This window comes from Rhodobacter sp. SGA-6-6 (genome assembly GCF_011043545.1).
Lineage (GTDB): Bacteria > Pseudomonadota > Alphaproteobacteria > Rhodobacterales > Rhodobacteraceae > Pseudogemmobacter.
The window spans coordinates 169,467-224,814 of the sequence record NZ_JAAKGP010000001.1; the positions used below are offsets into that span (position 1 = coordinate 169,467).

The window sequence follows — 55,348 nt, forward strand, 5'->3', positions numbered from 1 at the left end:
TGGTGCCCGGGTCCGACCTGGTGCTGCCGCTGGTGCGGGCGGCGGCGGCGGCCGGGCGGCCGCTGTCGCTGCTGGGATCGACCGAGGCCGCGCTGGAGGCGGCGATGGCGCGGTTGCAGGCAGAGGTGCCCGGCCTGCGCCGCGGGCTGCTGATCGCCCCGCCGATGGGCTTCGACCCGGAGGGCGAGGCGGCGCAGGACATGCTGGCGCGGCTGGAGACCCTGGGTCCGGGCCTCTGCCTGATCGCCCTCGGCGCCCCGAAGCAGGAGCGGCTGGCGGCCTTGGGGCGGCGGTTGGCGCATGCGGTCGGCTTCGCCTCGGTGGGCGCGGGGGTGGATTTCGTGGCCGGCACCCAGACCCGTGCGCCGGCTTGGGTGCGGGCCATCGCCATGGAGTGGCTGTGGCGGGCGCTGTCGGCGCCGCGGCGGATGGTGCCGCGCTATGCCGCCTGCGCCGCGATCCTGCCGGGACAGGCGGTGCAGGCGCTGGCCGCCCGGCTGCGCCGCTCCTCGCGGGACCCGGCCTGACCGGCCTATTTGTATTCGATCAGCCCCCGCCGCCGACCACGCAGGCGGTTCGCGCAGTAGTCCAACACCCCCAAAGCCTCGGGCAGCTTGCCGAGCACGGTGAAGACCGCGGCCTCCGCCCCCGCCCTGCCCTCGCCCCGCCAGCGCCAGGCCAGCCGCATCATCTGCAAGGGCCAGGTCAGCAGGATCAGTCCACCCGCCGGGTGGACCAACCCCGCCGCCACCGCCGCCAGAGGCACGCCGAAGCCCCAGAGCAGGGCGCGGCGGGTCTCGGCGACCCAATGCCGCTCCGGCCCCGCGCCGTGCAAGGCGGCGCCCTCGGCGAAGGCATGGCCGGCCCGCCGGCTGCGCCTCCACCATTGCGGGAAACGGGTCATCCCGGCGTCGTGCAGGGTCATCTCCGCGTCGATCCGCCAGACCTCGCCGCCCGCCCCGCGCAGGCGCAGGCACAGCTCCGGCTCCTCGCCGGCGATCAGGTCCTCGCGGTAGCCGCCGGCGGCCCGCAAGGCCGGCAGCCGCATCAGCGCATCGCCGCCGCAGGCCGCCGCCTGCCCGACCGGCGTGTCCCATTCCCGGTCGCAGAGCCGGTTCCAGACAGACACCTCGGGATGCCGCTCCCGCCGCCGGCCGCAGACCACCACCGCCCGGGGATGGTCGGCGAAGGCCCGCAGCGCGGCGGCGATCCAGCCCGGCCGCAGCTCGCAATCGCCGTCGAGCAGCTGCACGAAGCCGCCGCCCTCCAGCCGCGCCAGCCCGGCGTTGCGCGCCCGCGCCGCGGTGAAGGGGCGGGTCATGTCCAGCGCCACCACCTCGGCCCCCGCCGCTTGCGCGGCCTCGACCGAGCCGTCGGTGGAGCCGGAATCGACATAGACCACCCGCCGCACCTGCCCCCGCAAGGAGGCGAGGCAGGCCACCAGCCGCGCGCCCTCGTTGCGGCCGATCACCACGGCGTCGACTTCGGGCGGGGCGGGGGCGGGGCTGCTCATGCCCCAGACCATAGGGCGGCGGGCGTCGGAATTCCACCTTTCCCGGCGCCGGGGAAACCGCGGCCGAACCGCCGCCAAACCTTGGGCCGGGCTTCCTTTTCCATCGCCGATCTGCTATCTCCCCGCTATCTGGGCGGGGGCCCGGACAGGGGTTGACCGGACCTGCGCAGGCAGGGCCGGGCTTGGCCCGAGGGGAAGTCCGGTGTCGTGCCGCCGCAAGGCGGGGAAGTGAAACCGGCGGCGGACCCAAGGGGGACGGCCCCTGCAGCAAAGGCCCTCTGGCGCATGGTCAGACACTACATATGGGGTCCGAAACCGGATCCGGGGGCCTATGAAGGGCATATCCTGATGTCCAGCGAAGATGCAGGCAACCGCCGCAAGCCCGGCTCCGGCGCCCGCCCGGCGCATGTGCCGGTGTTCCGCCCCGGCCAGCCCGTCGCCGCCGACAGCGTGACGCTGGACCAGCGCACCGGGCGCGAGATCTTCCTGCCGCCGGTGGCGCTGGCCCCGTTCAACCCGGCGCGGGTCTGGGAATCGATCACCGAAACACCGGCCCAGCCCAACCTCTGGGCGCGAAACGGTCTGTTCGCGGATGCGACACAGAACCCGGTGACGCGCATCTTCGACATGCTGCGCACCCGGGTGTTGCAGACGCTGGCCAAGCAGGGCTGGACCCGGATCGCCGTCACCTCGCCCACCCATGGCTGCGGCAAGTCCTTCGTCGCGGCCAACCTGGCGCTGTCGCTGGCCCGCCTGCCCTCCTGCCGCACGGTGCTGATGGACCTGGAGCTGCGCGACCCGCAGCTGGCATCGCTGTTCGGCGTGGCCGACGCGCCGCCGATGATCGAGTTCCTGATGGGCGAGCAGCCGCTGGAAAGCCATTTCCGCCGCATCGGCCGCAACCTGGCCCTGGGGCTGAACGGCGCGCCGGTGGAGCGGGCCTCGGAGCTGTTGCAGGACCCGGAGGTTCCCACGGCGATGGCGGCGCTGCGCGACCTGTTGCAGCCCGATGTGGTGCTGATCGACACCCCGCCCGCGCTCGGCTCCGATGACGTGCTGTCGCTGGCCGAGGAGGTGGATGCGGTGCTGCTGGTGGTGGACGGCACCGTCACCGCGCCCGAGGACGTGCGCGCCTGCGAAAGGCTGCTGGAAGGGCGGCTGCCGCTTCTGGGCACGGTGCTGAACCGGGCGCAGGACCGGGCGATGGAACGTTACGCCTATGGGCAGAGGGGCTGATCCATGGGCCAGATCCAGACCCTCGAAGACCTGATCGGCTTCCTGCGCCGGCGGTTCTGGCTGATCCTCGCCGTGGCGGTGCTCGGCGCGGCGGTCTCGGCGATCTATGCCAAGACCCGGCCCGACAGCTACGAAGCCTTCGCGGTGATCGAGGTGCAGGGCGCGCAGGTGTCCGAGCAGGCCGGCCCCGGCTCGGCCCAGCTGCTGCAATCCATCGAGCAGCGGTTGACCACGCGCGAGAACCTGCTGGCGGTGATCGATCGCCACGGGCTCTACGCCGACCTGCCGGCGCTGTCCGACGACGAGCGCGCCGCGCTGCTGCGCCGCAACATCGGCTTCGAGGGCATCGCGGCGGCGGGGAACAACCCCTATGGCGGGCCGGTGCAGCTGTCGGCGATCATCATCCGCGCCAGCGACGGCGATGCCGGGCTGGCCGCCCGGGTGGCGAACGATTTCGCGCAAGGGGTGCTGGACATGTCCTCCACGGGCAAGCTGGAGCAGGCCCGCGACACCCTGGCCTTCTACCAGGAGGAGGAGCGACGGCTGTCGGCCGAGATCGCCGCGGTGGAGGCCGAGGTGGCCGACTACAAGAACGCCCACGACCTGTCCGGCATGGCCGAGGCGCGGCGGGACGAGCTGGTCTCGGTCGAGGCCGACCTGCGGCGGCTGGACCAGGACCTCGTCGCGCTGATGGAAGAACAGCGCCAGCTGTCCGCCAAGGGCACTCTGCGGGCGACCGAGCAGCGGCGCCTGCAGGATCTGGACGCGCAGATCGCCGTGCTGACGGAACAGAAGGCGGCGCTGGCCGCGCGCCGGTCGGAACTGGCCGCGGCGCTGGCCGGTCAGCCCGAGGTGGAACGCGCGCTGGCCGGCTACCAGCGCCAGCTGGACCAGCTGAACGACAGCCTCGGCGTGGTGACCGCCCGGCTGACCGAGGCCGAGACCGCCGCCAAGCTGGCCGAGCGGCAGCAGGGCGAGCGTTTCGCGCTGCTGGACCGGGCGGTGACGCCGGAGCATCCGGTCGGATCGGGCGGCAAGAAGCTGTTCATGGCGGGCAGCATGGCCAGCCTGCTGGCCGGGCTGGCGCTGGCCTTCCTGCTGGACCTGATGAAGCCGGTGGTCCGCACCTCGGCGCAGATGGAGCGCCAGCTGGGCCTGCGCCCGATCGTGGCGATCCCGGAGTTGGACCTGCCGGGGCGGAAACGCCGCGGCGGCGGTCCGCGCCTGGGAGAGATGCGGCAGAAGGTGCTGGCACTGCCGCGGGCGGTGCTGGTCTGTTCGGCGCTGACGGGGCTGGTGGTGGTGGTCGCCGCGCTGGCCTGACCCCCGGACAAGCAAAGGCCCGCCGGGGGCGAGCCTTTTCCATCGACAGCGGAATGTCAGCAGCCGGTGCCCTTCAGCACCACGCCCACGGTGCGGGCCAGGATGCGCAGGTCGGTCATCAGCCCGACCTCCGCCTCATAGGCGGTGTCGAATTCGGCCCGGGCCTCGAAGGTGGTCTTGTTGCGGCCGGCGGTCTGCCAGTAGCCGGTGACGCCGGGGCGCAGCCGGTAATAGGCCTCGCCCGGATAGAGCGCCTGCTGGTTCAGCATCATCGGCCGCGGTCCGACCAGGCTCATGTCGCCCTTCAGCACGTTCCACAGCTGGGGCAGCTCATCCAGCGAGGACTTGCGCAGGAACTGCCCGAAGGGGGTGACCCGCGGGTCGTTTCGCAGCTTCTGGGTGCTGTCCCATTCGGCGCGGGCAGCCGGGTTCTCGGCCAGATAGGCCTCCATCCGCTCGTCGGCGTCGTTGACCATGCTGCGCAGCTTCCACATGCGGAAGGGCTTGCCGCCCCGGCCGACGCGGACCTGGCTGTAGAACGGCCGGCCGCCGTCGCGCGCCACCAGCACCGCCATCGCGGCGACCATCGGCACCACCACCGGCGCCGCGGCGAGGATGGCGGCGATGTCGAGCAGTCGCTTGCAGCAGCTGCGGTAGATCCCGCGGCGGGGCGGCGCGATGCGCAGCGCCTTGCCCGGCGCGACGGCCTGCGGCTCCGTCACGGCCATGGGCAGCGCGGGCGGCAGGGCGGGCCCGGCCTGGAACTCGGGAAAGCTGATGGTCATTGTCAGCGCCCCGCGCACAATAGCGGCAGCCTGGCGGCCAGCCGGTCGCCCCGGCCGGCGATGGCCGGTCGAAACTTTTCAATCTTCTTGCGCTCTTGGCAGCACATGACATGCACTCGGATAGAACGCCCCCAAGGCCCATTTTATCCGTTGCGCGCCGGGCTTGACCATGGGGCAAACCAGGGCCCCGCCACATTAACGCCACGTTTTCCGTAATTTGTTGCCCGATTTTCGTCACAATGTTTGACGTTGCGAAACACACTCAACCGAAGGGAGATCGGTCGCCAGTGCCCCGCTTTCAGGTTGTCCGGATGATTCGCCGGGCATCGCCGGCGGCGAGGTCCGCGAGACAGGACCCTTCGCCGGGACCACGGCCCTCAGGGCCGTTTCCAGCCCCGAAACAATCAGGCCCGCCGCGCCCTTTGCCCGGCCGAGAGCGCCTGGCAGAGGAAGGCCAGCACGCCGCAGCATCCCGCCAGGCTGTAGGACAGCAGCGTCACCACCGGCGGATGGCCCGAAAGGACCGAGGCCAGCAGGCCCAGCGATCCGCCCGTCACCGCGGAGAAAACGACACCTGGCAGCACGAAGGACGATCCTCCCGGAAAAACGCCTCAGGGTTGATATGACTGGGATATTGTGCGCGAACTGGCACCTTTTCCAGCGCCTTCTTCAGCATCGCACCGCAAAAGTTAATTTTCCGGAAACAAAGGACGGTTTATCCGCGGCCCTCCGCCTGCTCCTTCAGAAGCCCGGCAAGATATTGCCCATAGGCGTTCTTCTGGAACATCCGGGCGCGGGCGGCCAGCTGGTCGCGGTCGATCCAGCCCTGGGTGAAGGCGATCTCGTCGGGGCAGCCGACCTGAAGTCCCTGCCGCTCCTGCAGGGTGCGGACGAAATTGCCGGCGTCCAGCAGACTGCCATGGGTGCCGGTGTCCAGCCAGGCGAAACCGCGGCCCATGCGCTCGACCGACAGGCTGCCCTCGGCGCGGTAAAGCTCCAGCAGGTCGGTGATCTCCAGCTCGCCGCGGGGCGAGGGCCGGATCTGCCGCGCCAGCCGCGGCGCGCGCTGGTCGAGGTAGTAGAGCCCGGTCACCGCGAAATGCGACGGCGGCACCTCGGGTTTCTCGACGATGGCGCGGACCCGGCCCTCGTCGTCGAAATCCACCACGCCGTAGCGTTCGGGATCGGCGACATGGTAGCCGAAGACCGTGCCGCCCTCGCCCTGCGCATCGGCGGCGGCCAGCATCCCGGGCAGGCCGTGGCCGAAGAAGATGTTGTCGCCCAGGACCATGGCCGAAGGCGCGCCGTCCAGGAAGTCCTCGGCCAGCAGATAGGCCTGCGCCAGCCCCTCGGGATTGGGCTGCACGATCCAGGTCAGCGACAGGCCCCACTGGCTGCCGTCGCCCAGGAGGCGCTGGAATTGCGCCTGGTCTTCGGGCGTGGTGATCATGGCGATCTCGCGGATGCCGCCCAGCATCAGCACCGACAGCGGGTAGTAGACCATCGGCTTGTCGTGCACCGGCAGCAGCTGCTTCGACACCCCCATGGTGATCGGGTAAAGCCGCGTGCCGGAGCCTCCGGCCAGGATGATGCCCTTGCGTTCGGTCATGCGTTCAACTCCCGCAGAATGTCGTCGAGGCCCGCCCGCCAGTCGGGGCGGCGGATGCCGAAGTCCCGCTCCAGGGCGCTGCAATCCAGCCGGGAATTGGCCGGGCGGCGGGCGGGGGTCGGGTAGGCGCTGGTCGGAATGTCGGTGATGGCGCAGGCCAGGCCGGCGCGGGCCATGATCTCCCGCGCGAAATCCGCCCAGCTGGTGTCGGGCGCGCCCGAGAAATGATGGGTGCCGCCGGGGGCGCCCTGCAGCAGGGCGCTGGCCGCTGTCAGCAGCGCATCGGCGATGGCGGCGGCGGGGGTCGGCCCGCCGATCTGGTCTGCCACCACGTTCAGCGTCTCGCGCTCGCGCCCCAGCCGCAGCATGGTCTTGACGAAATTCGCACCATGGGCCGAGACGACCCAGCTGGTCCGCAGGATCAGGTGCCGCGCGCCGCTGTCGCGCAGGCCGACCTCCCCCGCCAGCTTCGACCGGCCATAGGCGCCGAGCGGCCCGGTCGGGTCCTCCGGCCGGAAGGGCCGGTCGCCCGAACCGTCGAAGACATAGTCGGTCGAGACATGCAGGAAGGGCACCCCCTGCGCCGCGCAGGCCCGCGCCATGGCGGCAGGGGCATCGCCGTTGACCACCGTCGCCGCGGCCTCCTCGGCCTCGGCCTTGTCCACCGCAGTCCAGGCGGCGGCGTTGATCACCGCGTCGCAGTCCCCCACCCGGGCCGCGCAGGCAGCCGGGTCCATGAGATCCGCCTCCTCGCGCCCGAGGAACCGCGCCGTCGCGCCCTCCGGCAGCCGCCGCGCCAGTTCCGTCGCCACCTGCCCCGTGCGCCCGAAGACCAGAAGCCTCATCTCATTTCCCCGCCATGCGATAGGCCAGCAGGCCCAGGTATTCCTTCAGCGCCACGTCCACGTCCTGCAGATGGTCGTCCAGCCGCCATTCCGCCCGGAAGGTCTGCCCGCCCGAGCGGAAGTCGACCGGATAGGGGATCAGCCCGGTCCAGCCGTTGCGGCGGAAGGTCTCCACCGACCGCGGCATGTGGAAGGCGGACGTCACCAGGATCCAGACCTGCCCCTCCTGCGGGGCGATCATCTCCCGGGTGAAGATCGCGTTTTCCGAGGTGTTGCGCGAACGGTCCTCCAGCAGGATCTGCGCTTCGGGCACGCCCAGCGACAGCCACAGCGCCCGGGTCATCCTTGACGGCGTCTGCGAGGCATCGCTGTAGACCAGGCTCGCCGCCCCGCCGGTGAAGATCAGCTTCGCCTCCGGGTAGCGGCGCGCCAGTTCCACCCCCGCCGTCATCCGCTCGCCGCCCTCGTTCAGCCCGGGGATGCCCCAGCGGGCGAAGGAGCCGGTGTCCTCGGCGCCGCCGAGGACGATGATGCCGTCGACATGGGCGGGCAGGTCCGGGTTGGCGGGATACTGCCCTTCAAGCGCGCCAAGGATCGGCGTGCCCAGGGGAAACACCGTCAGCGCCAGCAGCGCCACGAAGACCACGGCGACCAGCCGCCGCATCGCCCGGATGCGCCCCGCCGCCCCGGCCAGCAACGCCAGCGCCAGCAGGAGTACGATCCAGGTCTCCGCCCGCGCCGCCATGCCCAGCGTCTTCGAGGCGATGAAGAACAGGCTGTCCATCAGGCGCCGCTGTTGGCCGTGCCCAGCCTTTCGCCCACCCCCTGCCGCGCCAGCAGCGGGCGCCACCAGTCCTCGTTGTCCAGATACCAGCGCACGGTGCGGCGCAGGCCCTCCTCCACCGTCACCGAGGGCCGCCAGCCCAGTTCCTCGCGGATGCGGGAAGGGTCGATGGCGTAGCGGGCGTCGTGGCCCGGGCGGTCGGCGACGAAGGCGATCTGGTCGGCGTAGGAACCGGCCTTCGGCTTCATCTCGTCCAGCAGTGCGCAGATGGTGCGCACGAGGTCGATGTTGCGGCGCTCGTTCTCGCCGCCGATGTTGTAGCTGCGGCCGACCGCGCCCTTCTCCACCACCAGAAGCAGGGCGTCGGCGTGATCCTCGACATACAGCCAGTCGCGCACGTTTTCGCCCTTGCCGTAGACCGGGATCGGCCGGCCGTGCAGGGCGTTCAGGATCACCACCGGGATCAGCTTTTCCGGGAAGTGATAGGGGCCGTAGTTGTTCGAGCAGTTGGTCAGCAGCACCGGCAGGCCGTAGGTCTCGTGCCAGGCCCGGACCAGATGGTCGCTGGCCGCCTTGGACGCCGAATAGGGGCTGCGCGGGTCGTAGGGCGTCTCCTCGGTGAACTGGCCCTCGGCGCCGAGGCTGCCGAACACCTCGTCGGTGGAGATGTGGTGGAAGCGGAAGCCCGCGGGCCGGCCCGCGCCGGCCCAGAAGGTCCGCGCGGCCTCCAGCATGTTGTAGGTGCCGTTGACGTTGGTCAGGATGAAATCGCCCGGCCCGTCGATGGAGCGGTCGACATGGCTCTCCGCCGCCAGGTGCATCACCGCATCGGGGCGGTGGGTGGCGAAGATGCGGTCCAGCGCGGCGCGGTCGCGGATGTCGGCCTTCTCGAAGGAATAGAGGTTGGACTGCGCCACCGGCGCGACATTGGCCTCGCAGGCGGCATAGGTCATGGCATCCAGGTTCACCACCTCATGCCCGCGCGCCACCGCCAGCCGCACCACGGCCGAGCCGATGAACCCCGCGCCCCCGGTCACCAGAAGCTTCATTTGCCGCCCTCCCAGCGGAAGGGCCGCGGAGCGTCGGCCAGCAGCGGCGCCTTCGCATCCTTGTCGGACAGCACCGGCGCCGAGACGCCCCAGTCGATGCCGATCTGCGGGTCGTCCCACCGCACCGCGCCATCGCAGTCCGGCGCGTAGACGTCGCTGCACTTGTATTGCACCTCGGTGCCGTCGGTCAGCGTCACGAAGCCGTGCAGGAAGCCCTTCGGCACCAGAAGCTGCCGGCCGTTCTCTGCCGTCAGCTCTATCCCTACCCATTTGCCGAAGGTCGGCGAGCCGTCGCGGAAATCCACCGCGACGTCGAGGATCGCCCCGCGCGAACAGCGCACCAGCTTGTCCTGCGCCCGCGGCGGGGACTGGTAGTGCAACCCGCGCAGGGTGCCCTTCTGCGCGCTGAAGGAGTGGTTGTCCTGCACCCAGTCCAGCGCGAGCCCCGCCTCGGCCATCCTGGACGCGCTGAAGGTTTCCATGAACCAGCCCCGCGCATCGCCGAAGCGGCGGGGGGTCAGGATCAGCACGCCGGGCAGGGGGGTGTCTTCGATGCGCATGTCACTCACGGGGTCAACGGATCAATCGCTGCAAGGACATAGCGCAGGATCGCCGCCGATCCTAGAGGCGCCGCTTGCGGTGGCGGAAGGCGGTTGCCTGCGCCCGGGGTTCGGGTGTCTGCACGGCGGCCCGCGGTCACGGCGGAAACAGTCCGGCCAGCGCCTGATGGTTCGCCGCGACCACTCCGGCGGCCAGCGCCAGCGCCAGCGCGCCCATCGACAGATCGTGCCGCATGTCCCAGACGCCGTGGCGGCGGGCCAGCCGGGCGATCAGCGGCAGGGTCGCCACACCGGCCAGCCCCTGCCCCAAGAGCGCGCCGCCGAGGCCCGCCCAATGCGCCCCGGCAAGGAAGGCCAGCGTCTGCACCGCCGCGCGGGCGGCGATCAGCGCGAAATAGCCGCGGCCGTCGCCCGCCGCCAGCGCCGACTGGTCGTAGGTCATCCCCACGATCCCCGGCATCTGCACCAGCGCCACCGCCGTCACGATCGCCCCCGCGGCCAGATAGCGGTCGTCATACAAGAGCCGCACCAGCGGCCCTCCGGCGAAGGCCAGCGCCGCCAGCGCCAGCAGCACCCCGGCCGTCAGCGCCCACCGCGCCCGGTTCAGCCGCGCCCCGCCCCGGCCCTCGGCCCGGGCGCGGTAGAGCGGGATCATCACCCGCGCCACCACCGCCCCGGCCAGCAGCGCCGGGAAAGAGGCGAGGAAATAGCCGATGTTGTAGACGCCCAGAGCCTCCAGGCTCAGGTAGCCGCCGAGGATCGCCTTGTCGCCCTGCGCCAGCAGGAAGCCGCAGAGCGTCGACAGGAAGATCCACTTGCCGAAATGGATCAGCTCCCGCGCCGCCATAGCCTCCCAGCGGAAGCGGTTGGCCTGCCCCGGCAGCCCGATCCAGCACAGCGCCAGCTTCGCCGCCGATCCGATCACCGCGCCGATCACCAGCGCCCAGACCGAGGGCCAGACCGCCGCCAGCGCCACCATGGCGGCGATGCCGATCACCTGCGCCAGCAGGTCCAGCGCCGTCAGCCGCCCCAGCATCAGGTGCCGGTTCGCGGTGTCGATCCGGGTCGGGTTGAAGCCGGCGACCAGCAGCGTCAGCCCCGCCACCGGCAGAAGCTGCCGCAGTTCCGGCGCTTCCCAGACCGCCGCCAGCGGCCAGGCCAGGGCGCAGGTCAGCAGCCAGAGCAGCACCCCGCGGCCGACGTTCACCGTCCAGGCGGTGTCCAGGAAGGCCGGCTCGTCGCCGCGCGGGCTGCGGCTGATCGCCGGGCCGATGCCGGTGTCGGAGAACATCTGCAACCCGACCAGCACCACCGAGACCAGCGCCATCAGCCCGAAGGCCTCGGGGAACAGCAGCCGCGTCAGGATCAGGTTGGAGGCCAGCCGCAGCCCCTGCGCGATCACATAGGACCCCGCCGTCAGCGCCGATCCCCGCAGCGCGCGGCCCGTCAGGCCCGATCCCTGTTCCCGCATCGCATCCGCCCCGTCCGCCGCGGCGGACCCTAAGGCCATGCCGCGGCGCCGGTCAAGGCAGCGGCCATGACCGCGCTGCATCACTCCGACCGCGTTTCGGCCGCGGCCCGCCTCTCCCCTTGCATCCGGGCGCGGCCGCCCCGATGCTGCCTCGGCCCCCTGCCAGAGGCCCCGCCCGCCGTGAAGCTCGCCTATCTCGTCAACACCTATCCGCAGCCCTCGCACAGCTTCATCCGCCGCGAGGTGCAGGCGCTTGAGCGGATGGACTGGCAGATCCACCGCTTCGCCCTGCGCTCGGCCCGGGCGCAGCTGGTGGACCAGGCCGACATCGCCGAGGACGGGCGGACCGAGCATATCCTGGAACACGGGCTCTGGCCGATCCTGCGCCGGGCGATCCCCTTCGCTGCCCGCCGCCCCCGCGCCGCCGTCCGGGCGCTGCGGCTGGCGCTGGCCTGCGGCGCGCGGGGCGCGGGCGGGGCGCCCGGCACCGGCGGCCGGCTGCGGCACCTGGCCTACTGGCTGGAGGGCGCCTGGCTCGCCGCCCGCTGCCACGAGCTGCGGCTGCCGCATGTCCATGCCCATTTCGGCACCAATTCCGCCACCGTCGCCATGCTGGCGGCCGAGATCGGCGGGCTGCGCTTCTCGTTCACCACACACGGGCCCGAGGAATTCGACGCCCCCCGCGCCCATTCGCTGGGGGAAAAGGTGGCGCGGGCGGATTTCGCGGTGGCGATCTCCTTCTTCGGGCGCAGCCAGCTGTGCCGGTGGGCCGATGTGCGGCACTGGCAGAAACTGCATGTGGTGCATTGCGGCATCGAGCCCTGGCGCTTCCCCGCCCCCGCGGCGCTGCCCGAAGGCCCGCCGCGGCTGGTCGCCATCGGCCGACTGGCCGAGCAGAAGGGCTTTCCCCTGCTGGTCGAGGCGATGGCGCTGGTCGCCGCCGATCTGCCCGGCCTGCACCTGACGCTGATCGGCGAGGGTCCGTTCCGGCCGCTGCTGGAACGCCAGATCGCCAGCGCCGGGCTGGAAGAGCGTATCACCCTGACCGGCTGGCTGGACGAGGCCGCGGTGCGCGACCGGCTGGCGCAGGCCCATGCGCTGGTGCTGCCCTCCTTCGCCGAGGGCCTGCCGATGGTGGTGATGGAGGCTTTCGCCGCCGCCCGCCCGGTGATCGCCAGCGCCATCATGGGCGTGCCGGAGCTGGTAAGCCGCGACACCGGCTGGCTGGTGCCGGCGGGCGATCCGCAGGCGCTGGCCGAGGCGATCCGCGCCTTCGCCGCCACCCCGCCGGACCGGCTGGCCGCGATGGGGGCGCTGGCCCGCGACACCGTGCTGGCCCGCCACGACATCACCGCCGAGGCCGAGAAGCTGGCCGCCCTCTTCGCCTCCGGTGGCCGGCCATGAGCCGCTTCGCCCTTGCCTGCGCCAGCCATTCCGAGGCGATCCTGCAGGCCAACCTCGCCCGCTCGCCCTGCCTTGCGGCGATGCCCCTTCATGTCGAACGCGATGCCCCCTCGGCCGCCGCAGCCTACAACCGCGCGCTGGACGCGACCGGGGCCGAGGTGGTGGTCTTCGCCCATCACGACGTCTACCTGCCGCAGGGCTGGGACCGGCTGCTGCAGGCAAGGCTGGCCGAGGTCGAGGCGCAGGACCCGGACTGGGCGCTTTACGGCAGCTTCGGCGTGGGGCTGGATGCCGCCCATATCGGGCCGGTCTGGTCCTCCTCCCTCGGCCAGATCGTCGGCCGGGTGCCGCTGGCGCCGGTGAAGGTGCAGAGCTACGACGAATTGCTGATCGTGCTGCGCCGCGCCTCCGGCCTGCGCTTCGACGACGCCCTGGGCGGCTGGCATTTCTACGGCACCGACATCGTGGCCCAGGCCCGCGCCCGCGGGTTGCGGGCCTGGGCCGGGGCGCTGCCCTGCATCCACAACGACCGCTTCCACGAGGCGCTCGGCCCCGATTTCGCCGCCGCCTACCGGGCGATGCAGCGGAAGTGGCGGCAGGCGCTGCCGCTGCGCAGCCCGATCACCAAGATCAGCCGCTCGGGCCTGCACCTGATCCGCGACACCTGGAAGGCCCGCGGCTCGAAGGAGTTCCGCGAGGGCATGGCGCTGGACACCGGCACCCCGGTGGAGGTCCTGGCCGCCCGCTGCGGCTGGTCCGACCTGACCGCCAGCGCCTGACCTCAGGGCGCCGGCTGTTCCTCCAGCACCTTCCGCGCCGCCCGGAAGCATTCCAGCGCCTGCGGCACGCCGCAGTAGATGCCGATCACATGCAGGATGGCGCGGATTTCCTCGCGGGTGACGCCGTTGGTGATCGCGCCCCGGCAATGCAGTTCCCATTCGTGCATCTTGCCGAGCGCGCCCAGCATCGCGAGGTTCAGCATCGACCGGGTCTTCGGCGGCAGCGTGTCGTCACCCCAGCCGAAGCCCCAGCACCAGGCGGTCATCGCCTCCTGGAACGGGCGCGAGAAATCGTCGGCCGCGGCCAGGTTCCGCTCCACATAGCCCGCACCCAGCGTCGCCTTCCGCTGGTCGAGACCTTTCAGGAAAAGATCCTCGTCGAATATCGTCATGCCTTCGCTCCCGTCGCAATCCCACCACCGCCGTCTTCCGATCGGCGATGTTGACATGCTAACGCATGGTATGCCAACAGTCGATATGTCATCATATACGAGAGAGGCCATGAGCGTCGCCATCCGCAAAACCCTGCTGCTGACCGAGACGGTGCTGATCGAGGGCGGGCGGCCCGCCGCTGTTCCGCAGCGCCTCTTCACCGCCGCGGCGGTGCTGAAGAACCCCTGGGCGGGGTTGGGATTCGTCGAGGACCTGAAGCCCGCGATCCAGGAAGCCGCGCCGGTTCTGGGCAACCTGCTGACCGGGATGATCCTCGAGGCGGCCGGCTCGGGCGAGGCGGTCGAAGCCTATGGCAAGGCCGCCATCGTCGGCCTGGACGGCGAGATCGAACATGCCTCGGCGCTGATCCACACGCTGCATTTCGGCAACCCCTACCGCAGCGCTGTCGGCGCCAAGAGCTATCTTTCCTTCTGCAACACCCGCGGCCCGGCCAATGCGCCGCTGATGATTCCGCTGATGGACAAGAACGACGGCGGCCGCCGGTCGCATTACCTGACCATCCAGACCTCGATCCCGGATGCGCCCGCGGCGGACGAGATCGTCGTGGCGCTCGGAGCCGCCATCGGCGGGCGGCCCCATCACCGCATCGGCGACCGCTATCAGGACCTCAAGGACCTCGGGCATGACCTCGCCAACCCTGCCGCGGTCTGAGACGGCGGGCATCGCCTGCCACATGCGCGGCGAGGGCGAGCCCCTCGTCCTGCTGCATGGCGTGGGGATGCGGATCGAGGCCTGGGGGCCGCAGCTGGACGCGCTGTCGCGCACGCATCGGGTGATCGCGCTGGACCTGCCGGGGCACGGCGGGTCGGCGGCGCTGCCGGAAGGGTCGGACCTGCCGGCCTTCGTGGCCTGGCTGGGGCGGGCGCTGGATGCCCTGGGGCTGGCGCGGGTGAACCTGGCGGGCCATTCGATGGGGGCGCTGATCGCCGGCGGCACAGTCGCCGAATTCGGTGACCGCATCCTGCGGGTGGCGCTGCTGAACGGCGTCCGCTGCCGCACCGAGGCCGCCCGCGCCGCGGTGCTGTCCCGCGTGCGCGAGATCGCCGAGGGCGCGGTGCCGGACGTGGAAGGCCCGCTCCTGCGCTGGTTCGGCGATGCGCCCGAGGCCGTGGGCTACCGCGATCTGGCGCGCGACTGGCTGGCGCAGATGGACCGGCGGTCCTATCTGACCGCCTACCGCGCCTTCGCCACCGGCGACCGGACCTATGCCGACTGCTGGCCGGACTGCCGCTGCCCGGCGCTGTTCATCACCGGCGCGGGGGACCCGAATTCCACCCCGGCCATGAGCCTCGACATGGCGGCCCTTGCGCCGGCGGGAAAGGCGGTGATCGTGGAGGGGCACCGCCATGTGGTGAACCTGACCGCCCCGGCCGCCGTCAACGCGCATCTGTCGGCCTGGCTGGCGCAGCCCGTCGCCGGGGAGGAGGGCCCGATGGAAAACGCCCGAACGGGTTCAGGAAGATGACGGACACCGCATTCCCGCTGCCGAAACCCGCCCTCCTGACCGCAGACTGGCTGCGGGCGCAGGGCGTGGAGGACGGCGAAGGCTTCTGGCGCGCCCTGCGGCCGGAAGCGGTGGTCTGCGCGCCGGCGACGATGCGGGCCGCCAAGTCGACGCGGCTCGGCTTCACCAATTCGCTGATGCGGCGGATGCGGCGCGAGGGCTGGACGATCACCCTGCGCCTGTCCGACCTGCAGGCCACCGGCGAAGGAATGATCGTCTACGACATCGCCGCCGGAGAACGGGCCTTCACCTTCCTCGCCTGGTGCGAGGCCGGCGGCGAGGAGGACCGGCTGGGCCGGTTCTACGAGGTCGATTACGACTTCTACGGCAGCCTGCGCGAGGGCAGGACGCCGACCGCACAGGCCCGCGACGAGGCGGAGCGGATGCGCCGCAACGTCTGGAGGGGACGGACCGACAACGGCTGCCTGGGCTGGACGGTGGCCAACCGCTCGAAACGCCTGTTCGCCGACGTGGTGGAGACCCTGGCCGCCGGCCGCCAGCCGGACCCTGGCCGCATCGCCGAGGGCGGCGGCTATATCCTGCGCAATGCCGGCTGGTATGGCAACGGCCGCCACGGGTCGCGCTCCTGGCTGTCGCTGCCGGCGGACCATCCCTTCGCCGCGCCCTATCACGTCGATCTCTTCGCGCTCTACATGTGGCGCCTGGTCGCCGCCGAGGCCGCCAATACCATCGCGGCACGGCGCGCGCCGCAGCGGGCGGTGCGGCTGGACGCGGGCATCGCGGGCTATCTCGGGGTCGGCAATTCCTCGGGGATCGGCATGGTGGCCACCCTCGTCCGCTGGCCGACCTGGTTCGCCAGCTACAATGTCCTGCGCGAGACGGTGATCGCCCGGGCGGTGATCCGCGACAGCGTGGCGCCGGAGGCCGCCGCGCGGATGGCCGGCCTGCTGGCGCAGACCATCGCCTTCTACGACCGCCAGCCCGCCAGCGACCTGCCGGGGATCGAAAGCCCGGCCGGGCTGAGCCGCGGTCTGGCCCGGCTGGCCGAAACCCTCCGGGCACGGGTGCAGGCGAAGGACATGGGCTTCCTGTGGCGCGACCTGGCCGAAGCGGCGAAGGCGGCGGGCTCGGCCGAGGTGTCCGAACAGTTCAACGCCCTGCTGATCGAGGTCGAGGCCGAATTCGCCGATGCCGTCGAGGGCCTGCTCGGCGCGCTGATGAACACGCCGCGCGGCATCGACCCCGCGGCGACGGCCGGGGACATCCGCCGGATCATCGCCGGGCGCTACGGCTGGGCCTTGGCGCTGGACCTGACCACGCCGGAAAGCCGGGCGCATTTCTGGTATAAATCCGAGGAGAACGGCGAGAACCGCCGTGGCGAGCGCGCCGTCGATGCCGGGGCCGAGCGCGAGACCTTCGTCGATGTCGCCGGGATCGTGCAGGAGCTGGACCGCAGGCTCGCGGCGCTGCCGGCCGAGACACCCATCGCCGATTTCCTGCTGACCTGGCCGGAATATACCAATGCGGTCGCGCGCATCCTGCTGGCGACCCGGCTGCCCTACAGCGAGGTGCAAGCCAACATCCTTCACCGCGACTTCCTGCCGATGGACGGCATACGCTATCTGCTCAGCATCTACGGATTGCAATATTCGCTGCCCTACAGCACCCGCTGGGTCCGGGGGGTGTTCTACCAGGGCGCGCCGCTGCCCGGCGCGGACGGCAGGCTGCAGTCCGATCCCGCGATCTTCCCGGTGCTCGATCTGCCCCGCCCCGAGGAGGTTTCGGCATGAGGGTCTCTTACGGCGAGATGCGCCGCGCCGCGGTCGATGCATTGCGCGGTCTGGGCCTCGGCTTCGGCCAGGCGGAGGATGCGGTGGAGGCGCTGCTGGTCACCCAGGCCGCCTTCGGCCGCGGCTACGGCCTGATCCGGCTGGCCGAGGCCGCGCGCGACGACAGCCGCCCGCGGCCGGCGCCGGAAAGCACGGGCAACGGGCAGGAGCGGATCGACCTGCGGGGCGCGACGCTTCTGCCCTGGGCCGAGCGCATCGCCGACCTTCTGCGCGCGCGCCATGCGACGGGCAATGGGTCGCACCGGCTGGAGGTTGCCGGGACCGCCGGAGGCTGGGTGCTGCCGCAGATTGCGCGGCGACTGGCGCTGGCCGGGATCGCCAGCCGCATCGAATGGGCCGCGCCGCAGGGGGGCCATCCCGACGAGGCCGGATCGTTCCTCTGCTTCGGCGGGCTTGCCGGGCTGGCGCCGGGACAGGTGATGCTGGCGCATCGGCAGGCGCCCGCGGGTGCCGCCGGCCGCGCCGGGATCGTCACCGGCCCCGAGGCCGCTTCCGGCCTTCCCGCCGGGGCGCGGATGGTCGATCTCGACGCGGCGCTGGCCGGCTTCATCGCGGAGGGGCTGCCGGTCGACGCCGCGGAACATGCGCAATGGTTCGCGGAAATCGCGGCGCGCGTGCGCCTGCCGACTTCCGAGCGGTCGCGCGCGCAGGCAGGATAAGAAGATGGACCATGTGACCCTCGGCAGATCCTCGTTGAAAGTGTCGCGCCTGTGCTTCGGCATGATGGGCATGGGCGCGAAATCCTGGCGCGACTGGGTGCTGGAACGCGAGGAGGCGCTGCCGCTTCTCGACGCCGCCTGCGCCGCCGGATTTAATTTCTTCGACACCTGCGATTTCTATTCGGCGGGCGCCAGCGAGGAAATCCTCGGCGAATTCATGGCCAGCCGCGGCAACCGCAACCAGATCGTGGTGGCCACCAAGCTGGGCAATCCGATGGAAAAGGGGCCGAATGGCCGCGGCTATTCGCGCAAGCATATCGTGGAGGCGGTCGAAGCCTCGCTGCGGCGGCTGAAGACCGACCGGATCGACCTGTGCCAGACCCATATCTGGGACACCTCGACCAATCTCGAGGAAATGGTCGAGGCTTTCGATCTTCTGGTCCGGCAGGGAAAGGTGCTTTATCTCGGCGCCACCGACATTCCCTGCTGGCAATTGGCCAGGGCGGTCTATCACGCGCGCTGCGGCCGGCTGGCGGGATTCGCATCGCTGCAATTGCACTACAATGCGATCTGGCGCGAGGACGAACGCGACCTGCTGCCCTTCGCGGCGCAGGAAGGGCTTGGCCTGATGCCCTACAGCCCGATGGGGCGCGGTTTCCTGACCGGGCCGCATTGGGCGGCGCGGGAAACCCTGCGGTCGCGCAGCGACGATTATGCCTGGAAACTCTACGGCCGCGACAGCGACCACCGCGTCGCCGCGGCCATTGCCGCGATTGCCGCGGCCCGGACGGCGCGGCCGGCGCAGATCGCCCTGGCCTTCGTGCTGGCGCGGCTTCCCGCGGCCAGTCCGGTGATCGGCCTGCGCAATGCCGGCCAGATGGAAGAGGCATTGCAGGCGCTGGACATCCGGCTTGCGCCGGAGGAAATCGCCGCCATCGAGGCCGCCTATGAGCCGCGGCCTTCCGGGGGCCATTTCTGAGGACGGGGAAGATGGGCCATGACGGGGCTTTCCGTTTGGGCTATGGCAGGAAAAGACCGCGGATCGCGCCGAAAGGCGGGACATCCGGCAAGGCGCAACCAGAGGGGAGAGCAGAATGAACGAGCCGGTGGCCGAAAGGACCCTGCGGGTCGAGCGCCCCACTCTCACCCTGCGGGAACTGGCGCTGGAAAAGATGCGCGAGTCGATCCAGAATTTCCACTTTCGCCCCGGCGACCGTCTGGTCGAACGCGACCTGGCCGAACAGCTGGGGGTAAGCCGGACCATCGTGCGCGAGGTGCTGCGCCACCTGGAATCCGAGGGGCTGGTCACCAACATCAAGCATCGCGGCCCGGTGGTATCGGAAACCACGCCGGACGAGGCGCGCCAGATCTACGAGATCCGCGCCGCGCTGGAGGCGATGGCCGCCCATGCCTGCGCGCGCTCGGCCCCCGGCGAGGGGGTGCAGCAGCTGCGGCAGGCGCTGGCCGCCATCCGCCAGAGCTATGAGACCAACGATCTGGCCCGGGTGCTGGACGGGACGGCGGGCTTCTACCAGACCCTGTTCATGCTGGCGCGCAACGAACTGGCATGGAGCATCTTCAGCTCGATCAACGTCCGCATCAACCGGCTGCGCGCCCGCACCATCATGAGCGAGGGCCGCCAGATCGAGGGCGTGCGCGAGATGCAGGCGATCGTCGACCGGATCGAGGCCGCCGATGCCGAGGGCGCGGCGGAGGCCGCCCGCGTCCATGTGCAGAAGGCCGGCGCCATCGCGCTGGCCTCGCTGGAACAGGCGGCGGACCGGCGCGGCTGACCTTTCAGCCCGCCGCCACCCGGTCGGCCAGCTTCGCCGCCAGCATCAGCGTGGGCGCATTGATGTTGCCGCTGGTGATCGACGGCATGATCGAGGCGTCGATGACCCGCAGCCCCCGGGTGCCGCGGACCCGGCCCTCGGGGTCGACCACGCCCTCGGCGGGATCGGCGGACATCCGGCAGGTGCCGCAGGGGTGATGGGTCGACTTGGCGGTCGCGCGGATGAAGGCCGCAATCTCCTCGTCGCTGTCGCATCCGGCGCCGGGCAGGATTTCCCGGCCGCTCAGGCCGGCCAGCGCCGGGCTGGCGAAGATGCGCCGCGCCGCCCGCAACCCGTCGCGCAGCCGCGCCAAGTCCTCCCCGGCGGTCAGGTAGTTGAACAGCAGCCGCGGCGCCGCCCGCGGGTCGGGCGAGGCGAGCGTCAACCGGCCCTCGCTTTCCGGCCGCAGCAGCATGATGCTGAGCATGTAGCCATGCGGATCGTCGAAGCGCGTCCCGTCGTAGGCGGCCAGCAGCGGCGCGAAGCACAGCTGCACGTCGGGCTGGCTTTCCTGCGGGCGGGTGCGGATATAGCCCGCCACCTCGAAATGGTTGGTCGCGCCCGGCCCGTCGTGGCGCAGGAGCCACCTCAGCCCGACGCCGATCTTGCGCAGCCCATACATCAGCGGGGTCGAGGAGACCGGCTTGGTGATGGTCTGCTTGATGCTGACGTCGACATGGTCGGCCATATGCCGCCCCACCGCCGGCAGATCGACCAGCGGCCGGATCCCCAGCCCGCGCAGCGCCCCGGCCTCGCCGATCCCCGACAGCATCAGGATCTGCGGCGAGCCGATGGCCCCGGCGCAGAGGATCACCTCGGCCCGGGCGCGCACGCTGGCCGGTATGCCCTTGCGGGAATAGCGCACGCCGGCGGCGATGGTCCCCTCCATGATCAGCCCCTCGACCAGGGCGTGGTCGCGGATTTCCAGGTTGGGGCGGCTGCGCACCGGAGTCAGGAAGGCATCGGCCGAGCTGCAGCGGTAGCCGCCGCGGATGTTCTGGTCCATCGGGCCGAAGCCCTCCTGGTCGCGGCCGTTGGTGTCGGGCGAGACCGGATAGCCGGCCTCCCGGCAAGCGGCCAGGAAGGGAGCGTAGAGCGGGCTGGAATAGTCCGGCGCGCGCACCGTCGTCGGCCCTTCGGTGCCGCGCCATTCGCTGGGGCTGCCGGTGAAGGTCTCGATCTGCCGGAAATAGGGCAGGCAGGCGTCGTAGGACCAGTCGGCGCCGGCGCTTTCGGCCCAGAGGTCGAAATCGTCGCGGTGTCCGCGCACGAAGGCCATGGCATTGATCGCCGACGATCCGCCGATGATCCGGCCGCGCGGACAGGGGATGCGGCGGCCGTCCAGCCCCGGCTCCGGCTCGGTGGCATATTCCCACGAGAAGGACCCGTCCCGGCTGGCGAAGGCGAAGGCCGCCGGCATCTTCACGTAAAGCGGCCGGCGGTCCGCCCCGGCCTCCAGCAGCAGAACCCGGTGCTTCGGGTTCTCGCTCAGCCGGTTGGCGAGGATGCAGCCGGCCGAGCCGCCGCCGACGATCACATAGTCGAAGACATCGCTGGTCATGGCGGGCCTAACGGCGGATCCTGATGTTGACGGACTTGACCCGGGTGTAGCCGAGCAGTTCGTCGATGCTGCCCTCGTTGCCGAAGCCGCTCTGCTTCCAGCCGCCGAAGGGCGAGCCGAGCGCCCAGGACACCGGGCCGTTCACCTCGACATAGCCGACCTCCAGGTCCTTGGCGGCGCGCAGGGCCTGGTCCAGATCGTTGGTCATCACGCAGGCGGTCAGGCCGAGGTCCAGCTCGTTGGCGGTGGCGATCATCTCCGGGTAGTCGGTCCAGGTCAGCAGCGTCAGCACCGGGCCGAAAATCTCCTCGCGGGCGATGCGCATGTCGGGGCGGGTCCCGGTGAACAGCGCCGGACGGATGTAGAACCCGGCCTCGCCCACCCCCTCGGGCCGGTCGCCGCCGAAGACCAGCTTCGCACCGTCGGCAAGGCCCGAGGCGATGTAGTCCTGCACCCGGCGGTGAAGCGCCGCGAAGCTGATCGAGCCCATGCGGCTGTCGGGGTCGAAGGGATCGCCCACCTTCACCTCCGCCAGCTTCGCTGCAAGCTTCGCGGCGAAGGCATCGGCCACCGAGGCATGGACCAGCGCGCGCGAGGTCGCACCGCAGGAGGCGGATTGCCAGCCGAAGTTCATGCCCTTGACGGCGATTTCGGCCGCCTCGTCCAGATCGGCGTCGGGGAAGACGATCAGCGGGTTCTTCGCCCCCAGTTCCAGCGTCAGCGGCACCAGGTTGCCGGCCGCCTCGCGCATGATCGCCTTGCCCGCCTCGGTCGAGCCGATCAGCGACAGCCGGTCGATGGCGGGGTGGCGCACCAAAGGCAGGGCGATGCGGTCGTTCTCGCCGGTCAGCACCGACAGCACCCCGGGCGGCAGGATGCCGGCGATCAGCCGGGCGGCGAACAGTGCGGAAAGTGAGCTGTGCGGCGAGGGTTTCAGGATCAGGCAGTTGCCGGTCAGCAGCGGCGCGGCGCAGGCGATGCCGAAACTGGCGATGGGGTGGTTGAAGGGCAGCAGCCGGGCGACGATGCCATAGGGCTCCCGCAGGGTGAAATGCAGGTCGCTGTCCAGCGTGGTGGTCTCGCCTTTGATCTCGTAGCCGATCGAGGCGTAGTAATCGATCGTGTCGGCGGCGTAATGCACATCGGCCTGCATCCCGCCCAGCACGTTGCCGGTGTCGAAGGCATCCAGCGCCCCAAGCTCCGCCGCATGGGCGCGCAGCGCCGCCGCGACCTTCAGCAGCAGCGCCCGGCGCTCCGCATAGGCCATCGCCTTCCAGCCGAGCCAGGCGCGGCGGGCGGCGGCGATGGCGGCCTCAAGGTCCTCCGGCCCGGCATTGGGCAGGCTGGCCAGGGTCGCGCCGGTGGCGGGGTCGATGCTGTCGAAGCGGGCGCCGTCGCGGGCGGGGACGCATTCGCCGCCGATCAGCAGGCCGAAGTCCTGGTCCAGCAGCGGCCGGAACGCGTCCCTGCGCGCGCTGGCCGGAGATTGGGTCTGCTTGGCCATTCGTCTCTCCCTGAGAATTGCCGCCGGGCGCCGTCAGCGGCCGGGTGTCGTGAAGAAAGGTGCAGGCGGGCGGGGGGGCCGAAGCCCCGCCCGCCCTTCGGGTCATTCCGCCTGCCAGGCATACCAGCGGGCGCCGATCTCGTCGCGGTTCGCGGCCCAATAGGCCAGGTCGAGGTCGACCCCGAGGTCGCTGAAGTTCTCGGGCAGTTTCTCGGCATATTCGGCCGGCATCAGCGCGGCGGAGTTGACGTTGATCGGCGAGTTGCCGCTGTCCACCGCAAAGCTGGCCTGCGCCTCGGCCGAGGTGGCCAGCGCGATGAACTTCATCGCCGCTTCCTTGTTCTTGCTGCCCTTCGGCACCACCAGGCTGTCGGCCGAGGTCAGGTTCTGCTCCCAGGAAATCCCCACGTCGGTGCCGGTGGCCTGCAGCAGGAACACGCGCCCGCACCAGAACTGGCCGATGGAGACCTCGCCCGAGGCCAGCAGCTGCTGCGACTGGGCGCCGGTGCTCCACCAGATGATCTCGCTCTTGATGGTGTCGAGCTTGGCGAAGGCGCGGTCGAGGTCCAGCGGATACAGGTCCTCGGGCGCCACGCCGTCGGCCAGCAGCGCGGCCTCCAGCACCCCCGGGCCCGACCATTTGTAGAGCGAGCGCTTGCCGGGATATTTCTCCAGGTCGAACAGCGCGCTCCAGTCCTTCGGCTGGTCGGCCTGATAGGCGTTCACGTCGTAGCCCAGGACGAAGGCATAGGAGAAGCTGCCCACCGAGTAATCGGTGACGAAGCGCGGGTCCAGCTGCGACCTGTCGACGATGGAGAAGTCGATGGGCTCCAGCAGGCCGTCGTTGCCGGCCTTGGCGGCGAAGTCCGCCTCCACGTCCACCAGGTCCCAGGTGACGTTGCCGCTTTCCACCATGACCTGCAGCTTGCCGTAGTCGGTCGGCCCGTCATGGGCGACCGCGATGCCGGTGGCAGCGGTGAAGGGCTCGGCCCAATGCTGCTTCTGCAGGTCCTGGGTCTGGCCTCCCCAAGAGGTGAAGACCATCTCCTCGGCCTGCGCGGCGGTCGCCGCAAGGCCGAGCGCAAGCACCGCGGCGCCGGTTTTCAGGTGTTTCGCAAGCTTCATGTTTTGACTCCCCGTTTCTGGTGGTTCCGTTAATAGGTCCGGCCCCGGGTGGCTACATGATGGCCTTTCGCATGATGGAATGCCATCCGGGTCGGGTCTGCAAGACGCCCCCCCTTTCCGTGGGACGCGGGCGGCGTTTCAGCGCCGGTCAGGAAAAGACATGCGCTTCCGCCGGGTCGAAGCCGAGGCCGACCTTCTGCCCCCGCGCCAGCGCGCTGATCGAGGGATGGCCGAAGGGCAGGCGCACGCTGACCGGGGCGCCGGTCTCGGTCTCGGTGGCGACATGGACGTTGCTGCCCAGGAAGGTGATGTCAGTCACCACCGCCGGGATGGCGCCGCCGGAAGCGCCGGCCGGGTCGATCCGCGTCCGCTCCGGCCGCAGCATCAGCGCCACCCGGGCGCCGGGCTTGCCCTCGCCGTGCAGGGGAATGCCGCCGATCTCCAGCCCGTCCTTCAGCGCCACCTTCGCCTTGCCCCCGGCCGCGCCGCGCAATTCGCAGTCGATGAAGTCGCTGTCGCCGATGAAGCCCGCCACGAAGCGGGTGGCCGGGTTGGCGTAAAGCTCCTCCCCGGTGCCGACCTGGTCGATCACCCCCTTCGAGAAGACGGCGATCCGGTCCGACATCCGCAGCGCCTCTTCCTGGTCGTGGGTGACGTAAAGGATGGTGACGCCGGTCTGCTGATGGATGCGGCGGATCTCGACCTGGATCTCCTCGCGCAGGCGCTTGTCCAGCGCCGACAGCGGCTCGTCCATCAACAGGACCGGCGGATCGTAGGCCAGCGCCCGGGCCAAGGCGACGCGCTGCTGCTGGCCGCCCGACATGGTGGCGGGCTTGCGGGTCTCGAACCCCTCCAGCCGCACCAGCCGCAGCATCTCGGCCACCTTCGCCTCGATGCGGGCCTTCGGCCAGCGCCGCACCTTCAGCGGGAAGGCAATGTTCTCGGCCACCGTCAGATGCGGGAAAAGCGTGTAGCGCTGGAACACCATGCCGATGTTGCGGTGCTGCGAGGGGGTGCTGAGCAGGCTTTTCCCCTCCAGCAGGATGTCGCCCGCGGTCGGGTCCTGGAAGCCGGCAAGGATGAAGAGCGTGGTGCTTTTCCCCGATCCGCTGGGGCCGAGGAAGGTCATGAACTCGCCTTTCCGGATGTTCAGGCTGACATCCCGGACCGCCGGGATCATGGCGTATTCCTTGCGGATACCCCGGATTTCCAGAAAGGGGTGGGTCATTTCTTCAGGCCTTTTTTGACGGCGGCGGCGATCAGCATCAGGATGATCGTCAGGCAGATCAGCAGGGTGGAGGCGGCGGCGATCACCGGGGTCAGGTCCTGGCGCAGCGTGCTCCAGATCTTCACCGGCAGGGTCTGCAGCGTGGGGCTGGCCATGAAGATCGCCAGCACCACCTCGTCCCAGGAGGTCAGGAACGAGAAGATCGCAGCGGCGAAAAGCCCGTGGCTGATCGAGGGAAGGGTGATGCGCAGCTTGGCCTCGAACGGGCTGGCGCCGCACAGCACCGCGGCATCCTCGATGGAGCGGTCGAATTCCTCCAGCGCCGTGGTCAGCGCCAGGATCGAGAACGGCAGCGCCACCACCAGATGGGCGATGACGAAGCCGGCCACGGTGCCGTTCAGGCCGATGCGCAGGAAGAAGGCGTAGATCGCCACCGCCAGCACCACCACCGGCAGGATCATCGGGGTGATGAACAGCCCGCGCAGGAAGGCCCGGCCCGGGAAGCTGCCGCGCACCAGCCCGAAGGAGGCGACCAGCCCGATCAGCACCGAGAGGAAGGAGACGGCGACCGCGATGCGCAAGCTGGTCCAGGCCGCCTTCAGCCAGGACGGATCGGCGAAGAGGTCGTGATACCATTTCGTCGTCCAGCCCGGCGGCGGGAAGATCAGCCATTGCGACGACCCGAAGGACAGCGCCGCGATGAAGACGATGGGCAGCAGCAGGAAGGCCGCCACCATCACCACGATGATGGTCAGGACCCAGCGCCAGGAGCCGAGGCTGTCGAAGTTCAGCAGCATCCCCTACCCTTTCGCGCCGAAAAGCCTGACCTGCAGGATGTAAAGCGCCATGGTCACACTCAGCAGCACCAGCGCCGCCGCGCCGCCCATGCCCCAGTTCAGAAGCGACTGCACGAATTGCGCGATCAGCTCGGCCAGCATCATGTTCGCGGTGCCGCCCAGCAGCGCCGGCGTGACGAAATAGCCCAGCGACATCACGAAGACCATCAGCGCGCCGGAGAAGATCCCCGGCCGCGCCAGCGGGATCAGCACCATCCGCAGCGCCTGCCAGCGCGAGGCGCCGCACAGCGCCGCGGCCTGCAGGATCGCCGGGTCGATCTTGCGGATCACCCCGTGCAGCGGGATCACGATGAAGGGCACCATGATGTAGGTCATGCCGATGGTCACGCCCACCAGGTTGTTCACCAGTTGCAGCGGCTGGTCGATGATGCCCAGGCCCATCAGCGTCTTGTTGATCACGCCGGTCCGCTGCAGCAGCACCATCCAGGCATAGGTCCGCGCCAGCAGGTTGGTCCACATAGACAGCAGCAGGATGGCGAAGACCACCGAGGACAGCCCCCGCGGCATGATCGCCAGCGCCCAGGCCACCGGAAAGCCGATCAGCAGCGAGATGATCGTCACCAGCGAGGAGACTAGGAAGGTGTTGTAGAAGATCTTCAGATAGGTCGGGCTGCCCAGCAGCTCGACATAGTTGTGCAGGCCCAAGGTCGGCTCGGTCACGCTGCGGCTGAGCAGGATCGCCACCGGCAACAGGAAGAAGAACACCACCAGCAGCAGGGCCGGCAGGGTCAGCAACAGGTTGCGGCCGGGCAGGCCGACGCTGCTGCGCGAGAGGGTCAGGAGCGCCATTGCAGCCTCCGCCGTTGCCGGGAAACCAAGGGAGAAAGACCGCGCTTCATCCGCCGCCGCCTCCGGCCGAAGGGACAAGAGAGGGCGAGAAATCCGTGGCCCGCATGATCCTGTTCTCGGCCACCTCGATCAGCGCGGCAAGCGCGGGAACGAAGGCCTGCCATTCGGCATCCGCCGCCAGCCGCTCGCGCCGGGCGGCGCGGTCGTCGAGGCTGTCGAACTGCCAGATGTGCAGGATCTCGTTCTGCGGCCCGATGTCGGAGTGGAAATAGGCCACCAGGGTGCCGAGATGGCGCTTCTGGATCGCCAGCCCGGTATCGCGCACCAGCCGCAGATACTCCGGCAGGGCGCCGTTCTTCAGCCGATAGGTCCGCAGCTCATAATACATGGCCGCCCTCCTTTCCCGTCGGCCGTTCCGAATGGGGCACCGGCAGGATCTCGCCCCCGGCCTCGGTGCCGAAATAGATGCCGAACCGGCCCTGTGCGCGTTCCATCGCATAGCGGGTCATCACGCCCCGGGTGGCGGTGGTGTCGAAGCGGCAGGCGGGGATGTCCTCAAGCGGCACGAACCGCCCTGCCGCCACGGGACCGGCGCCGGAGGCGCTGGCGCGGTAGACCAGATGGCGGCGGCCGTCGGCTTCGGAACTGTAGACCGAGAACAGCCCCTCCGGCGTGATCCGCAGGCCGGTCAGCGCCTCCGCCCGGGCGGCGATCTCGTGCACCGGGTCTTCGCCCGTGGCCTCGAACACCGGCAGCGCCCGGATCTCCTCGCCGAGCAGGAAGACCGCGCGGTCGCGTTCGACCACCACCGACAGCAGCGGCGCGGCGGCCGGCTTCGCGCGCGGCGGCACGAAATAGCCGCCGCGCACATAGCCCAGCCCGTCGTCGCCGGTGTTGCCGAAGGCGGTGACCCGGCCGAGGATGACGACATGGTCCCCCGCCTCGACCCGCTGGCTGGCGTCGCATTCGAACCAGGCCGCCGCACCGCCGATCACCGGGGCCCCGTTGCCGCCGCGCCGCCAGTCGACCCCGGCGAAGCGGTCTTCCGAGGGGCGGGCAAAGGTGTCCGACACCTCGCGCTGCGCCTTCGACAGCACGCTGACCGAGAAGTTGTCGGCCGCCATCATGGTGGCGAAGTTGCGCGAGCTACGGGCGATGCAGATCAGCAGCATCGGCGGGTCCAGCGAGACCGAGGTGAAGGAATTGGCGGTGAAGCCGATGGGCCGGCCCTCGGCAGTGCTGGCGGCCACCACCGTCACGCCGGTGGCGAAGGCGCCGAAGGCGTCGCGCAGTGCCCTTGTGTTGCTGACGTCGTTGGTCATCTCGTCCCTGTCGGTGCCCGTCGCCGGCGGTGTTCGCCCCGCCTCGCGCGCCGGTCCTTGGCTGTCGTGGCAGAGGTCACACGTTGGTGTCGATCCAGACGGTGACGGTTTTCGTATAGTCGCGCACCGCGTCGATCCCGGCCTCGCGGCCCTTGCCGCTGTCGCCGAAACCGCCGATCGGGGCCATCGGGGCGCCCATCCGGTAGCAGTTCACATACTGGATGCCGGCGCGCAGCCGGGTGGTCAGGCGGTGGACGCGGCCGACATTGGTGGTGAAGATGCCCGCCGCCAGGCCGAAGCGCGAGGCATTGGCCAGCGCCACCGCCTCGGCCTCGTCGCCGAAGGGCAGGATCGCCAGCACCGGCCCGAACATCTCGGTCTGCACCAGCGCGTCGTCGTGGCTGCCGATCTCCAGGATGGTCGGCTGATAATACCAGCCGCCGCCGGCGATCTCGGGGCGCTTGCCGCCCAGCAGCAGCCTGCCGCCGCGCTGCACCGCCTGGGCGACCGCGGTCTCGATCCGGTTCAGCTGCGCCGCCGTCGCCAGCGGGCCGAGCTGCGCCCCGGCATCCATCGGATCGCCGACCCGCAGCTGCGCCGCGGCGGCGGTGATGCGCCTGACGAACTCGGGATAGATCCCGCGCTGGACCAGCGCGCGCGAGGAGGCGACGCAGCTTTGCCCGGCCGAGCCGAGGAAGACCCCCGACACGATCGAGGCGACCGCATTGTCCAGGTTGGCGTCGTCGAAGACCAGCGCCGGCGATTTGCCGCCAAGCTCCAGCGAGACATCGGCCAGGTTGGCGGCCGAGTTGCGCACGATGTGGCGCGCGGTTTCCGGCCCGCCGGTGAAGGCGATCTTCGCCACCAGCGGATGGCTGCTCAGCGCCTCGCCGCAGGGGGCGCCGTGGCCGGTCACCAGGTTGATCAGCCCCTTCGGCAGCGCGACCTTCTCGGTGACCTTGCGCAGGAACTCGATCACCGGGGCGGCGGCGATTTCCGAGGGCTTGATCACGATGGCATTTCCGGCGGCGATGGCGGGGCCGAGCTTCAGCGCCAGCAGCCAGAGCGGGTTGTTCCAGGGCACGATGGCGGCGACCACGCCGACCGGGACCCGGCGGGTGAAGGCGGTGACGCCTTTCTGCGGCGGGGTGAAGGTGTCGCCGGTGATCTTGTCGGCCATCTCGCCGAAGGCGCGCAGGTAGTCGGCGCAGACCGCGGTGAAGCGGCGGGTCTCGGCGATCACCTTGCCGGAATCGCGGGCCTCGGTCTCGGCCAGCAGCTCGGCATTCTCCAGCACCACATCGGCCATGGCGCGCACGATGGCGCCGCGGGCGACCGGCGCGGCCGATTGCCAGTCCTCGCCGAGGAAGGCGCTATGGGCGGCGGCGACCGCCTCGTCCACGTCGGCGGCCGAGCAATCGGGGACCGAGTAGAGCGGTTCGCCCGTCGCGGGATTCCACGAGGCGATCTGCGGACGGTCGGCCAGATCGCGCCATTCGCCGCCGATCAGCACCGGATAGCGCCGCAGCGGGGCGGTCTTTGCAGCAGTCATGGCGTCTTCATCCTGTCGGTCCGGCAAGACCCGGTCGTCCGGGGACGACTCGGGTTTGCATTCTGTGCATCATATTATGGTAGACCATAATATTCCCTGTCAACTTTCAAGCCCTTTCCGCCCGCTTCGCATCGGGAAAACGAAAGGGCGGACAGGTCCGCGCGCGCCCCGGCGCTGCCGCGGCGGCGATTGCATGGAAAAGAGGCGGACGCGGGCGTGCGTCCGCCGGCGGCGCGGGCTCAGCCCGCCTGCCACGCATACCAGCGCTTGCCGATCTCGTCGATGTTCTCGGCCCAATACTGGATGTCCAGAGGCACCTCCTGCTCGGGATGCGCGAAGGGCATGTAGGGCTGCATCGCGGGGTCGATCAGCGCATTGGCCTTGCTGTTGATCGGCGCGAAGGCGCTGGCGTTGGAGAAGTTCGCCTGCCCTTCCGGACTGGTGGCAATGGCAAGGAACTTCATCGCCGCCTCCTTGTTGGGGGCGCCCTTCGGGATCACCAGCATGTCCGGCCCGGGCACGTGCTGCTCCCACGAGATGGCGAGGGATTCCATCCCGTCCTTGATCATCGAATAGATCCGGCCGTTCCAGAACATGCCGATGGGCGCCTCGCCCGAGGCCAGCAGCTGCTGCGACTGCGCGCCGGTGTCCCACCAGATGATGTCGGACTTGATGGTATCCAGCTTGGCGAAGGCGCGGTCGAGGTCCAGCGGGTAAAGCGCGTCCGGCGCCACCCCGTCGGCCAGCAGCGCGATCTCCAGCGCGCCGAAGCAGGCCCATTTGTAGAAGGCGCGCTTGCCCGGGTAGGTCGCGGTGTCGAAGAGGTCCACCCAGGTCTTCGGCTCTCCGGCCAGGAAATCCCGGTTCCAGGCCATGATGAACGAGGACATGAAGCTGCCGACGCCGTAGTCGAAGGTCAGCCGCTCGTCGAGGCCCTCCTTGTTCACCACGGTGAAGTCGATGGGCTCCAGCAGGCCCTCCTTCGCCAGGCGGAAGGCGAAGTTGGCCTCGACGTCCACCACGTCCCAGGTGACGTTGCCGCTTTCCACCATGGCGCGCAGCTTGCCGTAGTCGGTCGGGCCGTCGTTGACCACGGTGATGCCGGTCGCCTCGGTCAGCGGCACCGCCCAGGCGGCGTATTGCGCCTCTTGCGTAGTGCCGCCCCAGGCGACGAAGGTCAGGCTTTCGCCCGCCGCGAGGGCCGCGACGGGCGAAAGGGCGGTGGTCGCCAGAAGACTGCCACCGAGTTTCAGAAAACTGCGACGTTCCATCGTCATTCTCCCTGTCGATGCCCGCTTTCGGCAGGCTGTTATCCGGCCTTGAAGGCCGGGATCACCTCGCGTCCGAAAAGGGCGAGAGATTTCTTCTGTTCCTCGGGCGGCAGGCCGAAACCGGCGTAATAGCAGAAATCGTCCACCCCCGCGGCCTCGTAGGCCTTCAGCTTGGCGATCACCTCGTCGGGCTTGCCGAAGACCAGGTTGGTGCGCAGGCTTTCGGCCGAATATTCCTCGCTGTGGCGCAGCGAGAACAGGTCCAGCGAGGTGGGGAAACCGTTCTTCACCCCGCCCTCGTTGCGGAACAGGCTCTCGAACAGCCCGTTGCGCGAGATCAGCGAGTCGACCGCAATCTGCCAGCCGTCGTCCTCTTCGTAGACATGGGTGTGGCGCATGGTCATGAACTTCGGGCGCTGCGTGCGGCCGGACCTGGCGAAGGCGTTCTCGAACCGCTCCTTGTAGCTGAGGAATTCGCTGAACGGCCGGGTGATCGCCCAGGAATGGATGTTCAGCCCGTGCTGCAGCGCCCAGTCGTAGGTGGCGGGATCGCGGGCGGCGATCCAGATCGGCACTTCCGGTTGCAGCGGCTTCGGCACCGAGGTTGCCTCGGGGAAGGACCAGAACTTGCCCTGGTGGGCATAGTCCCCGGCCCAGAGCGCGCGGACGGCGGGGACGATCTCTTCCACGAAGGCCATTCCCTGCTTCTGCGGGATGCCGTTGGCCATGCGGTCGAATTCATACTGATAGGCGCCGCGGCCGATGCCCAGCTCCAGCCGCCCGCCGCTCAGCATGTCGAAGAAGGCCGCCTCGCCCGCCAGCTTGATCGGGTGCCAGTAGGGCGCGACCACGCAAGCGGTGCCCAGCCGGACGGTGCTGGTGTGGTTGGCGATCTGGGTCAGCATCTGGAACGGCGCGGGGCCGACGTTCGCCTCGATGGTGTGATGCTCGCCGACCCAGACGATGGAGAAGCCGGCATCCTCGGCGATCTGGGCCATCTCGACCGTGTGGCGGATGACATCGCGCAAATCGACCCGATCGTTGTCGCGGTCGAGGGTGAGAGAGACTGAAAACTGCATGGTCCGGGGCCTTTCGTAGCGACGACTCCTGTCTAGGGTCCCGACCGGGGATTGATCTTCCGTCGTTTCGTCGCAAAAATGTTATATTCATCCTTCATTTTTAGGGGACCGCCCGGAATGTCGCGCGAGACCAACTACCTGGAACGTCTGGGCGAGATCGCCCGCATCGTCCACGAGGGCCGCAACAGCCAGGACGTGCTGGAACGGATGGCCTATGCGATCTGCTTCGACTCGCCCTGGCAGTCCAGTTCGATCATGGCGGTTGACCACCGGCACCAGCTGGCGCATGAGGTCGCGCATTTCAGCCGCACCCAGGCCGAATTGCAGCGCTCCACCGCCTGGCGGCTGTCCACCAGCCCGGCGCTGCACGCGGTGGAACGCGGCAAGCCCATCGTCATCCGCGACGCGCTGAGCGACCGCGAATACATCGAATACTGGAGCGACGCCCAGGTGCAGCGCTACCGCACCGTCGTCGTGCTGCCGCTGCGGTCGACCGACGACGAGGGCCGCCCGCTGGCGATGTCGATCCATGCCTTCGAGGTGACCGAGGTCGACGAGGACATGCTCAGCTACCTGGTCACCTGCGCCGACCTGGCCGGGATGGCGGTCGAGAAGAACCGCGCCTTCAACGCCAAGAAAACCGCGAACGAAAAGCTGTCCGAGCTGCTGGCGCTGCAACAGAGCCTGGTGCTGCAGGCCCTGCGCGAAACCTCGATCGACACGCTGATCGACCTGTGCCGGCGCCATCTCGGCTGCCCGGTGATCCTTGTCGACCTGATGCTGGGCCAGGCGCATTGCGGCGGCTTCGCCGACAACGACCGGATCGGCCGCGCCTGCAACGGCCCGGCCTGGCGGGCGCTGGAGCAGATCTTCACCACGGCCAAGGCGGGCAAGTTCCAGAACGGCATCCGGCGGCTGGACCTGCCGGAAGAGGCCGGCGGGCCGCTGGAGCTGATGGTGCAGGCGGTGCAGGCCGGCAAGGAGACCATCGGCGGCATCGCCCTGGTCGGCGGCACCGCCCTTGGCGAATCCGAACTCCAGACCGGCGACGCGATCTGGATCGTGCTGTCCATCGTGCTGCTGAAGAACCACATCGGCTACGAGGCGCGGACCCGCGATTCCTCCGAGTTCCTGGCCGATCTGTTCGAGGGAAGGATGACGCCGCAGCGGTTGGAACGCGATCCGCGGGCGGCGGTGCTGCGGTCGCCCAACCGCATCCTCGCCTTCCGGCTTCCGTCCGAGACGGTCTCGCTGACCGCCGCCTCGCGCACGATCTCGCGCCAGTTGCAGGCGGCGGGGGCGCGGTTCCTGCTCAGCGTGGTGAACCAGTTCCTGGTGGTGATCCTGCCCGAAGAGGCCGCGGCGGGCGGCAGCACCGCGGCCCTGGGCGACCGCATCTTGGCCGAGCTGAGCCGGATGATGCGGCAGATGCCGATCCTGGTGGAAATCCCCGAATGCAGCCAGTTCGCCGATTACGAGACCGGCTGGCGGCGCATCCAGCGCCTGACCGACTGGGCCGAGCGCAACCAGCGCAACGGGCGGATCTCGGTCGGCAGCGCCGGGGTGCTGGGGCTTCTGGCCGAGGGCTTCGACTACACCCTCGCAACGGAGTTCTGCGACAACATCCTCGGCCCCCTGCGCGCGGCGGAGGGGGTCGGCAAGGGCGTGTTACAGGAAACGCTGGAGCTGCTGGTCGGCCACGGCGGCCGGCCGCAGCCCGTGGCGGATGCCCTGGGCATCCACATCACCACGGTGCGCTACCGGATCCAGAAGCTGAAGGACCAGTTCGGCATCGACATCCGCGACGCCGGCACCCGCTTTGCGGTCGAGATGGCGCTGCGCCTGTCCGGGGTGCTGCCGCAGGGCCGGCCGGCGTTCTGAGCCGACTTCCTGCGTTTCGGAGGATAATAGCGTCACCTCTTCCTACGGATTGGGAAGAAATCGCCGCCCTGCCCCGCTAGCCTGCGGGCTGGAACTGCGGGCGGCCCGGCGCGGCCCGCGGGATGCAACTCTCTGAAAGCTGAGGCCAGACCATGCAAATCGGCGGCGTGGACGTTCACCCCGAGATGTCTCTCCTGCTGGACGCGAAGGCGGCGATTCCGGTCACCGACGACCCGGAAGAGCTGCGCAAGGGCTGGGTGGACTATGCCAAGCGGCTGTGGCGGCCCTATCCCGCCGACATGCAGGTGCGCGACACCCTGCTGGACTGCCCCGGCGCCGGTGTCGCCGGCCGCATCCCGGTGCGCCTCTACCGCCCCGGCGCCGCGCCGCGGCAAAGCCCGGTGGTGATCTACCTGCACGGCGGCGGCTTCACCAAGGGCGACCTGGAAAGCGGCGACACCATCGCCTGGGGCATCGCCGAACGCACGGGCGTTACCGTGGTCAGCGTCGACTATCGCCTTGCCCCGGAACACAAGTTCCCGGCGGCATTGGAGGATTGCTTTGCGGTGGTGAAGCACCTGAACCAGCATGGCCCCTCGCTGGGGATCGACCCGGACCGGATCGCGGTCTGGGGCGACAGCGCGGGCGGCAACCTCGCGGCGGCGGTCTGCCTGGCGGCGCGGGACCGCGGCGGGCCGCGGATCGCCGGCCAGGCGCTGAACTACGCGACGCTGACCAACGACCTTTCCGCCCCCGCCTTCACCCAATTCGCCGATGCGCCGATCACCACGCAATCGGTGGTCGACTCCTGGGTCCACTACCTGCCCGGCGGCCGCATCGACGATGCGGGGTGGGCCGCCCCGCTGCGGGCGCCGGACCTGACCGGCCTGCCCCCGGCCCATGTCCATGCCGCCGAGATCGACTGCCTGGCCGACGACAGCACCGCCTATGCGGCGCGGCTGAAGGCGGCGGGCAACGATTGCGTGCTGCGCGTCGCCAAAGGCATGATCCACGGTTATCTGCGGGTCCGCTTCGCCGGGCCGCAGACCGAGGCCGAATTCAACGCGCCCTGCGATTTCCTGAAGGCGCGGCTTCTCGCCCTGGAACCGGGCTGAAAGGAGATTGCAGATGCAGCAGGACTTGCCCGCCACCGCCCGCTTCCTGATCGGGGGCGAGCTGCCGGTCTGCCGGCTGGGCTTCGGGACCATGCGGCTGACCGGCCCCGGCAGCTTCGGCTGGCCCGAGGACCGGGAAGAGGCGCAGCGGCTGCTGCGCGAACTGCCCGCGCTCGGCATCGACCTGATCGACACCGCCGATGCCTATGGCCCCGACATCGCCGACCATCAGCTGCGGGCGGCGCTACATCCCTATCCGAAGGGCATGGTGATCGCCACCAAGGGCGGCGTCACCCGGCCCTCGCGCGACCGCTGGGTGCCGCTCGGCCGGCCGGAATATCTGTTCCAGCAGGTCCGCAAGAGCCTGGAGATCCTCGGGCTCGACGTGATCGACCTCTGGCAGCTGCACCGGATCGACCCGAAGGTGCCGCGCGACGAGCAGTTCGACGCGGTCCGGCAGATGCGGGCGGAAGGGCTGATCCGCCATGCCGGTCTCAGCGAGGTGACCGTGGCCGACATCGAGGAGGCCGGGCGCCACTTCCCGGTGGCGACGGTGCAGAACCGCTACAACCTGGCGGACCGCGGGCATGAGGCGGTGCTGGCCCATTGCGAAAGCCGCGGCATCGGCTTCATCCCCTGGGCGCCGCTGGCCTCGGGCGGGCTGGCCTCGGCCGAGGGCGCGGTCCGGCGGATCGCCGCCGCCCATGGCGTCGCCCCCTCCGCCGTGGCGCTGGCCTGGCTGCTGCGCCGCAGCCCGGTGATGCTGCCGATCCCCGGCACCTCGAAGCTGAAGCACGCCCGCGAGAACATCGCGGCCCTGCGGCTGGAACTGTCGGACGAGGATCAGGCGGCTTTGGAGAAAGCCGGGGCCTGACCCGCGGCTCAGCGGCCGCGGGTGAAGGCATCCCCCGCCGGGCGCAGGCGGACGGCCAGCGCGACGGCGGCATAGGTCAGGAAGCCCGGGGGGTCGCGCAGGGCCATCCCGGTCAAGGCAGGCAGCGTCGGCCGCGGCTTGCCCTCGCGCTGCATCAGCCCGGGGTGGAGCGCGGCCAGTTCCCTGACTCCGCGGTCCTGGCGGCGGCGGGTGCGGACCAGCGCGGCGAAACCTTCCGCCATCGGCCAGAGATAGGTCTGCGGCACCTGCACCCGTTCCTCCGGCGCGAATTGCAGCCGCACGAAGGTGTCGTCCGAGAGGATGCGGGGAAAGTCGCCCCATCTTGCCCGCCCCGCCACGTTCACCGCGTAAAGCCCGTAGCCCGGGGCGGTGGAGCGGGCGAAGGGCAGCCGCTGCCAAAACCGCGCATAGGCCCGCGTGACCCATGACCTTGCCCGCGGGACCACCGGGGTGGCGCCGGCATAGACTGGCCCGGGCCGGGCCAGTGCCGACGCCAGCGCCGCCAGCACGCCGGGGGACAGCACGCAATCGGCGTCGAGGTAGGCGCGCAGCTCTCCCGCCGCCGCCCCGTCCCCCGCCGTCAGCGCCAGCGGCTTCGAGCCCTCGGCCAGGTCCAGAACCTGCAGGCCCGGCAGCCTGTCGGCGAAGCCCCGCGCCACCGCAACGGTGGCGTCGCGGCAGCCGTTCGCCACCACGATCACCTCGAAGCCCCCGGGCACCGGGTCCGAGGCGGCCACCGCGTCGAGACAGGGCCCGATCCAGCCCTCCTCGTTCGAGGCCGGGATGATCAGGCTCAGCATCGGCAGCCCCCGGCCAGCGCCCGCCAGCGCGGGTTGTCGTCCCACAGGTGCCGCAGCGCGCCCCAGCTGCCCCATTTGTTCGGCGTATAGACATCGACGAAGGCGTTGAACGGCTGGTCCGAGACCCGCGCCCATCCCGCCAGCAGGTCGGCGTAAAGCCCGCCCATGCCTTCGGAATAGTTCAGCGCGGTGAAGAAGGCTTCCAGCTCCGCATCCTCCACCGCCGGGCCGTAGCCGACGACATGGGTGCCGCCCTCATACATCGCCAGCGTCAACCCGTAGCGTGCCGCCACCGCCGCATGATACGGCAGCGTGTCGGTCAGCAGCTGCTCCAGCGTGTCCTCCCCCGCGCCGGTGGCGGCGCCGTTGCGCAGCTCCGCCACCGCCCGCTCCAGCGCCAGATCGTAGCGGTGGGCGGCGAGGTGGCCCTCCAGCGCCGCCCCGGTCAGGCCCTGCGCCGCCGCTTCCCGTTCCGCCGCCGCAAGGCTTTCGGCGAGCCAGCCCTTCACCGCCGGCACCTTGCCCTCGGAGCCGAGGAGGCCGGAGAAATATCCGGTGACCGCCCAGGCGTCGAAGCTTTCCACCGGCGGGGGCAGTCCCTCGGCCACCGCCAGCGGCGCGGTCAGTATCTGCTCCTCGACCCCCTTCACCCCGGTCTGGGTGGCGACCACGCGGACCATCCTGTCAGTCCCGCCCATCGTCCCGGCGAAGACCTCCATCACCTCGGCGGCGCGGGTGCCGTAGAATTGCAGCCATGCGCCCTCCACGCCCCAGCGGGCGCGACCCATCTCCTCGGCCCAATGCGCCTGCTGGAACTGCCAGTTCCAGACCTCGTTGGAATATTCCACCCAGACCCGCAGCCCCGGGTCCAGCCCGTCGCGCATTGCTTCGGCATAGGCGCGGACCAGATCGTCCCCGGCCATATGCGGCAGGGTGATCCAGGGCTCGGCCTGCAGCCGGTTGGCCAGCGCCGCCATCACCTCCACCGGCACGCCCTTCCTGGCCCAGGTGTAGTCCGAGGGCCTCGGCCGGTCCTCCGCCCGCGACAAGGTGGAGTTGTTGGTGGCCATCCAGTCCATGAAGCGCAGGGTCTTCGCCCCCTCGATCCGGGCCAGCCAGTCGGGGTTGAAGACCTCCCCCGCCGCCAGCGCCGCCGCCCGGTCGGCCCGCACCGCGACGATGCCGCGGATCGGGTCTACGGGATCGGTGGCGGCGATGGTCAGGATCACCGCGCCGGGGCCGGGGGTGTAGTCGAAGACGACCTCGCCCTCCCGGCGCGAGACCACCTGCGCCCGGCCCTCGACCCGCAACTCGCCCTTGCCCTGCCAGGTCAGGAGGTAGCGCCCGGCGACGCCGCCCGCCCCTTCCGGCAGGTCGGTCAGGATCAGGGTGGACAGGCCGGAGACGCCTTCGGGCAGCCGCAGCGGCCAGCCCTCGGCGTCCAGCACCCCGGCCGCCCGCAGGTCGGCCTCCTCCATCCCGCCCCACTGGTTGCCCAGATGGCCAGTCCAGGGCCGGGCGGTCTTCATCACATCGAGGAAAGGCTGTTGCACCGACCAGTCGTTCACCCCCGCCAGCCCGAGCGCCAGCTTCGGGTTGGCGATCTTCTCGAAGACGGGCGCGGGCGGCGGCACCCATTCCACGGGCTCGGGCGCCGGGTCCGCCGCCGGGGCCGCGTCAACCGCCGGCTCGGGAGCCGCCTCCGTCGCCCGATAGGCCGAGACCGCTTCCCAGGCGATGCGCTGGAAGGCGGCGGCCTGATCGTCGGTGATCACCGCGTCCCGGCTTGGCCATGTCCGCATCAGCTTCGCCGGCAGCCCCTCGGGCGAGCGGTCGGTGATCGCCGCCAGATGCACCATGGCGAGGAAGTAGAGCCCCTTGCCGTCGGGGTGGATGTCGTCGGCGAAGACCTCGCTTATGTCCGACAGCCCCGGCACCCGGCCCGCCGCCATCTCGTCGGCAAGATGCCCCATCGCCTGCCCCGCCGGGATCAGCCGGGCGCGGTCGCCGGCGATCTGCTGCCACAGGGGCAGGTCGTCGCGCAGCCTTTGCCGCCAGGCCACACCGGCGCCGGGATCGTCAGGCACCTCCGCCCCGCTGCCCGAGGCCAGCGAATGCCAGCTTTCGTAAAGCCAGACCCGCGCGCCCGGGCTGCCCGCCGCAGCCGCATCGGCCCAGCGGGCAACCAGGCCCTTGCTGTCGTTCCACTGCACCTGCCCGGCCAGCGGGATCGCCTCGGTCAGCACCAGGTCGGTGACGCCGCCCTCGGCCAGAACCGCGCGGCCATCGACGCCCTCGGCCTGATCGGAATGGTCCCAGAGATAGGCCAGCGGCGCGCCGTTGATCACCTGCGCCTGCACCACGGCGGGCTCTCCCATGTGCTGCAACCCCGCCTCGACCAGTTCGGGCAGGGTGGGGCCGACGAGGCTGTGGCCCACGAACAGGATCTTCGCCAGAAGGGAAACCAGCCCCATGCCTATCCTTTCACTCCGGTCAGGGCATAGCCCGCCACGACCCGCCAGACCAAGCCCTGCATCTTTGCCACCGCTTCTTCCGGCGGCGGCACCGCCGCCGTCCTGTCCGCCCGCAGCAGCCGGTGCGGCAGGCCCTCCGGCGACCGGCCGTAGATCGCCGCGAAATGCGTCAGCGCCATGGCATAGGCGCCGAGATCGTTGAAATGGATGTCGTCGGCGAAGAAATCCTGCCGGCCGGCGAGGCCGGGCAGGTTCCCCGCCTCCGCCGCCGCGGCAAGGGCCGCCATGACCTGCCCGCCGGGGATGACATGGATCGGCCCCGCCTTCTCCACCGCCGGGCGCAGCACCTGCGCCTCCCACAGCGCGGGCAGGTCGGCGGCGATCCGGGCCTCCCAGCCCTCGGGATCGTCCAGCCGGTGCCAGGTCTCGTAGAGGTAGAGCCGAACCTCCGGCCGCGCCGCCCGCGCCCGCGCCGCCCAACGGGCCAGATGCCGGGCGCTGTCGTGCCAGCGGATGGCATCGCGCAGTTCCACCATCTCGGTCAGCACCACCACCGGATAGGCGCCGCTGTCCAGCGCCTCGCCGGCCGGGCGGAAGGCTTCGGTGGCGTTCTCCTCCGCGTGCCCCGGAACCTCGCCTTGCCAATGGTCGCGCAAGCTGGCGCCCCATCCCAGCTGGCTGTGCCAGCGGTGGCCGCCCAGTTGCGCCAGCATCGCCGGCATGTCGCGGCCCACCAGCGAATGGCCGAGGTGATAGACATCGACCGGCCCCGCAGGCGGCGCCAGCGGCGCGGCGTAAAGCGCGGCGAAGGCGGCATCCGACAGCCGCGGCCGCCGCCAAAGCGCCAGCCCGCCCGCCGCCGCGCCCGCCAGCGCCGCCAGTCCGAAAGCCCGCCGCTTCAAGCCCTTCCTCCCCTTCCGGTTCCCGTCCTATCTGCTATCTAGCAGAACCAAGACCAGCCGGGGGGATGGAATTGCTGAGTTTCCTGCTTCTGAACGCCCGCGCGCGGTTCTACCGCGTCGAGGTGGCGGAAACGCTGTTCGGCGACTATACCGTCAGCCGGGAATGGGGCCTCAGCGGCCGGCCCGGGCGCAGGCGGCAGCACTGGCACGGCAACCTGCGCGAGGCGGTGCAGGCCGCCGACCGCTGGCGCAGACAGGCGATGCGGCGGGGCTATGCCGCGGAAAGGATTTCGGCATGACGGTGCATCTCTGGGTCCGGGCGGAGCAGCGCCCGCATGAGGAGCGGGTGGGGGTGACGCCGGAAGGCGTGGTCGCGCTGGTCGCCGCCGGCATCCGCGTCTCGGTCGAGGAGTCCTCGGTCCGCGCGATCCCGATCGAGGGCTACCGCAAGGCGGGGGCGGAGATCGTGGCCGAGAACTCCTGGCCTTCCGCGCCGAAGGACGCCATCGTCTTCGGTCTGAAGGAACTGCCCGAGGACGGCACGCCGCTGCCGCACCGGCACATCATGTTCGGCCATGCCTTCAAGGGCCAGCCCGCCGGGCAGGTGCTGTTGAAGCGCTTCAAGGCCGGCGGCGGCACGCTCTACGATCTGGAGTATCTGGTGGGCGAGGACGGCCGCCGCGTCGCCGCCTTCGGCTATTGGGCCGGCTATGCCGGCGCCGCGGTCAGCCTGAAATGCTGGGCGGCGCAACAGCGCGGCGGCCTCTGCGGCCCGGTCCGCAAGGTCGCCTCCAGGGCCGCCCTGCTGGAGCAGCTGGAGGCCGAGCTGAAGGGCCTCTCCCGCCCCCGCGCGCTGATCATCGGCGCGCTCGGCCGCGTCGGCACCGGGGCGGCGGACCTCTGCACCGCGATGGGGGTGCAGGTCACCCGCTGGGACATGGCGGAAACCGCCTCCGGCGGGCCCTTCCCCGAGGTGTTGCAGCACGAGATCTTCCTCAACTGCATCCTCGCCCGCCCCGGCTGCCCGGTCTTCGTGCCGGCGACGGCGAAGACCGATCCGGCCCGCAGGCTGACCGTCATCGGCGACATCGCCTGCGACCCGACCTCGGACTTCTCGCCGATCAAGGTCTACGACCGCGCCACCGACTGGGACGCCCCGGCGCTGCGGGTCCACGACGCGCCGCCGCTGGACGTGACCGCCATCGACAACCTGCCCTCGCTGATGCCGGTGGAATCGTCCGAGGATTATGCCGCCCAGCTTCTGCCGTCGCTGCTGACCCTGACCGACCTGTCCTCGGGCGTCTGGGGAAGGGCGAAGGCCGATTACGACCGCCACAGCGCAGATCTTTGAAGCGGCCCCGGATTTTCGCCGAAAATCCGCCCGCGCCCGCATGACAGGAGAAGACAGATGACCATCCATTGGTGCGGCACCGGCCTTTCCTCCGGCCCCGGCCTCCGCCGCCTGATCGAGGCCGGGCACCCGGTCGTGGTCTGGAACCGCACGGTCGCCAATGCGCAGGAGGCGGTGGGCGACATCGCCAGCGACATCCGCGCCTATACGCTGGAGGCGCTGACCGACGCCATTGCCCCCGGCGACGTGGCGATCTCGATGCTGCCCGCCGACAACCACGTTCCCATCGCCCGGGCCTGCCTGGCGAAGGAGGCGCATTTCGTCTCCTCCTCCTACATCGCGCCGGAGATGCGCCTGCTGGACGCCGAGTTCCGCGAGAAGGGGCTGGTCAGCCAGAACGAGGTCGGCCTCGATCCCGGCATCGACCACCTGATGGCGCATGACCTGGTGGCGCGCTACCGCGCCAGCCGGGCCTATGACGCCGGCAACGTGCTGTCCTTCACCTCCTATTGCGGCGGGGTGCCGAAGCACGCCAATGCCTTCCGTTACAAGTTCAGCTGGGCGCCCGCCGGGGTGCTGAAGGCGCTGCGCTCGCCCTCGCGCAGCCTGAGGCATTTCTCGGAACTGCGGGTGTCGCGGCCCTGGGAGGCGATCACCCAATACATCGCGCCGCTGCCGCAGCCCGAAAGCTTCGAGGTCTATCCGAACCGCGATTCCTATCCCTTCATCGCCGACTACCGCTTCGATCCGGCCTGGAAGGTGAAGGATTTCGTCCGCGGCACCATCCGCCTGAACGGCTGGGCCGGGGCCTGGGCGCCGATCTTCGCCGAGATCGAGGCGCTGGAAGGCGCCTCGCCCTCCCAGGTGGACGCCGCGCTGACGGCGCGCGCCGAGGCGCTGCTGAAGGAGAACGCCTATGCCCCCGGCGAACCCGACCGGGTGGTGCTGTTCGTGGCGCTGAAGGCGGAACGCGAGGGCAAGCCGGTGTTCCACGAGACCTGGGCCATGGACGCCTGGGGCGACGAACGCGGCTCGGCCATGGCGCGGCTGGTCTCGGTGCCGGTGTCGCTGGCGGTCGAATCGGTGCTGAACCGGGAAATCCCGGCCGGCGTCCATTCCGCCCCGCACGACCCGCGGCTGCTGAGCGCCTGGCTGGGCCAGGTGCAGCGGCTGGCGCAATACATGGCGCGAATCGACCACCTGGCGTGAGGGGCAACCGGCGCGGCGGGGTGAACCCCGCCCTACGGGAGCCGGCCTCGTAGGGCGGGGTTCACCCCGCCGTTCCGCGTCATCCTCGGGCGGGCGCTGGCCGGGTGCTTTGGGCACCCGGCCGGTCAAACCGAACCGTTGCGCATTGGCGAAGGCAAAAGCCTTCGCCACTACGGACGCGCCCCAACCGCGTGACAGCCCGGCCGGCGCCCGCTATGGTCGCGCGCGATCCGGGGCGCCAACCCGGGCGCACCGAGAGGAACCCGAGCACCGCCATGCGCCGCCGCGACAGCACCGCCACCGGCCGTCCCGGCCTGTCCGACCGGCTTGCCGCCCGGGCGGCGCGGCGCGCGACGGCGGCGACCGGCTTCGTCTCGCAGCCCGACCCGCGCTCCATCGGTCTCTACGCCCGCGGCAAGCAGATCCTCTCCGGCAACGTCCTGCTGGCCGGCTTCCTGGCCGAGGCGCCGGGGACGGATCTCTGGGACATCCCGCCCCCGGACCCCGCCTTCGGGGCCGAGGCGCAGGGGTTTTCCTGGCTCGACGACCTTGCCGCGCTCGGCACGCCGCAGGCCCGGGCGCTGGCGCAGGGCTGGACCTGGGGCTGGATCGCCCGCTACGGCGAGGGCCGCGGCCCCGGCTGGACGCCCGACCTGACCGGACGCCGGATCATCCGCTGGATCCACCACGCGCTCTTCCTGCTGCAGGGCCGCGACAAGGCCGCGGCGGATGCCTATTACCTTTCGCTCTCGCGCCAGGCCGCCTATCTTGCCCGGCGCTGGAAGGCCGCCCGCCCCGGCCTGCCGCGGTTCGAGGCGCTGACCGGCCTGCTCTACGCCGGGCTGTCGCTGATCGGCAAGGGCGACCTCACCGCCCCGGCGCTGGCCGCGCTGTCGCGGGAATGCGCCGCCCAGATCGACCGCGAAGGCGCGCTGCCCACCCGCAACCCCGAGGAACTGCTGGAGGTGCTGACGCTGCTGACCTGGGCCGTCCGCGCCCTGGCCGAGGCCGAAAGCCCGATCCCAGAGGCGCTGTCCGACGCCATCGCCCGCATCGCCCCCAGCTTGCGCATCCTGCGCCATGCCGATGGCGGGCTGGCCCGCTTCCACGGCGGCGGCAAGGGGATGGAAGGGCGGCTGGACCAGGCGCTGGCCGCCGCCGGCCCCGGCGGACCCATCGGCCATGTCGCCAGCGCCATGGGCTTCGTCCGGCTGACCGGCGGCCGCACCAGCCTGATCCTCGACGCCGCCGACCCGCCCGGCGGGACCGCCCGCGCCACCGCCCATGCCTCCACCGCCGCCTTCGAGCTGACCTCGGGCCGGCGGCCGCTGGTGGTCTCCTGCGGCTCCGGCCTGCCGTTCGGGCCGGAGTGGCGGCTGGCGGGGCGGGCGACGCAATCGCATTCCGCGCTGTGCCTGACCGGCTTCTCCTCCTCGCGCTTCGGCGCCCGGGCGGAGGAGGGGCTCTTGGACGACACCGCCCGCGTCACCGCGCTGCGGCTGGCCCCGGGCGAGGGCGGCACCGTGCACCTTGCCCATGACGGCTGGACCGCCACCCACGGCCTGACCGCCAGCCGCGAGCTGCACCTGTCGGGCGACGGCCGCCGCCTCGTCGGCACCGACGCGCTGACGGCGATGAGCTTCGCCGACCGCAAGCGCTTCGGCACCCTGCTCGACCGTTCGCATCTGGAAGGCATCGGCTTCGCCCTCCGCTTCCACCTGCATCCCGATGTCGACGCCACGCTGGACATGGGCGGCACCGCGGTCTCGATGCAGCTGCGGTCGGGCGAAATCTGGGTGTTCCGCCACGACGGCAGCGGCAAACTGTCGCTCGATCCATCGTTCTACCTGGAAAAGGGCCGGATAAATCCGCGCCCGACGCTGCAGATCGTGCTTTCCGGCCTGGCGCGGGATGTCGAGACGCGCATCGGCTGGACCTTGGCGAAGGCACAGGATACTCCGCTGGCCATCCGCGACCTGGACCGGGACGATCCGGTCCCCCTCTGATGAGGCCCCAGATGTATCACCCGCCCACCGACCTGATCTACATCGGCCGCGCGCTGATCTCCGTCTCCGACAAGACCGGCCTTCTGGACCTGGCCCGCGCGCTGGCGGCGAAGGGGGTAGAGCTGATCTCGACCGGCGGCACCTCGGGGATGCTGCGGCAGGCGGGGCTGGAGGTGCGGGACGTGTCGGATGTCACCGGCTTCCCAGAGATGATGGACGGCCGGGTGAAGACGCTACACCCCAACATCCACGGCGGGCTGCTGGCGCTGCGCGACGACGACGAACACCTGCTGGCGATGGCCGCGCATGGCATCCAGCCGATCGACCTTCTGATCGTCAACCTCTACCCGTTCGAGGAGACGGTGGCGAAGGGCGCCGACCGCGCCACCTGCATCGAGAACATCGACATCGGCGGCCCGGCGATGATCCGGGCGGCGTCGAAGAACCACAAGTTCGTCACCGTGGTCACCGACCCGGCCGATTACGGCGCGCTCTTGGACCAGATCGAGGCCCATGACGGCGCAACGACCCTGGCCTTCCGCGAAAGGCTGGCGCTGACCGCCTATTCCCGGACGGCAGCCTATGACGCCGCCGTCTCCGGCTGGCTGGCGGGCGAGATCGGCGAGGCCGCGCCGCGCTACCGCGCCTTTGCCGGGAAGCTGGCGCAGCCGCTGCGCTATGGCGAGAACCCGCACCAGGCCGCCGCCTTCTACACCGATGGCAGCCGCCGCCCCGGGGTGGCGACCGCCCGGCAATGGCAGGGCAAGGAACTCTCTTACAACAACATCAACGACACCGATGCGGCGTTCGAGCTGGTGGCGGAATTCGCGCCCGAGGACGGCCCGGCCTGCGCCATCATCAAGCACGCCAATCCCTGCGGCGTCGCCCGCGCGGCGACCCTGCGCGAGGCCTATCTGGCCGCCTACGCCTGCGACCAGACCTCGGCCTTCGGCGGCATCGTGGCGCTGAACCGGCCGCTGGACGCGGCCACGGCGGAGGAGATCGTGAAGATCTTCACCGAGGTCGTCATCGCCCCCGGCGCCTCGGACGAGGCCAGGGCGATCTTCGCCGCGAAGAAGAACCTGCGGCTGCTGACCACCGAGGCGCTGCCCGACGCCGCCGCGCCGGGGCTGGCGTTCCGGCAGGTCGCGGGCGGGCTGCTGGTGCAGGACCGCGATTCGCAGCCGCTTGCCGGCGCGGCGCTGAAGGTGGTGACCAGGCGCGCGCCGACGGAGGCCGAGATGCAGGACCTGCTCTTCGCCTGGAAGGTGGCCAAGCACGTCAAGTCGAACGCCATCGTCTACGTCAAGGACGGCGCCACCGTGGGCGTCGGCGCGGGGCAGATGAGCCGGGTCGACAGCACCCGCATCGCCGCCCGCAAGGCCGAGGACATGGCCGGGGCGCTGGCCCTGCCGCAAAGCCCGGCCATCGGATCGGTCGTCGCCTCCGACGCCTTTTTCCCCTTCCCCGACGGGCTGCTGGCCGCCGCCGCAGCAGGCGCCACGGCGGTGATCCAGCCCGGCGGCAGCATGAACGACGACAAGGTGATCGCGGCCGCCGACGAGGCCGGCCTCGCCATGGTCTTCACCGGCCAGCGCCATTTCCGGCACTGAGATGCGGCTCCTTGCCCTTTCCGCCGCCCTGACCTTCGCGCTGGACCAGGCGACGAAGCTGGGCGTGATCCACGGCCTGAACCTGCCCGAACGGGGCGAGATCGCGGTGCTGCCGCCCTACCTCGTCTTCCACTGGGCCAAGAACTACGGCATCAACTTCGGCCTCCTCTCCGGCGAAGGCGGGATCGGCCGCTGGCTGCTGATCGTGGTCGCGCTGGCGATCTCGGCCTGGGTCGTCACCTGGGTCCGGCGCGAGCCGGCGAACAGGATCGCCCAGGTCTCGGCCGGGCTGCTGGTCGGCGGCGCGCTCGGCAATGTGGTGGACCGGCTGGCCTATGGCTATGTCGCCGATTTCCTTAACATGTCCTGCTGCGGGATCGAGAATCCCTATGCCTTCAACGTCGCCGACATCGCCATCTTCGCCGGCGCGCTCGGCCTGGTGGCCTTCTCCGGCAGGCCGGCGCAGGGCGGCAAGGGCGGCCGGCGCAGGACAGGAAAGCCTGCCCGAAAGACCCCGTGACGCCGGGCGATCCATGCGGTAAGACGGGGACAAAGGACGTGGAGGCTTCGTTGATGCAGGCAAGGGCTGGCGTGACCGCCATCGCAATCGTGGCGATGCTGGGGCTTGCCGCCTGCGGTGGCCGCGACAAGGCGCCGGTGCTGATGAACATCAAGTCCACCGATGGCCCCGACGAATTCGGCATCCTGCCGCCGAAGCCGCTGGAAATGCCGGAATCGCTGTCCGACCTGCCGCAGCCCACCCCCGGCGGCGCCAACCGCACCGACCCGCAACCCTTCGACGATGCCGCCGTCGCGCTCGGCGGCAAGCCGCAGGCCCGCACCGGCGGGGTGCCGGCGGCGGACGGCGCGCTTTACGCCCATGCCGGCCGCTTCGGCGTGCAGGCGGACATCCGCGGGCAGCTGGCCTCGGAAGACCTGGACTGGCGGCGCGACAACAACGGCCGGGTGCTGGAGCGGCTGTTCAACGTCAATGTCTACTTCAAGGCCTACAAGAAGTTCTGGCTCGACCAGCAGGCCGAGCTTGCGTATTGGCGGTCGCGCGGGGTCAGGACCCCCTCGGCCCCGCCGGCCCAGGACGGCGAATAGCGCGCCATCACAAAGGCGTAGACCTGCTTGATCCCGCCAGCCGACCGGCTAGCCTGCCCCCAACCAACCGGAGGCCCCATGCTTTTCCGCCAGATCCTGCTTGCCGCGCCGCTGGCGCTTGCGGCGGCGCTTGCGCCTTCCCGTCCCGCCGCGGCCGAGACCGTCACCACCTTTACGCTGGAGAACGGCCTGGAGGTCGTGGTGATCGAGGACCACCGCGCCCCGGTGGTGGTGCAGATGATCTGGTATCGCGCCGGCGCGGCGGACGAACCCGCGGGCACCTCCGGCATTGCCCACTTCCTGGAACACCTGATGTTCAAGGGCACCGACAAGATCCCGCCCAACGCCTTCTCGGCGATGATCGAGGCGCAGGGCGGCGACGACAACGCCTTCACCTCCTGGGACTACACCGCCTATTTCCAGCGCATCGCCGCCGACCGGCTGGAGCTGGTGATGGAGATGGAGGCCGACCGGATGCGCAACCTGCGCATGACCGAGGAGGATGTGGCGACTGAGCGGCAGGTGATCCTGGAGGAACGCGCGCAAAGGACCGACTCCGACCCCGGCGCGCTGATGAACGAACAGATGCGCGCGGCGCAGTTCCTGAATCACCGCTACGGCGTGCCGGTGATCGGCTGGCGGCACGAGATGGAGGGGCTGAGCCGCGAGGATGCGCTGGCCTGGTATGTGAAATACTACGCCCCCAACAACGCCATCCTGATCATCGCCGGCGACGCCACGCCCGAGCAGGTGAAGGATCTGGCCGAGAAATACTACGGCCCGATCGCCCCCTCGGACGGCATCGCCCCGCGCGAGCGCCCGCAGGAGCCGCCGCAGCTGTCCGAGCGCCGGATCACCATGGCCGACGAAAGGGTCTCGGACCCCTATCTCTACCGCACCTACCTGGCGCCGGAACGCGATCCGGGAGACCAGCGCGAGGCTGCGGCGCTGACCATCCTGGCCGAGTTGCTGGGCGGCGACGGCCAGACCTCGCACCTGGCCCGGGCGCTGCAGTTCGACAGCCAGACCGCGGTCTATACCGCCGCCTATTACGACGGCACCGCCATCGACGACACCACCTTCGGCCTGATCGTCATCCCGGCGCCGGGGGTGGAGCTGCAGGACGCCGAAGCCGCGCTGGATGCGGCGCTGGCCGATTTCATCGCGAAAGGCCCCGACCCGGCCGCCTTCGAGCGCATCCGCACCCGCATCCGCGCCGCCGAGATCTATGCCCGCGACAACATCCGCGGCCTGGCGCAGGCCTATGGCGAGGAACTGACGGTGGGCCTGACGGTCAAGGACGTTCAGGACTGGGACGAGGTGCTGTCCGCCGTCACCCTCGAAGAGGTGCAGGCCGCCGCCGCCAAGGTGCTGGACCGCAACAAGGCCGTGACCGCCTGGCTGGTCCGCCCGGAAGGCCCGGCGGAGGCCCCCGCCGAAGCGCCTCCGGCCGACGCCATCCCGGAACTTATGCCCGAGGAGATCCAGGAATGAGCTTCGTCCGCCCCTTCGCGCTGGCTCTTGCCGCCGCCCTGTCGCTGGCCCTGCCCGCGCGGGCCGAGCTGAACATCCAGGAGGTCACCTCCCCCGGCGGCGTCACCGCCTGGCTGGTCGAGGACCACGGCATCCCCTTCGTCGCGCTGGAGATCGTGTTCAAGGGCGGCACCTCGCTGGATGTCCCCGGCAAGCGCGGCGCCACCTATCTGATGACCGGGCTGATCGAGGAAGGCGCCGCCGGAATGGACAGCCGCGCCTTCGCCGAGGCGCGCGATTCCCTTGCCGCCAGCTTCTCCTTCGACGCCGGCAACGATTCCGTCTCGGTCTCGGCCCGGATGCTGACCGAGAACCGCGACGAGGCGGTGGCGCTCTTGCACGAGGCGCTGGTCAACCCGCGCTTCGACCAGTCGGCGCTGGACCGGGTGCGCGAGCAGGTGCTGTCCGGCCTGCGCTCGGACGCCAAGTCGCCCGAGGCGCTGGCGCCGCTGGCCTTCGACCGGCTGGCCTTTGCCGACCATCCCTACGGCACCGCCAAGGAAGGCACGCCCGAAAGCGTGGCCGCGCTGACCCGCGACGACATCGTCGCCGCCCACAAGGGCGCGATGGCGCATGACCGCATCTATGTCGCCGCCGCCGGCGACATCACCGCGGCGGAACTCTCCGCGCTGCTCGACACGCTCTTCGCCGGCCTGCCCGCCACCGGCGCCCCGATGCCGGAGCGCGCGCCCTGGCTCCTCCAGCCCGGGGTGACGGTGGAGCAGTTCCCCTCGCCGCAATCGGTGGTGTTCTTCGGCCACCGCGGCATCCCCCGCGACGACCCGGATTTCTTCGCCGCCTATATCCTGAACGAGGCCATGGGCGGCGGCCGCTTCTCGGCCCGGCTGATGAAGGAAGTGCGCGAGAAGCGCGGGCTGACCTACGGCATTGGCACCTGGCTGGTGCCGATGGACCATGCCGAGCTGTATCTGGGCCAGTTCTCCGCCTCGAACGACAAGGTGGCCGAGGCGATCTCGGTCGTCCGCGCCGAATGGGCGAAGGTGGCGGCCGAGGGCCTGACCGAGGCGGAACTGGAGGAGGTGAAGACCTACCTCACCGGCAGCTACCCGCTGCGCTTCGCCGGCAACGGCAACATCGCCAATGTGCTGGTCGGGATGCAGATGGAGAACCTGCCGATCGATTATGCCGTGACCCGCAACGAGAAGGTCGAGGCGGTGACGATGGAGGATGTCCAGCGCGTGGCCAAGCGCATCTTCCTGCCGGAGGAGCTGCATTTCGTGGTGGTGGGCCAGCCGAAGGGGCTGTGAGGGTCCAGATTGCGCGGCTGCCGGCGCAAGCCTTTATCGTTGTAGCTGACGGAGTCGCCTGGGACTGCTGTCGGCTGATGGGGGCATTCTGCCCCCCATGCCATCGGTTTCTCGAACCGATGGCGAAACCGCTGGCATACCCCTGAGGATATTTGTGGCAGGTGAATGCAGAAGAAGAGCGCTTCTTCCCTTTCACCTGCCCTTAAATATCCCCGCCGGAGGCAACCCCGAGCCGGTTGCGCCTGAAAGGCGCAGAGGCGAGACGAAAGGCTTGCGCCGCAAGGCGCGCAATATGGCAACCGTAGCCACAGGGCGCCCTTCCCCGACTCGCTCCCCCCTGCTACATATCGTCGGATGACCCTCCACACCCCCAAGATAGCGGGCGCTTCCGGCCGTCCGGTGATCCGTCAGCTGGACGAGGCCGCGATCAACCGCATCGCGGCCGGCGAGGTGGTGGAGCGGCCGGCCTCGGCGGTGAAGGAGCTGGTGGAGAACGCGCTGGACGCCGGCGCCGGCCGGATTGCCATCGACTATGCCGACGGCGGCAAGACGCTGATCCGCGTCACCGACGACGGCTGCGGTATGACGGCCGACGACCTGCCGCTGGCGCTGGCCCGCCATGCCACCTCGAAGATCGACGGCTCGGACCTCTTGGACATCCGCTCCTTCGGCTTCCGGGGCGAGGCGCTGCCCTCGCTGGGCGCGGTCGGGCGGCTCACCATCACTTCGCGGGCCGAGGGGCAGGAGGCGGCGCGGATCGCCTGCGACGGCGGCCGGCTGGCGCCGCCGCGGCCCGCCGCGCTGAGCCGCGGCACGGTGGTGGAGCTGCGCGACCTGTTCCACGCCACTCCGGCGCGGCTGAAGTTCCTGCGCAGCGACCGGGCCGAGGCGCAGGCGATCCACGAGGTGGTCAGGCGCCTCGCCATGGCCGAGCCTTCGGTCGGCTTCACCCTGTCGGAGATCGGCCCCGAAGGCCCGCGCCCGATCCTGCGGCTGGAGCCGGAGAGCGGCGACCTGTTCGACGCGCTGCACGGCCGGCTGACCCGGCTCCTGGGCGCGGATTTCACCGCCAATGCGCTGGCGATCGACGCCAGCCGCGACGGGCTGCGGCTGGTCGGCTATGCCGCGCTGCCGACCTATTCCCGCGGCTCCTCGGCCCGGCAATACCTGTTCGTCAACGGCCGCCCGGTGACGGACCGGCTGCTGCTCGGCGCGCTGCGGGCCGCCTATTTCGACGTGCTGTCGCGCGACCGCCACCCGGCGGCGGTGCTGAACCTGATCGTCGATCCGGAACGGGTGGATGTGAACGTCCATCCCGCCAAGGCCGAGGTCCGCTTCCGCGAGCCCGATGCCGCCCGCAGCCTGATCATCACCGCGCTGCGCTCGGCGCTGACGGGGGCGGGCCATCGCGCCTCCACCACCGTCGCCAGCGAGACGCTGGCCGCCTTCCGGCCGGAACAGCCGCGCCAGCAGACCCTGGCGAGCGCCTTCGCCTTCCAGGCCCCAACCTTCCCGGCTCCCGCGCCGCAAGGCTTCGCCGAGGCCCCGATGGCCCGCATCGCCGAGACGCCGGCGCAGCCGGCCGTCGAGGCGCCTCCGGCAGAGGTCCACCCCCTCGGCGCCGCGCGGGCGCAGCTGCACGAGAACTGGATCGTCGCCCAGACTGCCGACGGCATCGTCATCGTCGACCAGCACGCCGCGCATGAGCGGCTGGTCTACGAGCGGCTGAAGGCGCAGATGGCGGAGCGCGGCATCGCCCGCCAGCCGCTTCTGATCCCCGAGATCGTCAGCCTCTCCCCCGCCGATGCCGCGCTCATCCTTTCCGCCGCACCGCAACTGGCCGAGGCCGGCTTGGTGGTGGAACCCTTCGGCGGCGGGGCGGTCGCCCTGACCGAGACGCCCGCCATCCTCGGCGCGGTCAACGGCGCGGCGCTGATCCGCGACATCCTCGACGAACTGGCGGACTCCGGCCACAGCCAGCTGACCCGCGCCCGCATCGACGCGGTGCTGTCGCGGATGGCCTGCCATGGCTCGGTCCGCTCCGGCCGGCAGATGCGGCCCGAGGAGATGAATGCGCTGCTGCGCGAGATGGAGGCGACGCCGAACTCCGGCCAGTGCAACCACGGCCGGCCGACCTGGGTGGAGCTGAAGCTGCACGACATCGAACGCCTGTTCGGCCGCCGATGATGATCACGCTCTTCGGCCAGAGCTATCCCTGGAACGCGCCGGAGGTGCTGATCCTCGCCGGCGCCGCGCTGGCGCTGCTGGTCTTCCTGGCGCTGATCCTGCGCGCCGCCTCCCGCGCCTCGGCCTCTGCCGCGCCGCTCTTGCGCGAGGTCGCCTGGCTGTCGCACAAGGTGCAGTCGATGGGCGAATCGCAGGAGCGCCTGGCCGGCGGGCTGACCCATGTCTCCGAGGCGCAGGCCGCCAGCCAGACCTCGATGCTGCACCTGATGGAGACGCGGCTGGCCGATGTGCAGCGGCAGATGACCGAGGCGCTGCACGGCACCTCCACCCGCACCGCGCGCAGCCTGGGGGAGTTGCAGCAGCGGCTGGAGACCATCGACAAGGCCCAGGCCAATATCGAGAAGCTGTCGGGCAACGTCTTGTCGTTGCAGGACATCCTGTCCAACAAGCAGACCCGCGGCGCCTTCGGCGAGATCCAGCTGCACGACATCGTGCAGAAGGCGCTGCCGCGCGACGCCTATACGATGCAGGCGACCCTTTCCAACGGCCGCCGGGCCGATTGCCTGATCCACCTGCCCAATCCGCCCGGCCCCATCGTCATCGACGCCAAGTTCCCGCTGGAGCCCTACGAGGCTTTGCGCCGCGCAGACAGCCCCCGGGCGCAGGCCGAGGCCGCAGCGCAGCTGAAGACCGCCGTCCGCGCCCATCTCCGCGCCATCGCCGAGCGCTACATCCTCGAAGGCGAGACCGCCGACGGCGCGCTGATGTTCCTGCCCTCCGAGGCGGTCTATGCCGAGTTGCACGCCAACTTCCCCGAGACGGTGCGCGAAGGCTTCGCGCTGAAGGTCTGGATCGTCTCGCCCACCACCTGCATGGCGACGCTGAACACCATGCGGGCGGTGCTGAAGGATGCGCGGATGCGCGAACAGGCCGGGGCGATCCGCAAGGAGCTGTCGCTGCTCTACGCCGATGTGGAGCGGCTGTCCGACCGCGTCGGCAACCTCGACCGCCACTTCGCCCAGGCGGCGAAGGACATCGAGGACATCCGCATCTCCTCGGACAAGGCGACGAAACGGGCCCGCCGGCTGGACAACTTCGACTTCGAGGAGCTGACGCCGGAGGACCCGGCGAAGGTGCTCGGCCCGGGCGTGGCGGAATGAGGGCCGGCCGCTGGCGCTACTCCCGTGCCTCCCATTCCCCGCGCAGCACCGCATAGACCAGTTCGTCGCCCCAACGCCCGTCGAAGCGGTCGTTCTGGCGGAAATGCGCCTCGCGCCGCAGCCCCAGCCGTTCCACCACCCCGACCGAGCCGCGGTTCTCCGGGTCCAGACGGGCGAACAGCCGGTGGAAGCCGCAGCCGCGGAAGCCGAAATCCAGCAGCGCGGCCGCTGCCTCGGTCGCATAGCCGCGGCCCGCGGCGTCGGGGTGGAAGATATAGCCGATCTCGCCCTGCAGCGCCGCCCGGCTGGCGATCTGCAGCTTCACCTGCCCCAGGGCCGCACCGCCCTGCCCCGGCGCCACCGCCAGCCGCAGCGCATCGCCGTCCCCGGCGAAGGGCCCGTCCAGCGCCTCGGCGAATTTCGCCCTTATCGCCTCCGGCCCCGGCGGGGGCTGGTAGAGATGGCGGTAGACCTCGGCCCGGCCGTGCCAACCGGCGAAGGCCGGGAAATCCTCCGGCACGAAGCGCCGCAGCAGCAGCCGTTCGCTGGCGACCGGCAGCGCCAGCCCTTCCGTCCGCAAATCCTCCATCCGCGCCTCCTTTATCCTTGGGTAGATCACGCCGGCGCCGGATGGCAAAGCCCCCGCGCCGTGCTAGGACTGCGCCATGATCCACCTGCGCCCCTCCGACTACACCCGCCAGCCCTGGAAGAACGGCAAGGGCACCACCACCGAACTGTGGCGGCTGGAGCGCGAGGGTGCGCTGCTGGTCCGGCTCTCCCGCGCCTCGGTGGTGGAGGACGGGCCGTTTTCCCTGTTCCCCGGGGTGGAGCGGAACCTGACCGTGCTCACCGGCCCCGGCTTCCGGCTGACCGGCCCCGGCGTGGACCTGCCCTGCGCGCCGCTGGTCCCGGTCGCCTTCCCCGGCGATGTGGCGGTGACGGCGACCGGCACCGGCGGCCGGGCATCGGACGACTTCAACGTGATGACCGCCCGCAGCCTGCCGCGGCCGCAGGTCGCGGTGGAGACGGATACCACCCTGCCCGCCGGCGGGCTGCTGGCGCTTTACGCCCTCGGCCCGGCCTCGGTGAACGGCGAGGGGATGGAGCCCGGCGACCTGATCCTGACCGAGGACGAGGCCCGCCTGACCGGCCGGCTGCTTGCGGTCCGTCTGCACCCGTAGGGCGCGGTTCACCCCGCCGCGCGCAGCCGCGCCATGAAGAACCCGTCCATGCCGCCCCTTTCGGCCCATAGATCGGGCCGGGTCCGCAATCCCCCGGCCTCGGTCCACCAGCCGGTCTCCACCCCCGGCAGGTCCACCCGCTCCACCGCCAGCCCCGGGTGCCGCGCCAGCGCGCCGGCCAGCTGTCCCTCGCCCTCCTCCGGCAAGAGCGAACAGGTGGCGAAGACCAGCCGCCCACCGGGCTTCAGCCAGCTAAGCGCCCGGTCGAGCAGCTGCGCCTGCAGCGCCACCAGCCCCGGCAGGTCAGAACCGTCCTTGACGAAGGGCAGGTCCGGGTGGCGCCGGATCGTGCCGGTGGCGGAGCAGGGGGCGTCCAGCAGGATGGCGTCGAAAGCCTCGCCCGGCTGCCAGTCCAGCGCATCCGCCGCGACCACCTCGGCCGTCAGCCCGGTCCGGGCCAGATTCTCCCTCAGCCGCGCCAGCCGGACCTCCGAGACATCCAGCGCCACCACCGAGGCCCCCGCCGCCGCCAGTTGCAGCGTCTTGCCGCCCGGCGCGGCGCAGAGGTCCAGCACCCGCTCCCCCGGCCGGGCGTCCAGCAGCCGTGCCGGCAGCGCGGCGGCGGCGTCCTGCACCCACCAGCCGCCCGCGGCATAGCCCTTCAGGGCCGAGACCTGCCCGCCCGCGGCCAGCCGCAGGCTGCCGGTCGGCAGCGCCTCGCCCTCCGGCGCCTCGGCCCCCGGCCGCAGGGTCAGGTCCAG

General features: G+C 70.5%; 52 protein-coding genes (2 of these 52 only partly in view). 26 read left to right on the top strand and 26 right to left on the bottom strand.

Features of this window, described 5'->3' with window-relative positions; all coding sequences use genetic code 11:
* Nucleotides 1-527, top strand: partial view of a WecB/TagA/CpsF family glycosyltransferase gene (locus G5B31_RS00745; protein ID WP_165012821.1) — the 3' portion only. It extends 247 nt beyond the left edge of the window; 527 of the gene's 774 nt are visible here — the last part of the coding sequence; its start codon lies beyond the left edge, outside the window; it ends in the stop codon at nt 525-527.
* Between the two features lie 5 nt (nt 528-532).
* On the opposite strand, the gene G5B31_RS00750 is transcribed toward G5B31_RS00745, so the two are convergent.
* Nucleotides 533-1,513 carry a glycosyltransferase family 2 protein gene (locus tag G5B31_RS00750; protein ID WP_165012823.1) on the bottom strand — a complete coding sequence of 327 codons (981 nt, stop codon included), beginning with the start codon at nt 1,511-1,513 and terminating at the stop codon, nt 533-535.
* 348 nt (nt 1,514-1,861) lie between these two features.
* Here G5B31_RS00750 and G5B31_RS00755 point away from each other — a divergent pair, with 348 nt between their 5' ends.
* Together G5B31_RS00755 and G5B31_RS00760 are read left to right on the top strand one after the other, a co-directional pair.
* Nucleotides 1,862-2,749 carry a CpsD/CapB family tyrosine-protein kinase gene (locus G5B31_RS00755; protein WP_165012825.1) on the top strand — a complete coding sequence of 296 codons (888 nt, stop codon included), beginning with the start codon at nt 1,862-1,864 and terminating at the stop codon, nt 2,747-2,749.
* A 3-nt stretch (nt 2,750-2,752) separates the two neighbouring features.
* Nucleotides 2,753-4,072 carry a Wzz/FepE/Etk N-terminal domain-containing protein gene (locus tag G5B31_RS00760; protein WP_165012827.1) on the top strand — a complete coding sequence of 440 codons (1,320 nt, stop codon included), beginning with the start codon at nt 2,753-2,755 and terminating at the stop codon, nt 4,070-4,072.
* 56 nt (nt 4,073-4,128) lie between these two features.
* On the opposite strand, the gene G5B31_RS00765 is transcribed toward G5B31_RS00760, so the two are convergent.
* From G5B31_RS00765 to G5B31_RS00800, 8 genes are all read right to left on the bottom strand, one after another.
* The gene (locus tag G5B31_RS00765) at nt 4,129-4,857 is read right to left on the bottom strand and encodes a sugar transferase (protein ID WP_240904223.1); all 729 of its coding nucleotides are present in this window, start codon (nt 4,855-4,857) and stop codon (nt 4,129-4,131) included.
* A 404-nt stretch (nt 4,858-5,261) separates the two neighbouring features.
* Nucleotides 5,262-5,441 (bottom strand): hypothetical protein, encoded by a 180-nt coding sequence (locus G5B31_RS00770; RefSeq protein WP_165012829.1) that lies wholly within the window; start codon nt 5,439-5,441, stop codon nt 5,262-5,264.
* Nucleotides 5,442-5,572: 131 nt separating this feature from the next.
* A complete protein-coding gene (rfbA, locus tag G5B31_RS00775; protein ID WP_165012831.1) occupies nt 5,573-6,466 on the bottom strand; it encodes a glucose-1-phosphate thymidylyltransferase RfbA in 894 nt (297 codons plus the stop codon).
* Nucleotides 6,463-7,311, bottom strand: a complete 849-nt coding sequence (gene rfbD, locus G5B31_RS00780) for a dTDP-4-dehydrorhamnose reductase (RefSeq protein ID WP_165012833.1) — start codon at nt 7,309-7,311, stop codon at nt 6,463-6,465. Before rfbD ends, rfbA begins: the two co-directional genes overlap by 4 nt.
* A gap of 1 nt (nt 7,312) precedes the next feature.
* A complete protein-coding gene (locus G5B31_RS00785) occupies nt 7,313-8,095 on the bottom strand; it encodes a YdcF family protein (protein ID WP_165012834.1) in 783 nt (260 codons plus the stop codon).
* Entirely contained in the window at nt 8,095-9,144 is a 1,050-nt protein-coding gene (gene rfbB, locus G5B31_RS00790) for a dTDP-glucose 4,6-dehydratase (protein ID WP_165012835.1), read from the bottom strand. Before rfbB ends, G5B31_RS00785 begins: the two co-directional genes overlap by 1 nt.
* Complete coding sequence (gene rfbC, locus G5B31_RS00795; RefSeq protein ID WP_165012836.1) at nt 9,141-9,704, bottom strand: dTDP-4-dehydrorhamnose 3,5-epimerase; 564 nt, start codon at nt 9,702-9,704, stop codon at nt 9,141-9,143. Before rfbC ends, rfbB begins: the two co-directional genes overlap by 4 nt.
* 136 nt (nt 9,705-9,840) lie before the next feature.
* Nucleotides 9,841-11,214 (bottom strand): oligosaccharide flippase family protein, encoded by a 1,374-nt coding sequence (locus tag G5B31_RS00800; protein WP_240904224.1) that lies wholly within the window; start codon nt 11,212-11,214, stop codon nt 9,841-9,843.
* A 141-nt stretch (nt 11,215-11,355) separates the two neighbouring features.
* On the opposite strand from G5B31_RS00800, the gene G5B31_RS00805 reads away from it, so the two are divergent.
* Both G5B31_RS00805 and G5B31_RS00810 read left to right on the top strand, forming a co-directional pair.
* Nucleotides 11,356-12,579 carry a glycosyltransferase family 4 protein gene (locus G5B31_RS00805; protein WP_165012837.1) on the top strand — a complete coding sequence of 408 codons (1,224 nt, stop codon included), beginning with the start codon at nt 11,356-11,358 and terminating at the stop codon, nt 12,577-12,579.
* Nucleotides 12,576-13,358, top strand: a complete 783-nt coding sequence (locus G5B31_RS00810) for a hypothetical protein (protein WP_165012838.1) — start codon at nt 12,576-12,578, stop codon at nt 13,356-13,358. The genes G5B31_RS00805 and G5B31_RS00810 overlap by 4 nt, the downstream gene beginning before the upstream one ends.
* Nucleotides 13,359-13,360: 2 nt before the next feature.
* Here G5B31_RS00810 and G5B31_RS00815 read toward each other — a convergent pair whose 3' ends face one another.
* Complete coding sequence (locus G5B31_RS00815; protein ID WP_165012839.1) at nt 13,361-13,750, bottom strand: carboxymuconolactone decarboxylase family protein; 390 nt, start codon at nt 13,748-13,750, stop codon at nt 13,361-13,363.
* A 109-nt stretch (nt 13,751-13,859) separates the two neighbouring features.
* Between G5B31_RS00815 and G5B31_RS00820 the strand changes: the two genes are divergently transcribed.
* From G5B31_RS00820 to G5B31_RS00845, 6 genes are all read left to right on the top strand, one after another.
* Nucleotides 13,860-14,462: an amino acid synthesis family protein gene (locus G5B31_RS00820; protein ID WP_165012840.1), complete on the top strand. Its 603-nt coding sequence runs from the start codon at nt 13,860-13,862 to the stop codon at nt 14,460-14,462.
* On the top strand, nt 14,434-15,276 hold the full coding sequence (locus G5B31_RS00825) for an alpha/beta fold hydrolase (protein WP_165012841.1): 843 nt from the start codon (nt 14,434-14,436) through the stop codon (nt 15,274-15,276). Before G5B31_RS00820 ends, G5B31_RS00825 begins: the two co-directional genes overlap by 29 nt.
* Nucleotides 15,273-17,066: a hypothetical protein gene (locus G5B31_RS00830; RefSeq protein WP_165012842.1), complete on the top strand. Its 1,794-nt coding sequence runs from the start codon at nt 15,273-15,275 to the stop codon at nt 17,064-17,066. Before G5B31_RS00825 ends, G5B31_RS00830 begins: the two co-directional genes overlap by 4 nt.
* A complete protein-coding gene (locus G5B31_RS00835) occupies nt 17,063-17,785 on the top strand; it encodes a hypothetical protein (protein ID WP_165012844.1) in 723 nt (240 codons plus the stop codon). The genes G5B31_RS00830 and G5B31_RS00835 overlap by 4 nt, the downstream gene beginning before the upstream one ends.
* A gap of 4 nt (nt 17,786-17,789) precedes the next feature.
* Nucleotides 17,790-18,764 carry an aldo/keto reductase gene (locus tag G5B31_RS00840; RefSeq protein WP_165012845.1) on the top strand — a complete coding sequence of 325 codons (975 nt, stop codon included), beginning with the start codon at nt 17,790-17,792 and terminating at the stop codon, nt 18,762-18,764.
* Nucleotides 18,765-18,879: 115 nt separating this feature from the next.
* Nucleotides 18,880-19,578 carry a GntR family transcriptional regulator gene (locus G5B31_RS00845; RefSeq protein ID WP_165012847.1) on the top strand — a complete coding sequence of 233 codons (699 nt, stop codon included), beginning with the start codon at nt 18,880-18,882 and terminating at the stop codon, nt 19,576-19,578.
* A gap of 4 nt (nt 19,579-19,582) precedes the next feature.
* On the opposite strand, the gene G5B31_RS00850 is transcribed toward G5B31_RS00845, so the two are convergent.
* From G5B31_RS00850 to G5B31_RS00900, 11 genes are all read right to left on the bottom strand, one after another.
* Nucleotides 19,583-21,178: a choline dehydrogenase gene (locus G5B31_RS00850; protein ID WP_165012849.1), complete on the bottom strand. Its 1,596-nt coding sequence runs from the start codon at nt 21,176-21,178 to the stop codon at nt 19,583-19,585.
* Between the two features lie 7 nt (nt 21,179-21,185).
* Nucleotides 21,186-22,682 (bottom strand): aldehyde dehydrogenase family protein, encoded by a 1,497-nt coding sequence (locus tag G5B31_RS00855; RefSeq protein WP_165012851.1) that lies wholly within the window; start codon nt 22,680-22,682, stop codon nt 21,186-21,188.
* 102 nt (nt 22,683-22,784) lie between these two features.
* Nucleotides 22,785-23,807, bottom strand: a complete 1,023-nt coding sequence (locus tag G5B31_RS00860; protein WP_165012853.1) for an ABC transporter substrate-binding protein — start codon at nt 23,805-23,807, stop codon at nt 22,785-22,787.
* Between the two features lie 148 nt (nt 23,808-23,955).
* A complete protein-coding gene (locus G5B31_RS00865; RefSeq protein WP_165012856.1) occupies nt 23,956-25,035 on the bottom strand; it encodes an ABC transporter ATP-binding protein in 1,080 nt (359 codons plus the stop codon).
* On the bottom strand, nt 25,032-25,832 hold the full coding sequence (locus G5B31_RS00870) for an ABC transporter permease (protein WP_165012858.1): 801 nt from the start codon (nt 25,830-25,832) through the stop codon (nt 25,032-25,034). Before G5B31_RS00870 ends, G5B31_RS00865 begins: the two co-directional genes overlap by 4 nt.
* Before the next feature lie 3 nt (nt 25,833-25,835).
* Nucleotides 25,836-26,681 (bottom strand): ABC transporter permease, encoded by an 846-nt coding sequence (locus G5B31_RS00875; RefSeq protein WP_165012860.1) that lies wholly within the window; start codon nt 26,679-26,681, stop codon nt 25,836-25,838.
* A 46-nt stretch (nt 26,682-26,727) separates the two neighbouring features.
* The gene (locus tag G5B31_RS00880; protein ID WP_165012862.1) at nt 26,728-27,069 is read right to left on the bottom strand and encodes an NIPSNAP family protein; all 342 of its coding nucleotides are present in this window, start codon (nt 27,067-27,069) and stop codon (nt 26,728-26,730) included.
* Nucleotides 27,059-28,003, bottom strand: a complete 945-nt coding sequence (locus tag G5B31_RS00885; protein WP_165012864.1) for a flavin reductase family protein — start codon at nt 28,001-28,003, stop codon at nt 27,059-27,061. The genes G5B31_RS00880 and G5B31_RS00885 overlap by 11 nt, the downstream gene beginning before the upstream one ends.
* Before the next feature lie 76 nt (nt 28,004-28,079).
* Nucleotides 28,080-29,555 (bottom strand): aldehyde dehydrogenase family protein, encoded by a 1,476-nt coding sequence (locus G5B31_RS00890; protein WP_165012866.1) that lies wholly within the window; start codon nt 29,553-29,555, stop codon nt 28,080-28,082.
* 239 nt (nt 29,556-29,794) lie between these two features.
* The gene (locus G5B31_RS00895; RefSeq protein ID WP_205911759.1) at nt 29,795-30,826 is read right to left on the bottom strand and encodes an ABC transporter substrate-binding protein; all 1,032 of its coding nucleotides are present in this window, start codon (nt 30,824-30,826) and stop codon (nt 29,795-29,797) included.
* A 38-nt stretch (nt 30,827-30,864) separates the two neighbouring features.
* Nucleotides 30,865-31,905 carry an LLM class flavin-dependent oxidoreductase gene (locus G5B31_RS00900; protein ID WP_165012871.1) on the bottom strand — a complete coding sequence of 347 codons (1,041 nt, stop codon included), beginning with the start codon at nt 31,903-31,905 and terminating at the stop codon, nt 30,865-30,867.
* Between the two features lie 117 nt (nt 31,906-32,022).
* Here G5B31_RS00900 and G5B31_RS00905 point away from each other — a divergent pair, with 117 nt between their 5' ends.
* From G5B31_RS00905 to G5B31_RS00915, 3 genes are all read left to right on the top strand, one after another.
* Nucleotides 32,023-33,786 (top strand): helix-turn-helix domain-containing protein, encoded by a 1,764-nt coding sequence (locus G5B31_RS00905; protein ID WP_165012873.1) that lies wholly within the window; start codon nt 32,023-32,025, stop codon nt 33,784-33,786.
* A 152-nt stretch (nt 33,787-33,938) separates the two neighbouring features.
* Nucleotides 33,939-34,901: an alpha/beta hydrolase gene (locus G5B31_RS00910; RefSeq protein ID WP_165012875.1), complete on the top strand. Its 963-nt coding sequence runs from the start codon at nt 33,939-33,941 to the stop codon at nt 34,899-34,901.
* Nucleotides 34,902-34,914: 13 nt separating this feature from the next.
* Nucleotides 34,915-35,775: an aldo/keto reductase gene (locus tag G5B31_RS00915; protein WP_165012877.1), complete on the top strand. Its 861-nt coding sequence runs from the start codon at nt 34,915-34,917 to the stop codon at nt 35,773-35,775.
* 8 nt (nt 35,776-35,783) lie between these two features.
* Here the strand turns inward: G5B31_RS00915 and G5B31_RS00920 are convergent, their stop codons facing one another.
* Genes G5B31_RS00920 through G5B31_RS00930 form a run of 3 tightly spaced genes read right to left on the bottom strand, consistent with a single transcriptional unit; the run spans nt 35,784 to nt 39,972 of the window.
* A complete protein-coding gene (locus G5B31_RS00920) occupies nt 35,784-36,596 on the bottom strand; it encodes a glycosyltransferase (protein WP_165012879.1) in 813 nt (270 codons plus the stop codon).
* The gene (locus G5B31_RS00925) at nt 36,590-39,070 is read right to left on the bottom strand and encodes a hypothetical protein (RefSeq protein WP_165012881.1); all 2,481 of its coding nucleotides are present in this window, start codon (nt 39,068-39,070) and stop codon (nt 36,590-36,592) included. The genes G5B31_RS00920 and G5B31_RS00925 overlap by 7 nt, the downstream gene beginning before the upstream one ends.
* Before the next feature lie 2 nt (nt 39,071-39,072).
* Nucleotides 39,073-39,972 carry a hypothetical protein gene (locus G5B31_RS00930; RefSeq protein ID WP_165012883.1) on the bottom strand — a complete coding sequence of 300 codons (900 nt, stop codon included), beginning with the start codon at nt 39,970-39,972 and terminating at the stop codon, nt 39,073-39,075.
* 65 nt (nt 39,973-40,037) lie between these two features.
* On the opposite strand from G5B31_RS00930, the gene G5B31_RS00935 reads away from it, so the two are divergent.
* The 11 genes from G5B31_RS00935 (at nt 40,038) to G5B31_RS00985 (ending at nt 53,406) form a co-directional block, all read left to right on the top strand.
* A complete protein-coding gene (locus G5B31_RS00935) occupies nt 40,038-40,271 on the top strand; it encodes a WGR domain-containing protein (RefSeq protein ID WP_346763864.1) in 234 nt (77 codons plus the stop codon).
* Entirely contained in the window at nt 40,268-41,323 is a 1,056-nt protein-coding gene (locus tag G5B31_RS00940; RefSeq protein WP_165012885.1) for a saccharopine dehydrogenase, read from the top strand. The genes G5B31_RS00935 and G5B31_RS00940 overlap by 4 nt, the downstream gene beginning before the upstream one ends.
* 57 nt (nt 41,324-41,380) lie before the next feature.
* Nucleotides 41,381-42,532 (top strand): saccharopine dehydrogenase C-terminal domain-containing protein, encoded by a 1,152-nt coding sequence (locus G5B31_RS00945; RefSeq protein ID WP_165012887.1) that lies wholly within the window; start codon nt 41,381-41,383, stop codon nt 42,530-42,532.
* Nucleotides 42,533-42,807: 275 nt separating this feature from the next.
* Complete coding sequence (locus tag G5B31_RS00950; protein ID WP_165012889.1) at nt 42,808-44,538, top strand: heparinase II/III family protein; 1,731 nt, start codon at nt 42,808-42,810, stop codon at nt 44,536-44,538.
* Nucleotides 44,539-44,549: 11 nt separating this feature from the next.
* Nucleotides 44,550-46,151 (top strand): bifunctional phosphoribosylaminoimidazolecarboxamide formyltransferase/IMP cyclohydrolase, encoded by a 1,602-nt coding sequence (gene purH / locus G5B31_RS00955; RefSeq protein ID WP_165012891.1) that lies wholly within the window; start codon nt 44,550-44,552, stop codon nt 46,149-46,151.
* Nucleotide 46,152: 1 nt separating this feature from the next.
* Nucleotides 46,153-46,671 carry a signal peptidase II gene (gene lspA / locus G5B31_RS00960; RefSeq protein WP_165012893.1) on the top strand — a complete coding sequence of 173 codons (519 nt, stop codon included), beginning with the start codon at nt 46,153-46,155 and terminating at the stop codon, nt 46,669-46,671.
* Between the two features lie 53 nt (nt 46,672-46,724).
* Complete coding sequence (locus G5B31_RS00965) at nt 46,725-47,258, top strand: DUF3035 domain-containing protein (protein ID WP_165012895.1); 534 nt, start codon at nt 46,725-46,727, stop codon at nt 47,256-47,258.
* 78 nt (nt 47,259-47,336) lie between these two features.
* The gene (locus tag G5B31_RS00970) at nt 47,337-48,752 is read left to right on the top strand and encodes a pitrilysin family protein (protein WP_165012897.1); all 1,416 of its coding nucleotides are present in this window, start codon (nt 47,337-47,339) and stop codon (nt 48,750-48,752) included.
* Complete coding sequence (locus G5B31_RS00975; protein WP_165012899.1) at nt 48,749-50,059, top strand: pitrilysin family protein; 1,311 nt, start codon at nt 48,749-48,751, stop codon at nt 50,057-50,059. Before G5B31_RS00970 ends, G5B31_RS00975 begins: the two co-directional genes overlap by 4 nt.
* 354 nt (nt 50,060-50,413) lie before the next feature.
* Nucleotides 50,414-52,246, top strand: a complete 1,833-nt coding sequence (gene mutL / locus G5B31_RS00980; RefSeq protein WP_165012901.1) for a DNA mismatch repair endonuclease MutL — start codon at nt 50,414-50,416, stop codon at nt 52,244-52,246.
* Entirely contained in the window at nt 52,246-53,406 is a 1,161-nt protein-coding gene (locus G5B31_RS00985) for a DNA recombination protein RmuC (RefSeq protein ID WP_165013725.1), read from the top strand. The genes mutL and G5B31_RS00985 overlap by 1 nt, the downstream gene beginning before the upstream one ends.
* 16 nt (nt 53,407-53,422) lie before the next feature.
* On the opposite strand, the gene G5B31_RS00990 is transcribed toward G5B31_RS00985, so the two are convergent.
* Complete coding sequence (locus G5B31_RS00990) at nt 53,423-53,995, bottom strand: GNAT family N-acetyltransferase (protein WP_165012903.1); 573 nt, start codon at nt 53,993-53,995, stop codon at nt 53,423-53,425.
* Nucleotides 53,996-54,071: 76 nt separating this feature from the next.
* Between G5B31_RS00990 and G5B31_RS00995 the strand changes: the two genes are divergently transcribed.
* Nucleotides 54,072-54,587 (top strand): HutD family protein, encoded by a 516-nt coding sequence (locus G5B31_RS00995; RefSeq protein WP_165012905.1) that lies wholly within the window; start codon nt 54,072-54,074, stop codon nt 54,585-54,587.
* 8 nt (nt 54,588-54,595) lie between these two features.
* Here G5B31_RS00995 and G5B31_RS01000 read toward each other — a convergent pair whose 3' ends face one another.
* Nucleotides 54,596-55,348, bottom strand: the 3' portion of a protein-coding gene (locus G5B31_RS01000) for an RsmB/NOP family class I SAM-dependent RNA methyltransferase (protein ID WP_165012907.1). Its footprint extends 474 nt past the window's final position; the window shows 753 of its 1,227 coding nt (coding positions 475-1,227); the start codon falls outside the window, past its right edge; it ends in the stop codon at nt 54,596-54,598.

Excerpts from the sequence above, each read along its gene's own strand:
- G5B31_RS00880 (WP_165012862.1), bottom strand. The coding sequence starts at position 27,069 with ATGTATTATGAGCTGCGGACCTATCGGCTGAAGAACGGCGCCCTGCCG.
- G5B31_RS00935 (WP_346763864.1), top strand. The coding sequence starts at position 40,038 with ATGGAATTGCTGAGTTTCCTGCTTCTGAACGCCCGCGCGCGGTTCTAC.
- G5B31_RS00840 (WP_165012845.1), top strand. The coding sequence starts at position 17,790 with ATGGACCATGTGACCCTCGGCAGATCCTCGTTGAAAGTGTCGCGCCTG.
- G5B31_RS00820 (WP_165012840.1), top strand. The coding sequence starts at position 13,860 with ATGAGCGTCGCCATCCGCAAAACCCTGCTGCTGACCGAGACGGTGCTG.
- G5B31_RS00810 (WP_165012838.1), top strand. The coding sequence starts at position 12,576 with ATGAGCCGCTTCGCCCTTGCCTGCGCCAGCCATTCCGAGGCGATCCTG.
- G5B31_RS00755 (WP_165012825.1), top strand. The coding sequence starts at position 1,862 with ATGTCCAGCGAAGATGCAGGCAACCGCCGCAAGCCCGGCTCCGGCGCC.
- G5B31_RS00925 (WP_165012881.1), bottom strand. The coding sequence starts at position 39,070 with ATGGGGCTGGTTTCCCTTCTGGCGAAGATCCTGTTCGTGGGCCACAGC.
- G5B31_RS00890 (WP_165012866.1), bottom strand. The coding sequence starts at position 29,555 with ATGACTGCTGCAAAGACCGCCCCGCTGCGGCGCTATCCGGTGCTGATC.
- G5B31_RS00985 (WP_165013725.1), top strand. The coding sequence starts at position 52,246 with ATGATCACGCTCTTCGGCCAGAGCTATCCCTGGAACGCGCCGGAGGTG.
- G5B31_RS00870 (WP_165012858.1), bottom strand. The coding sequence starts at position 25,832 with ATGCTGCTGAACTTCGACAGCCTCGGCTCCTGGCGCTGGGTCCTGACC.
- G5B31_RS00850 (WP_165012849.1), bottom strand. The coding sequence starts at position 21,178 with ATGACCAGCGATGTCTTCGACTATGTGATCGTCGGCGGCGGCTCGGCC.
- G5B31_RS00830 (WP_165012842.1), top strand. The coding sequence starts at position 15,273 with ATGACGGACACCGCATTCCCGCTGCCGAAACCCGCCCTCCTGACCGCA.
- G5B31_RS00990 (WP_165012903.1), bottom strand. The coding sequence starts at position 53,995 with ATGGAGGATTTGCGGACGGAAGGGCTGGCGCTGCCGGTCGCCAGCGAA.
- G5B31_RS00945 (WP_165012887.1), top strand. The coding sequence starts at position 41,381 with ATGACCATCCATTGGTGCGGCACCGGCCTTTCCTCCGGCCCCGGCCTC.
- G5B31_RS00865 (WP_165012856.1), bottom strand. The coding sequence starts at position 25,035 with ATGACCCACCCCTTTCTGGAAATCCGGGGTATCCGCAAGGAATACGCC.
- G5B31_RS00950 (WP_165012889.1), top strand. The coding sequence starts at position 42,808 with ATGCGCCGCCGCGACAGCACCGCCACCGGCCGTCCCGGCCTGTCCGAC.
- G5B31_RS00970 (WP_165012897.1), top strand. The coding sequence starts at position 47,337 with ATGCTTTTCCGCCAGATCCTGCTTGCCGCGCCGCTGGCGCTTGCGGCG.
- G5B31_RS00885 (WP_165012864.1), bottom strand. The coding sequence starts at position 28,003 with ATGACCAACGACGTCAGCAACACAAGGGCACTGCGCGACGCCTTCGGC.
- G5B31_RS00940 (WP_165012885.1), top strand. The coding sequence starts at position 40,268 with ATGACGGTGCATCTCTGGGTCCGGGCGGAGCAGCGCCCGCATGAGGAG.
- G5B31_RS00800 (WP_240904224.1), bottom strand. The coding sequence starts at position 11,214 with ATGGCCTTAGGGTCCGCCGCGGCGGACGGGGCGGATGCGATGCGGGAA.
- G5B31_RS00995 (WP_165012905.1), top strand. The coding sequence starts at position 54,072 with ATGATCCACCTGCGCCCCTCCGACTACACCCGCCAGCCCTGGAAGAAC.
- G5B31_RS00760 (WP_165012827.1), top strand. The coding sequence starts at position 2,753 with ATGGGCCAGATCCAGACCCTCGAAGACCTGATCGGCTTCCTGCGCCGG.
- G5B31_RS00900 (WP_165012871.1), bottom strand. The coding sequence starts at position 31,905 with ATGCAGTTTTCAGTCTCTCTCACCCTCGACCGCGACAACGATCGGGTC.
- G5B31_RS00965 (WP_165012895.1), top strand. The coding sequence starts at position 46,725 with ATGCAGGCAAGGGCTGGCGTGACCGCCATCGCAATCGTGGCGATGCTG.
- G5B31_RS00765 (WP_240904223.1), bottom strand. The coding sequence starts at position 4,857 with ATGACCATCAGCTTTCCCGAGTTCCAGGCCGGGCCCGCCCTGCCGCCC.
- G5B31_RS00975 (WP_165012899.1), top strand. The coding sequence starts at position 48,749 with ATGAGCTTCGTCCGCCCCTTCGCGCTGGCTCTTGCCGCCGCCCTGTCG.
- G5B31_RS00920 (WP_165012879.1), bottom strand. The coding sequence starts at position 36,596 with ATGCTGAGCCTGATCATCCCGGCCTCGAACGAGGAGGGCTGGATCGGG.
- G5B31_RS00815 (WP_165012839.1), bottom strand. The coding sequence starts at position 13,750 with ATGACGATATTCGACGAGGATCTTTTCCTGAAAGGTCTCGACCAGCGG.
- rfbA (WP_165012831.1), bottom strand. The coding sequence starts at position 6,466 with ATGACCGAACGCAAGGGCATCATCCTGGCCGGAGGCTCCGGCACGCGG.
- purH (WP_165012891.1), top strand. The coding sequence starts at position 44,550 with ATGTATCACCCGCCCACCGACCTGATCTACATCGGCCGCGCGCTGATC.
- G5B31_RS00855 (WP_165012851.1), bottom strand. The coding sequence starts at position 22,682 with ATGGCCAAGCAGACCCAATCTCCGGCCAGCGCGCGCAGGGACGCGTTC.
- G5B31_RS00750 (WP_165012823.1), bottom strand. The coding sequence starts at position 1,513 with ATGAGCAGCCCCGCCCCCGCCCCGCCCGAAGTCGACGCCGTGGTGATC.
- rfbD (WP_165012833.1), bottom strand. The coding sequence starts at position 7,311 with ATGAGGCTTCTGGTCTTCGGGCGCACGGGGCAGGTGGCGACGGAACTG.
- G5B31_RS00910 (WP_165012875.1), top strand. The coding sequence starts at position 33,939 with ATGCAAATCGGCGGCGTGGACGTTCACCCCGAGATGTCTCTCCTGCTG.
- rfbB (WP_165012835.1), bottom strand. The coding sequence starts at position 9,144 with ATGAAGCTTCTGGTGACCGGGGGCGCGGGGTTCATCGGCTCGGCCGTG.
- mutL (WP_165012901.1), top strand. The coding sequence starts at position 50,414 with ATGACCCTCCACACCCCCAAGATAGCGGGCGCTTCCGGCCGTCCGGTG.
- G5B31_RS00835 (WP_165012844.1), top strand. The coding sequence starts at position 17,063 with ATGAGGGTCTCTTACGGCGAGATGCGCCGCGCCGCGGTCGATGCATTG.
- G5B31_RS00895 (WP_205911759.1), bottom strand. The coding sequence starts at position 30,826 with ATGGAACGTCGCAGTTTTCTGAAACTCGGTGGCAGTCTTCTGGCGACC.
- rfbC (WP_165012836.1), bottom strand. The coding sequence starts at position 9,704 with ATGCGCATCGAAGACACCCCCCTGCCCGGCGTGCTGATCCTGACCCCC.
- G5B31_RS00915 (WP_165012877.1), top strand. The coding sequence starts at position 34,915 with ATGCAGCAGGACTTGCCCGCCACCGCCCGCTTCCTGATCGGGGGCGAG.
- G5B31_RS00785 (WP_165012834.1), bottom strand. The coding sequence starts at position 8,095 with ATGGACAGCCTGTTCTTCATCGCCTCGAAGACGCTGGGCATGGCGGCG.
- G5B31_RS00845 (WP_165012847.1), top strand. The coding sequence starts at position 18,880 with ATGAACGAGCCGGTGGCCGAAAGGACCCTGCGGGTCGAGCGCCCCACT.
- G5B31_RS00825 (WP_165012841.1), top strand. The coding sequence starts at position 14,434 with ATGACCTCGCCAACCCTGCCGCGGTCTGAGACGGCGGGCATCGCCTGC.
- G5B31_RS00905 (WP_165012873.1), top strand. The coding sequence starts at position 32,023 with ATGTCGCGCGAGACCAACTACCTGGAACGTCTGGGCGAGATCGCCCGC.
- G5B31_RS00875 (WP_165012860.1), bottom strand. The coding sequence starts at position 26,681 with ATGGCGCTCCTGACCCTCTCGCGCAGCAGCGTCGGCCTGCCCGGCCGC.
- G5B31_RS00860 (WP_165012853.1), bottom strand. The coding sequence starts at position 23,807 with ATGAAGCTTGCGAAACACCTGAAAACCGGCGCCGCGGTGCTTGCGCTC.
- lspA (WP_165012893.1), top strand. The coding sequence starts at position 46,153 with ATGCGGCTCCTTGCCCTTTCCGCCGCCCTGACCTTCGCGCTGGACCAG.